Annotated in this window: 45 protein-coding genes (2 of these 45 running past the window's edge); 12 read left to right on the top strand and 33 right to left on the bottom strand. The window is 62.5% G+C overall.

Translation table 11 applies throughout. The features are described from left to right. The 26 genes from HAHE_RS11060 to dnaE all read right to left on the bottom strand — a co-directional run. Positions 1-1457 carry the 5' portion of a lipopolysaccharide biosynthesis protein gene (locus tag HAHE_RS11060; RefSeq protein WP_338684430.1) on the bottom strand. The gene continues 55 nt to the left of window position 1, outside the view, so only the first 1457 of its 1512 coding nucleotides appear in the window; the start codon lies at positions 1455-1457; its stop codon lies beyond the left edge, outside the window. 61 nt (positions 1458-1518) lie between these two features. Further along, positions 1519-3045, bottom strand: a complete 1527-nt coding sequence (locus tag HAHE_RS11055) for a hypothetical protein (RefSeq protein WP_338684428.1) — start codon at positions 3043-3045, stop codon at positions 1519-1521. A gap of 46 nt (positions 3046-3091) precedes the next feature. After that, complete coding sequence (locus HAHE_RS11050) at positions 3092-4951, bottom strand: hypothetical protein (protein ID WP_338684427.1); 1860 nt, start codon at positions 4949-4951, stop codon at positions 3092-3094. Between the two features lie 2 nt (positions 4952-4953). Next, positions 4954-5670 carry a class I SAM-dependent methyltransferase gene (locus HAHE_RS11045; RefSeq protein ID WP_338684426.1) on the bottom strand — a complete coding sequence of 239 codons (717 nt, stop codon included), beginning with the start codon at positions 5668-5670 and terminating at the stop codon, positions 4954-4956. Then, the gene (locus tag HAHE_RS11040) at positions 5667-6380 is read right to left on the bottom strand and encodes a glycosyltransferase family 2 protein (RefSeq protein WP_338684425.1); all 714 of its coding nucleotides are present in this window, start codon (positions 6378-6380) and stop codon (positions 5667-5669) included. Before HAHE_RS11040 ends, HAHE_RS11045 begins: the two co-directional genes overlap by 4 nt. Before the next feature lie 31 nt (positions 6381-6411). Then, complete coding sequence (locus HAHE_RS11035) at positions 6412-6984, bottom strand: hypothetical protein (RefSeq protein WP_338684424.1); 573 nt, start codon at positions 6982-6984, stop codon at positions 6412-6414. Positions 6985-7072: 88 nt separating this feature from the next. Further along, entirely contained in the window at positions 7073-7495 is a 423-nt protein-coding gene (locus HAHE_RS11030; protein ID WP_338684422.1) for a GtrA family protein, read from the bottom strand. A gap of 18 nt (positions 7496-7513) precedes the next feature. Then, the gene (locus HAHE_RS11025) at positions 7514-8476 is read right to left on the bottom strand and encodes a glycosyltransferase family 2 protein (protein ID WP_338684420.1); all 963 of its coding nucleotides are present in this window, start codon (positions 8474-8476) and stop codon (positions 7514-7516) included. Positions 8477-8543: 67 nt separating this feature from the next. Beyond that, a complete protein-coding gene (locus HAHE_RS11020; RefSeq protein ID WP_338684418.1) occupies positions 8544-10079 on the bottom strand; it encodes a hypothetical protein in 1536 nt (511 codons plus the stop codon). A gap of 198 nt (positions 10080-10277) precedes the next feature. Next, a complete protein-coding gene (locus HAHE_RS11015) occupies positions 10278-10727 on the bottom strand; it encodes a hypothetical protein (protein ID WP_338684416.1) in 450 nt (149 codons plus the stop codon). Positions 10728-10817: 90 nt separating this feature from the next. Next, on the bottom strand, positions 10818-12074 hold the full coding sequence (locus tag HAHE_RS11010; protein WP_338684414.1) for a coenzyme F420 hydrogenase/dehydrogenase beta subunit N-terminal domain-containing protein: 1257 nt from the start codon (positions 12072-12074) through the stop codon (positions 10818-10820). 103 nt (positions 12075-12177) lie between these two features. Next, entirely contained in the window at positions 12178-13971 is a 1794-nt protein-coding gene (locus HAHE_RS11005) for a hypothetical protein (RefSeq protein ID WP_338684412.1), read from the bottom strand. Positions 13972-14156: 185 nt separating this feature from the next. Next, positions 14157-15131, bottom strand: coding sequence for a hypothetical protein (locus HAHE_RS11000; protein WP_338684410.1), 975 nt, complete (start codon positions 15129-15131; stop codon positions 14157-14159). A 223-nt stretch (positions 15132-15354) separates the two neighbouring features. Then, the gene (gene cysN, locus HAHE_RS10995) at positions 15355-16599 is read right to left on the bottom strand and encodes a sulfate adenylyltransferase subunit CysN (RefSeq protein WP_338684408.1); all 1245 of its coding nucleotides are present in this window, start codon (positions 16597-16599) and stop codon (positions 15355-15357) included. Positions 16600-16744: 145 nt separating this feature from the next. Then, positions 16745-17650 (bottom strand): sulfate adenylyltransferase subunit CysD, encoded by a 906-nt coding sequence (gene cysD / locus HAHE_RS10990; RefSeq protein ID WP_338684406.1) that lies wholly within the window; start codon positions 17648-17650, stop codon positions 16745-16747. 133 nt (positions 17651-17783) lie between these two features. Continuing rightward, on the bottom strand, positions 17784-18395 hold the full coding sequence (gene cysC, locus HAHE_RS10985; RefSeq protein WP_338684404.1) for an adenylyl-sulfate kinase: 612 nt from the start codon (positions 18393-18395) through the stop codon (positions 17784-17786). A gap of 12 nt (positions 18396-18407) precedes the next feature. After that, positions 18408-19166 carry a WecB/TagA/CpsF family glycosyltransferase gene (locus HAHE_RS10980; RefSeq protein ID WP_338684402.1) on the bottom strand — a complete coding sequence of 253 codons (759 nt, stop codon included), beginning with the start codon at positions 19164-19166 and terminating at the stop codon, positions 18408-18410. 66 nt (positions 19167-19232) lie between these two features. Then, positions 19233-20348 carry a GDP-mannose 4,6-dehydratase gene (gene gmd / locus HAHE_RS10975; protein WP_338684399.1) on the bottom strand — a complete coding sequence of 372 codons (1116 nt, stop codon included), beginning with the start codon at positions 20346-20348 and terminating at the stop codon, positions 19233-19235. A 15-nt stretch (positions 20349-20363) separates the two neighbouring features. Beyond that, positions 20364-21302, bottom strand: coding sequence for a GDP-L-fucose synthase (locus HAHE_RS10970; RefSeq protein WP_338684397.1), 939 nt, complete (start codon positions 21300-21302; stop codon positions 20364-20366). A 93-nt stretch (positions 21303-21395) separates the two neighbouring features. Continuing rightward, on the bottom strand, positions 21396-22703 hold the full coding sequence (locus tag HAHE_RS10965; protein WP_338684395.1) for a nucleotide sugar dehydrogenase: 1308 nt from the start codon (positions 22701-22703) through the stop codon (positions 21396-21398). Between the two features lie 7 nt (positions 22704-22710). Beyond that, a complete protein-coding gene (locus tag HAHE_RS10960; RefSeq protein WP_338684393.1) occupies positions 22711-23877 on the bottom strand; it encodes a UDP-galactopyranose/dTDP-fucopyranose mutase family protein in 1167 nt (388 codons plus the stop codon). 4 nt (positions 23878-23881) lie between these two features. Then, positions 23882-24850, bottom strand: coding sequence for a UDP-glucuronic acid decarboxylase family protein (locus HAHE_RS10955; protein WP_338684392.1), 969 nt, complete (start codon positions 24848-24850; stop codon positions 23882-23884). 189 nt (positions 24851-25039) lie between these two features. Continuing rightward, on the bottom strand, positions 25040-25597 hold the full coding sequence (gene nusG, locus HAHE_RS10950; protein WP_338684390.1) for a transcription termination/antitermination protein NusG: 558 nt from the start codon (positions 25595-25597) through the stop codon (positions 25040-25042). Continuing rightward, on the bottom strand, positions 25594-26106 hold the full coding sequence (locus HAHE_RS10945) for a GbsR/MarR family transcriptional regulator (RefSeq protein WP_338684388.1): 513 nt from the start codon (positions 26104-26106) through the stop codon (positions 25594-25596). Before HAHE_RS10945 ends, nusG begins: the two co-directional genes overlap by 4 nt. A gap of 69 nt (positions 26107-26175) precedes the next feature. After that, positions 26176-28077 (bottom strand): hypothetical protein, encoded by a 1902-nt coding sequence (locus tag HAHE_RS10940; RefSeq protein WP_338684386.1) that lies wholly within the window; start codon positions 28075-28077, stop codon positions 26176-26178. A gap of 120 nt (positions 28078-28197) precedes the next feature. Further along, entirely contained in the window at positions 28198-31662 is a 3465-nt protein-coding gene (dnaE, locus tag HAHE_RS10935; protein ID WP_338684384.1) for a DNA polymerase III subunit alpha, read from the bottom strand. A 145-nt stretch (positions 31663-31807) separates the two neighbouring features. Between dnaE and HAHE_RS10930 the strand changes: the two genes are divergently transcribed. Beyond that, positions 31808-33124, top strand: coding sequence for a TAXI family TRAP transporter solute-binding subunit (locus tag HAHE_RS10930; protein WP_338684382.1), 1317 nt, complete (start codon positions 31808-31810; stop codon positions 33122-33124). Positions 33125-33263: 139 nt separating this feature from the next. Then, a complete protein-coding gene (locus HAHE_RS10925) occupies positions 33264-33713 on the top strand; it encodes a hypothetical protein (protein WP_338684380.1) in 450 nt (149 codons plus the stop codon). On the opposite strand, the gene HAHE_RS10920 is transcribed toward HAHE_RS10925, so the two are convergent. After that, positions 33710-34045 carry a DUF2288 family protein gene (locus HAHE_RS10920; protein ID WP_338684378.1) on the bottom strand — a complete coding sequence of 112 codons (336 nt, stop codon included), beginning with the start codon at positions 34043-34045 and terminating at the stop codon, positions 33710-33712. The genes HAHE_RS10925 and HAHE_RS10920 overlap by 4 nt on opposite strands. A gap of 78 nt (positions 34046-34123) precedes the next feature. Here HAHE_RS10920 and HAHE_RS10915 point away from each other — a divergent pair, with 78 nt between their 5' ends. Beyond that, entirely contained in the window at positions 34124-34777 is a 654-nt protein-coding gene (locus tag HAHE_RS10915) for an HAD family phosphatase (protein WP_338684376.1), read from the top strand. A gap of 36 nt (positions 34778-34813) precedes the next feature. On the opposite strand, the gene HAHE_RS10910 is transcribed toward HAHE_RS10915, so the two are convergent. From HAHE_RS10910 to rdgB, 5 genes are read right to left on the bottom strand one after another with little or no spacing between them, the layout of a single operon-like run. Beyond that, the gene (locus HAHE_RS10910) at positions 34814-35329 is read right to left on the bottom strand and encodes a peptidoglycan endopeptidase (protein ID WP_338684375.1); all 516 of its coding nucleotides are present in this window, start codon (positions 35327-35329) and stop codon (positions 34814-34816) included. Between the two features lie 59 nt (positions 35330-35388). Beyond that, the gene (locus HAHE_RS10905; RefSeq protein ID WP_338684374.1) at positions 35389-35958 is read right to left on the bottom strand and encodes a hypothetical protein; all 570 of its coding nucleotides are present in this window, start codon (positions 35956-35958) and stop codon (positions 35389-35391) included. Continuing rightward, a complete protein-coding gene (locus HAHE_RS10900) occupies positions 35955-36359 on the bottom strand; it encodes a hypothetical protein (protein WP_338684373.1) in 405 nt (134 codons plus the stop codon). The genes HAHE_RS10905 and HAHE_RS10900 overlap by 4 nt, the downstream gene beginning before the upstream one ends. After that, a complete protein-coding gene (locus HAHE_RS10895; protein WP_338684372.1) occupies positions 36356-38056 on the bottom strand; it encodes a DUF3592 domain-containing protein in 1701 nt (566 codons plus the stop codon). Before HAHE_RS10895 ends, HAHE_RS10900 begins: the two co-directional genes overlap by 4 nt. A gap of 51 nt (positions 38057-38107) precedes the next feature. Next, positions 38108-38707, bottom strand: coding sequence for an RdgB/HAM1 family non-canonical purine NTP pyrophosphatase (gene rdgB, locus HAHE_RS10890; protein ID WP_338684371.1), 600 nt, complete (start codon positions 38705-38707; stop codon positions 38108-38110). Between the two features lie 76 nt (positions 38708-38783). Between rdgB and HAHE_RS10885 the strand changes: the two genes are divergently transcribed. From HAHE_RS10885 to leuS, 4 genes are all read left to right on the top strand, one after another. Continuing rightward, complete coding sequence (locus HAHE_RS10885; protein ID WP_338684370.1) at positions 38784-39242, top strand: thioredoxin family protein; 459 nt, start codon at positions 38784-38786, stop codon at positions 39240-39242. A gap of 17 nt (positions 39243-39259) precedes the next feature. Then, entirely contained in the window at positions 39260-39697 is a 438-nt protein-coding gene (locus tag HAHE_RS10880; protein ID WP_338684369.1) for a thioredoxin family protein, read from the top strand. Between the two features lie 134 nt (positions 39698-39831). Further along, on the top strand, positions 39832-40755 hold the full coding sequence (locus HAHE_RS10875) for an SRPBCC family protein (protein ID WP_338684368.1): 924 nt from the start codon (positions 39832-39834) through the stop codon (positions 40753-40755). A 342-nt stretch (positions 40756-41097) separates the two neighbouring features. Next, positions 41098-43650, top strand: coding sequence for a leucine--tRNA ligase (leuS, locus tag HAHE_RS10870; RefSeq protein ID WP_338684367.1), 2553 nt, complete (start codon positions 41098-41100; stop codon positions 43648-43650). Between the two features lie 52 nt (positions 43651-43702). Here the strand turns inward: leuS and HAHE_RS10865 are convergent, their stop codons facing one another. Beyond that, positions 43703-44326, bottom strand: coding sequence for a YceH family protein (locus HAHE_RS10865; RefSeq protein ID WP_338684366.1), 624 nt, complete (start codon positions 44324-44326; stop codon positions 43703-43705). Between the two features lie 89 nt (positions 44327-44415). Here HAHE_RS10865 and HAHE_RS10860 point away from each other — a divergent pair, with 89 nt between their 5' ends. The 5 genes from HAHE_RS10860 to HAHE_RS10840 form a co-directional block, all read left to right on the top strand. Then, positions 44416-44859 (top strand): YkgJ family cysteine cluster protein, encoded by a 444-nt coding sequence (locus tag HAHE_RS10860; protein WP_338684365.1) that lies wholly within the window; start codon positions 44416-44418, stop codon positions 44857-44859. Between the two features lie 95 nt (positions 44860-44954). Next, positions 44955-45944, top strand: coding sequence for a hypothetical protein (locus tag HAHE_RS10855; RefSeq protein WP_338684364.1), 990 nt, complete (start codon positions 44955-44957; stop codon positions 45942-45944). A 345-nt stretch (positions 45945-46289) separates the two neighbouring features. Continuing rightward, entirely contained in the window at positions 46290-47237 is a 948-nt protein-coding gene (locus HAHE_RS10850) for a hypothetical protein (RefSeq protein WP_338684362.1), read from the top strand. 11 nt (positions 47238-47248) lie between these two features. Next, positions 47249-48577, top strand: coding sequence for a LamG domain-containing protein (locus HAHE_RS10845; RefSeq protein ID WP_338684361.1), 1329 nt, complete (start codon positions 47249-47251; stop codon positions 48575-48577). Between the two features lie 12 nt (positions 48578-48589). Then, positions 48590-57671, top strand: partial view of a hypothetical protein gene (locus HAHE_RS10840; protein ID WP_338684359.1) — the 5' portion only. The gene runs 1184 nt beyond the window's last position; 9082 of the gene's 10266 nt are visible here — the first part of the coding sequence; the start codon lies at positions 48590-48592; the stop codon falls past the right edge of the window.

Here is a 57671-nt window from a genome sequence, read left to right as displayed (position 1 = left end):
GGGCTAAGCCGGAACATCCAGATGGCAGCGAGCACCAAGGACGATGCGACAGCGCCGGAAACCGCAGTAGCATAATCATTTTCAATGAACATTGGGAGACAGAGGCCCATTGTAGCGGCCACTCCGAAGCTCAAGACAGCCCAGCCGAGATCAGTGGCAAATTCGCGTGGTTGGCCGATGACGCAAACCGCGCTCCTCCACGCGTAAGCAGTCGAGACGGTCAGCTGCACGACAACAGATGCGGTGACAATCCCAATGATACCGAACGGCTTAGCTAGAACAATTGCGAGGGGCAGGAATAGGACGGCCTCGACGAGCTTAAGCTTCCGGACCGGTTGCCAATTCTTGATGATTCCGAACAGCCCGATAAAGCTGCCGTTCATCACTTGCACCACCAAGAGTACTCCGATCGCAATATCCGCCCCCTTCGGCCAATCGATTGTTCCACCGGTCCAGATGCTAATCGCCGACTTGTTGCCGACGGCAATCGGCACCGCGAGCAGAATTGCAGCAAGAAGCGAACCGCGAATCAAATCCCAGTAGCGCTGGCTGAATCGCTTTTTCTCCCCCCGCACGAATAGCTCCGTCAGGCCAGGCGCCGCCGAACCGATCGGAGCGACCACGAGCTTTAGACCCATATTGTAGAACTTGGTTCCTACGGCGTAGATCGCCGCTGCGTTCAAACCGATCACCCGGCTTATGATTATGATCTGCGAGGCGTTGAGGAGTTGGCTTCCCAGATTTACCAAAACCGAATCGCGCCCAAAGCGGAACAGCTCCCAAAAGACCACCTTGTCCGCCCGCAACGAGCCGCGGTCGCTAGGATAGTACCCCTGCTTCCAGCAAACCGCGAATGAGATGCCCGCCGTTATTACGACTCCGGCAAACTGCGTGAGAGCAAAAGCAAAGATTCCCCACCCTCGGGCGAACCCCCACCACAGCATGGGCAAACTGAGCAATAGCACACCGCAAGATAGCCCGTTGATCACATCGAAGCGTTGAAATGCCCACAGAGGTGAGCCGAGCGAGCGGGTTCCCACTGAGAGCCCAAGAGCCATAGCCAACAAGCCCACCAATTCCCCAAACCGCATGCTTAACGTCGACGGGACAGCAAACAACGCTGGTGCAAGAAGGGAAAAGGTTCCGCCCAACAACAGAGTAATGAGACCCTGCACCCCAAAGACAACTGCCCCAGTTGCGAAATGTGAACCATACCCCTTGCTTCCGACATCATCCTTGTGATCGGCGAGGAAGCGGCTGATTGCACTGCCCATCCCCAGATCGACCAAACCCAAATAACCGTTGATCTGAACGGCGAGGACCCATAGCCCGAACTCCTCGGTGGAGAGATAGTGCAACGCCAACGGAATACTGATGATCGTGAAGACAATATTCGCCCCAACATTTGCATACCCAGACAGAAGCCCTGCGATGAACCTAGATGTGCGTGTGCTCATTGCTCCTCGATATCAGATGCTTGTGTGAGGACCGATCCCGTCGCACTTCGCTGGCTCTCTGTCAGTGAGAGGAAGCGGCCCCCGTATTCCTAGTAAGCAATGGCTGATAGAGCTTGCTTCGTCTACCCGTTGCGAACTCGGGCACTGGCAAGTTGGCGTGAAGCATCTTGACCATTCCGATCCCGAGGAACAACGCTTGGCCTGCCGTGCCGAATGTACCGAAGATGAGCACGAAGAAGATTGGGTAAATCACCAGCGGAATACCGAAGTAAAGGGCAACTGGATACCACTCAGTTCCGTGACAACGCCTGATAAGACGGTGCGTGTGAACCGCGAGGCGGATCTGCGCCAACAGCAGAACAGCCAAGCCCACATAACCCACCGTCCGAACCGTCTGGACTGGCCCGCTGTGATAATCGCCGTTCACCATGATCGCCTCCTGGTGACTTGTCAGCCCGGACCGTCCACTAAGAATTCCTCGGGCCTTGATTTCCTCACTTCGCCGCAGCTCGTCAGCGGTCATACCGAGACCGTCGCCGAGCACCTTGTTCTGGATCCAGTAGTCGGTGAACAAGGCGGACTTCCACATCTCAACCCGCCACTCCGTGGAATTCTCCGCTTGGGTCACATATCTCTCCTCCCAAGTTCCCGGAAACGGCGACAATGCACGCTGAACATTCGGTGGAAGTGGGGCAGCCACATTGATGACCGCTAACCCCCCAAGCAATACGGCTCCCATCGACACAGAGATTACCGTTGCAGCAAGTCCGCCGCGATAGCAAATGCCCGCAAGGTAGATCAATCCGACCATGGCAACGGTATTTCGGAAGCCGGAGTAAGCCGCTGCTGCAAACGTAAGCAACACCAATGGCGCCCAGATCGGATGAAATACGGCCCGCAACGGTGACCGCCAGCTCGATAGCATCCGTGCAGGCTCGGTAGCAATGGTGTTCAGATACCCCTTTCGGTCCGTAGCACCAGGATCCGAAGGACCTTCCGCAGCAAGATCTGCAGGATTGCCGCCCCCTAGACCAACGCGAAGATAGTTGAGCGGGCCACTGAGTAGTGTCCCAAGCGCGCTCAGCCAGAAGACCCACTTCATGTCCCTGGCTCGAATCTGATACATGCCGAGGAAAACCATCGTGACAAAGGCGAGAGCCACCATGAAGTAGGGACGTGCTCCGACCGTCCCCGCACCAAAAATGTTCAAGCCCACCGGGTTTCGCAAATAGACTTGAGCCACCATCACCAGCACCGCAACAGCCCAGAAGTCCAACTCACCAATTTTCCATTTCATCGGAGCTCGGCGCATCAGAAGCATCAGGCTCGTGAATCCTATGAATAGCATCTCAGAGATCTCCGTCGTCCCTAAGCCTCGTATCACGGGTATGTTAAGAGCCACCCCTATTGGCACCAGCACCCAGATTCTGCGGCCCAGCAGGACGCAAATGAGCACGACACCCACAACCCCTGCCTGCACCAAGGTCTCGACCTGACTGGTAATGATGCTGACTCCCAGCCAGATCGACATCGCGATGGCGACGATCGCAATCAGGATTCCTCGAATGCTTTGCGAAGAGTTGTTCATCTCGGATTATTTTCCACGGGGGGGTGAGCTCGTAATGCGGCAGGGATTAGTCGCGCGGAGCCGACGGGATCCGACGCAGCAGCATCCAGTCTTCAGGGCCCCTGCGGACCATAGATGTGAACTCACTGCGAGCACGAACCTCGAAATCATCGGGCAAAGCTCCCGTCTCGGAAATGCCAAGCCGGCGGCGAATTTCGGCTGGCGTTCCGACGATCCAGTCGATCTCGGCTACATTTCCCGGGGAGAGTTCGCGAACATCCAGCCGGCCGATCGGTCGGAACAAGGGCACGATCGGAGTTCCATCGCCGGCAAATCCAACTGCGGCACCGTTCGGAATCCCCTCAGCCAACGGGGCGATCAGGTCATAGCGGCCGCCGTACACCCGGTAGACTTCCTCGACCCTTCCGACGACCGACTCGGGCAGGATTCCGGTCGCGACCGGCAGCATCGTCGACGCCAACGGACGGTTGGGGTTGAGGCACAAGGGGACGATGACCGTGGCGGCGGGAATCCACGCCCAGACCGGCCTGGGCAGTTTCCCGACCGGACCACGGAGCGAGATCGCGACAATAACCAGGCCGGGCACCCACGGGAGCATCAGACGGGTCGCGGCCGCCCCTCCCGCCTTGGCAAGAAAAGCAAGCGTAGCGATGCCTAACGCGCCCGCGAAACACATCGCAACCAAGCGCCCGCCCCGCAGCTTCCGTCCTGAGGTCAGCAACGGCCATAGCAGAAGCAGGCTTCCCATGCCGATACCGATCCCGGCCGACTCTTCGGATGGCAGCTCCACGGCCGGCGCAAAGGCCCACTTCGGATACTCCTCGCAAACTCCCGCGTACCAGTCGTACCCGAGCAGGGCAGTATGGACCCGGCTATTGACCCGCTCCGCCCCCGGAAAGGCCGGCAGCGTCAGGAAGCTCGCCCCGAGGTCCATGCCATTGGCTGCCGTGGCAGCCCCGGGATCTTCGATCTCGATGCCGTGTACGTTGTCGGGATTACCCGTCCAGTGCCCCGTATGTCGGTGGCAAAGAATGGCGATCGGAAGAAATGACGCGAGAACCGCCGGCAAGGTCACCAGACCTGCGAGCCGGATCGTCGGCGCGACGGGCAGGTGTTTGCGGATCTGGACGATCCAGACCCACAAGAGTGGCAGCCCCAGCGGAAGCATCGTGACCTTCAAGCCCGTCATCAACACTGCGGCAAGGGCTGAGAACCCCAACCATAGGACGGGGCGTCCCCGGTCGGCTTGAGCGGCGAAGGCCAGCGATGCCACGAAATAAACGCCCCCGACCATGTCATTGCCCACACTGGCCGCCTGTAGGACGAAACCATAGGGCATCGGAGCCATCCACATCCACCAAAGAGCGGTACGCCTTTGCACCCCCAGCGCCCGGCTTCCCAAGAAGAACAGCCCCGGAATCAGCAGGAAGGGCAGGAAATTGAGGAGGAAGGTCCAGCGCTCGCTGCCCATGAAAAGAATCCACGGAGCGCTCATCCATTCGAAACCGGTCCCCGCGATATTCAGCCGGAACTCGCTGTCGTCCAACCAGTACCAACCCTGGTTCTGCAGCCAGAAACAGACTCGGGCCGTACGGTAGATCAGGGCGTCGTAGTTGGTTGGTGGGAACAGGCAACCACCGACGAAAACCAGAGTCGTGACGGTCAGCCACGGCAGGAATCCGGGAAGCCGGAGTAATCTCCGAAAGCCGGGCCGAATCGCACCCGACGGACCGGTGGATCTCCAAAACCATGCCACTGCCACCAGCAGCGGCACTGCGGCGACAAGGTAGCCGACACGGTGAAGCGCGCCGAGTGCCGAGAGGAGCCACCCGGCATTCGAGGCCCAGAGCCCGTAAAGGACCCACAGAGCCGCTAGCCGGAGGACCCATGGTGTGTTCTTTTCCATGTTCAGGCGCGCGCGATCGCGACCAGGCTCTGCCCGACCGGAGGACGGCACAGCCCTCGCTCAAGCCGGTTCACCAGCGGAAAGATCTTCCGGTCGAAGAGCCTCACCTGACCGACATCGAAGCTCATCCCGCGAAGGAGCTTGTAACGCAGACCCCACGCGAAATACCCGGCCAGATTGAAGTAGAAGATCGAATTCATCGTGAACCCCGCAGCCTCCAGTTTTGAACGAAGCTCCCGCCGCCCATACCTGCGAAAATGCCCGAAGTGGGCGTCCAGCCGCGAATAAAGCTCCTGCCGGGCTGGAACCAGGATGCATAGGAAACCGGAGCGCGCGGCGAGCAGGCCACGGAGCCTCACCAGTTCCTCCTTATCGTGTTCGATGTGCTCGAGCACGTTCACCATCACCGCCGCGTCAAACTCCTCGGCAGCTTCGAGATCCGCGGTCGTGCCCTTGATCAAACGAACCTCCGGAAGGGCGCTTTCGAAGCCCTGGTGAAACCGCTCGTCCGGCTCGAGTCCGACGAGCTCGTCCACCCCGTCCAACCCGAGGATCGCGCTGCTGGTCTGTCCGATACCGGCTCCTACCTCAAGCACCCGCCCCTTCAGGAACGGCTTGAACTCGCGGACGATCGCATGCCGGTAGTTGACTGCCTCCGACAGGGCCGCGAACTCGAAATCCTCGGTCTCCGCGGTGGCGTTGTGTTCGGTTGTCATCATCGTACGAGATTATATTTGAGAATGCACCAGATCGCCCGAACGCCATCCTTCCACCCGATCTTCTTCCCCTCATCGTAAGTGCGGCCGTAGTAAGAGATGGACACCTCGTAGAGGGCGACCTTCATCTTCGAGATCTTTGCCGTGATCTCGGGCTCGAACCCGAAACGGTCTTCCTCGATCTCGATCTTCGACATGACCTCGCGCCGGAACACCTTGTAGCAGGTTTCCATGTCGGTGAGGTTGAGGTTGGTGAACATGTTCGAGAGCTGGGTCAGGAAACGGTTGCCGACGCAGTGCCAGTAATAGAGAACCCGGTGCATTCCGGAACCGAGGAAGCGCGATCCGTAGACGACGTCCGCTTTCCCGGCAACGATCGGCAAAAGCAGCTTCGGATACTCGTCGGGATCATACTCGAGGTCGGCATCCTGGATGATCAGAAGTTCGGAACGCACCTCGGCAAATCCGGTCCGCAGCGCGGCGCCTTTCCCCCGATTCACCTCGTGACGGAAGATCCGGATACGCTCGTCTCCTTCCGAGAGCCTCTGCATCGTTTGCCAGGTTCCGTCCTTCGAGCAGTCGTCGACCATCACCAACTCGCCGACTTCGGGGCGTGAAAGCACTTTCTGGACGATCAGGTGGAGCGTCTTCTCCTCGTTGTAGACGGGGATCACGACGCCGAGGCATCTGTCGGGTATCGGCACGGGGTTCATTGAAGGTCAGAGGGCCTGCGGGTGGTTCGACTCAGGAGGGATTCGCCATCCGGCGGTTCTGTCGGGCGCGGATGCTCTTGATCACGACGGTCGCGACGACCAGCACCGAAATCCCGGTGATCAGGAGCCCGACATTCCCTTCGAAAATGGCGCCACCGGTGAGGATGAACCCGGCGACATAAAGTCCGGTCAGCGGGAGCGCCACCAGAACGGAATACCAGAACGGAACGCCGAGTAGGCTGAGCAGATAGTTCTGCACACACAGCGGCATGCCCGGAGTCACGCGCAGCACCCACGTGAGACGGCGGAGTTCCTGCTTCGGAAGGTTCTGCCACCGCTGCCAGCGGTTTCCGAGCATCCGGGTGACCAGCGGCCGGGCGACGCCCGAAGCGGCCAAATGGGTCCAGCTGATGTTCATCGTCACGGCGAGCATGGCGAGCAGGCAACTGCCGGGTGTCGGCCCCCAAACCACACCCGCAAGCACCAGCAGGAAACTGGCTGGAAAGCCGAAGCCGGGCAGGATCACGAGCGCGAGGAATATCACCCACGGATACTCGGCACCCCATGCCTCGATCATCGCTTTGGCATCTTCAATCGCTTTCATGAAGGATCAATCGGGCAAGGGGCGAAGGAGGTCGCGCAGCCGCCGGTCCATTCTTTTCGGAGGAACCGTTGCTTGCGCATCCGGTTCGCTAGCGTTGTCTGCCGACGCCCTCCAGCACGCGTCGGGCAAACACGAACTTGGCCACGCTGAACAGGCCTGCATTGAACAACTGGAGCAAGATGTAGTGGAACGGCACGAGCTTCACGAGGAGCGAATACAATCCCCAGTCAAGAATCCGTGCCGCGAGAATGCCCGAGACGAAGAGGAGAAACTGGGACAAGAGGTTTCGCGAGGTATCGCGCCTGAAGACGAACAGGATGCAGGCGAAGAAGTTGATACCGACCTGCACCACCTGCACCAGCGCATAGGCAGCAGGCTTCGGCCAACCGAGCGTCTCGACGAGGAGGAGGTTGAGGGGGATCGCGATCAGGAATGCCGGGATACCGACCAGGAGGAATCGGAACAGCTTGCCCAGCGGATGCAGACCATGATGCTTAGGCTCGGTTGCCACGGAGGAAAGATCGGCGACTCATCGCTCGGACTGCCGGGAAGCGGCCAACCGGCTTTGGTAGAGCGTCTCCTCAGCCAACCGCCTCTGGCTCCGTCCCAGTTCAGCGAGAATCCCGACCGCAACAAGAAGGCAGCCCGCCAACGCAAGGATCGCCAACAGCACGATCGACGGAAGGTGGGTGCGGGTCGGGTCCGCCTCGTTGTAAAAATAGACTAGGTAGATGAATCGGACTCCAAGGGCCAACGCTCCGAGAAAGAGCAGCCCCGCGGTGCTGAAGAACAGTCGGCTGGGGCGATACAGGATGAACAGTGAGAGCATCGCGCTGCCCGTTTTACACACATACTCCGGAACGGAACGGAACAGTCGAGAATCGCGAGTTTTCGGATTCACCCGAATGTCGACCGACTCGACCCGCAAACCGTTGTTGCCTGCCTGGATCAGGGTTTCCATGCAGTAGGAAAAACGAGTGTAGAGGAAGATCCTCATGCAGGCCTCACGGGAGAAAGCACGGAAGCCGGACGGTGCGTCGCGGACGCTGGTCTTCGAGATCATGCGCAGCACCCAGCTACCGACGAGTTGAAGGAGTTTCTTGACGGCTCCGAACTCGGGGTGGTCAACGATCGGGCGCGAACCGACCACAATGTCGGCTCGGTCGCGGAGAACAGGCTCGACCAGCTTCGGGATGTCGGCCCCGCAGTACTGGTTATCGCCATCGGTATTGACGACAATATCGGCGCCGTGGGCGAGGGCGTAATCGACACCCCGACGGAACGCCGTGGCCAGTCCGCGGTTGCTGCCGAGGCGCAGGACGTGATGCGCCCCGCACTCTTTCGCCACCTCCGAGGTCCGATCGGTGCTACCGTCATCAATGACAAGTAACTCCACGACATCGATACCCGGCACCTCCCGTGGCAGGTCGGCCAGGGTGAGCGGCAGGGTTGCCTCCTCATTGAGACAGGGGATTTGGATGATGAGCTTCACGCCTGGTATGGAACTCTTGGTAGCGCGTCCTCGGGGGGCAGACCCTTTGGACACCACGTTTGAGGCGCTACCTGATCGAATAGGTGGTGATGATCGTGACGGCATCTCCGGCCCGGTTCCGTTTCTCGGACACTTGGACATCCTCCAGAAGCCGGGAGTCCTCGTGATGGAAGCTGTCCGCACTCGCGACGTGACGCTTGGAGGATCGCGGAGCACGGACCAGTTCCGCTGACTCCGGCAAGTTGGTGATGCGATCCCGTACTACCAAACCGTCGCCATCAAACCGGACCACGCGGTCGAGATGGGGGCCTGCGCTTCCCTTCTTGAAGATCAGAAGCCTCTTGAGCATGCCGATCATCCGGCGACCTGCGACGAAGCTTCCAACCCGCAGGATCATGTGCTTCAGCGGAGAGCTGGAGTGCTCCTTGTGGGGGACCATCACACCTTTGGTCAGCGTTTCGGCGTTATCGATGTGGATCGACCAATCCTCCGACCACCAATGGGACACCCACTCGGTGCCGGCAGTTCGAACCAGCCACCCGAAATCGGTGGCTTCTCCGCCGGCAGGCCAGGCGACGGTCACGATGCCGCCCTTGCGGGTCGAGACCAAGGCCGTCGCGGTGGTTCCCCGAAGGCGGGCATGGCCGGACCCTTGCAAGGAATCGGACAGGGGTCGTTGCCCGGAAACATCCGGCATCCCGGCACCCGAAAGGACTCTCAAGGCCCGGAGAACCGAGTGACCGATGTAGTGACACCAATAGCGGTCATCCACCGCGGCGAAAAAATGATTCGGTTGATCGGCGGTCGCAAAGAGCTGTTGGAAGACCCTCCCGGCCAAGGGTGCTTGTTCCCCGCCCTCTGCGATGATGCGCGCAATCGCGTAGGGGACCATGTAGTCGGTATTCCGCGAGTTGTGCATACCTGCGCGGTGCGGTGGTTGGTCGGTGAACCAAGCGACGAATCCAAGAGCCTTGTGGATCGCTTCGAGACAGCGCGAATCTCCGGTGGCATCGTGAAGATCCCATAGGCAGTCCATGGTGACCGTCAGGTAGCCCAGGTCCGGACCATCGTACTCGGGGAACCAGCCTTCATCATGCTGGAGCGCCAAGGTCCGGTCGAGGAGTTCGGCAAATGTGACCTCTTCGACCAACTCCGGAGCCAGCTTCCGGATCATGGCGGCGGCAGCGGTCCCGGCGACCTGCTGGTTGGCCGCTTGTGCCTCAAAACGGGAAAGCAACTGGGAAGCCGCGACTTCAAGTCCCGGGCGGATGTCCTCAAGTGGGATCGCTCCCTCGACTCCCAGCTTCGCCATCGCGAGCGCTGCGAAGGCTAGAGGCGGATATCCCTGCTCGAACGGATAGTACTCCTCGAACGCTCCATGACGAAGCGCCCGGCGATTCCAAAAGCGGGCGGTGTCGGCAGCGAGTCGTCGCAGCATCTCCTCCCCCAGTTCAAGTCCGATGGGCAGCTCGGCGGCAACATGCAAGGCATAGCCTCCCTGCTGGAGAATGACTGACGGAAAATCGCGGATCTTGTAGTGCCACCAGTTCCGGTCCCACGAACCGGCAAAGGGGGACCCGGGATCGCGACAGACCTGGGTCAAGATCCTCGGCAGCTGCCGGGAAGCGAGATTCTCTAGAGATTTTTGCATAGGTAGCGCCCTCTCGCCGAGAGGGCATTTTGGAGGTTGCGTTGGCCGCCGGGGTTCCGCATGCGCTACCGGGCTGATTGAAGGTAGGGCATCTGGGGTCGGGCGGTCTTGCAGGGCAACTCGTGCGGCCTCGGCGAGGCCGCTCCACCTTTATCTTCGGCGATCTCTGACGTACGGCCAGTCGTCCCGCTCCGCGGCAAGGCCCGCTCGAATCGGATTCTCGAGACTGTAGTTGGCCTTCTGGGAGGCACTCTCCGGCGAGCGTAGGCGATGGTCGAAGAAGCCGTCCTGCCAGCGGATGTCATGGTTCCGGGCCAGCCAACGTTTCCATGCAGCGACCGAAGCCCGCAGTGCAAAGCCAGCCGGAAAGGAGATGATTCCATGAAGATGATCGGGCATGGCCAGGAACAAGCACCACTTCCACTCTTCCCGTTGCTCGCGAAACTCGACCGACTCACACAGCACTTCCCATATCTCGGGTTTCGCGAGTTGGTTCCGTCCGCGAGGCGCCGAATTGATCGTGATGAAGAAGGCCTCCTGGGTCGGATCGATCCAGAAGGGGACATCGTGGCCCAGACGTTTTCTTCGGAAGTCCGGCATGATGGTCGGGGTAGCGCCCTCTCGCGGAGAGGGCAGTTTTTGGGGTGGGTCCGCCGCCGGGGTTCCGCATGCGCTCTCAGCGAGAGCGCGCTACCTGAGTTTCCAATCCGGAACGCGAACCCGCATCTCGAGGTCGCGCAGGCCTTTTCGCTTGGCTGGCTTGCTCGCGCCTTTCCAAACCAGGCGGAGCTTGTTGAATAACGGGCCGAGAATCTTCTCCGGAATATGTTCCATGACCCAACGGGCAAGGGGCGTCCGGCATACGGTGAAGATGGACGAGATGACGAGTTCCACAGCGATCCGGGGGAAGTCCAGGGGCTCTGGATCGAGACCGATGTCAGGGGCCTTGCGGAAAGTCGCCTCACGCCAGCGGTTGCGCAGGTAGCCGCCACGCTTCTTGAAGTCGATCATGTGCCCATGCATGGCCGATGCTTCAAGCACGTCCGCACGCTCCAACTCCAGCTTCCCGAGCTTCATCATCTCCTCGATGACCTCGGTCATCACAGGAGTCCGCGAGGCCACCACCGAGAACCCCTGGCCGAGCCCCTCGAACTTGGGTGACCAAGCATCTCCGACCGAGAGGTCGGTGAACTCGTTGGCGAAGTCCATGCTCTGCAAACTGGTCTGGGTAACAAAGAACGGGATCAGGACGTTGTAGTAGACCTTCTTCGAGCGGATGACCTTTCCCGATTCCGTGATGATTTCGAGATAGCCCGGCCACTCCCCCGCCCGCCACTTCAGCGAGGTGACCGCATCGTCCTCGACCACGCCGTTCGCCCGCATCAGGGAACGAATCGCCCGGCGGTCAAGCGCGGTCCCGGTGTAAGGCCCCAGGACAAACTTCACCTGCTGCGCCCTCTCGTCACCGCCATGCTGGAGGGCCCGCAAGGCAGCACTCTGCTCCGGCACACAGGTCATGGCGTAACGCTCCCCCGCCACCAGATGCGGCAGGACGTCGAGCACCGACACCGGCACATAGACCGACTGGGCACAGGCAAGGATCTCGGAGGCCGACCGGGCAATGAACCAAGAGGCCTGATCCGGCTCAGGTATCCCCTGTTTCACCGAAACGGCACCATCGATTCGGCCGCTTTCCAGCAAGTGGATAAGCACCGCACTGGTCGCCCCGCCGGAAGCCCCGGTCCGGCGGACTTCTGGGTCCGATGCATGCCCGGTCCAAAGGCGGTCGACATGCCCGACCCTCCAGTCCGTCGGCAAAGAACCGTAGTGCTTCCGGTAGAGATCGGGATAGTCGATGCCCTTGCCGGGGCATGCCTCCCAAGCGAGCGGTGGCAACGCGCACCCGTGATCGAAGTCCGGCTCAACCCCGGACTCTGTGACAACCATCCTGGCCGTGCTCTTCGGGGCAAGTGCGACACAAGCGCCGCAACCCACGCAGATTCCCGCGTCGATCACTTTATGTTGGACGCATTGGACCGTCGTCATCGCCTTAGTCTCCGATATTCGACCGGCGATAGAGCCGCCACGTCTCGCCGCCTTGACGGATGTTGGGAAGGTATGTTTGCTCGGAAACAACACTCCAGCCCGGCAAGCTCGAGTACAGGGCAAAAGCCGATGGATGGGACTGCTCGGCATTCGCCGCCACGACCAGCCAGTTGCGATCACTCTTCAGGAAATCCTCGACGGGCAGATGGTTGACGTAGTCAATCTGATGACTTCTCCAATCGGGTTGCCATAGGGCGAGGATTGGAGTCACCGGCCGAACAAGGATCGCTACCGGTTCCCCACCGGGCACGGGAGACAGAATTCCCCGGCCGGTTCGCGCCCTTTCCTGGTAGGAAAGATACTTGTCGAGCTTGGACACCAAAGCCTCGCTCCCCGCGGATTCCGCGCGCGCCCGGAAATCACGCGCAGGCCAGAGCGGAGCCGATGGATTGACAACGAGAGTGGCAAATCCGGTTAGTATTGCCACTCCGCAAAGCGATCGAAACCAGCGTGAACCGGACATTCTCGAAGCTCCCAATATCGCCAGCGGAAAGAGCGCGAAGCCGTAGCCCGCGAAGGAACGGCCCATGGTGGCAACAAACACTTGGGAGCACGCGAACAGAAAGGCGGCGGTGACGCATGCGAGCCACACCCATCCGAACCGTCCGCAGCGAACCACTCCCATCCACAGCCAGACCACGAGGATTGAAAAGTGAATGGCCCCGAAACTCGCCTCGTCGATGAGGGGCACGGTCGTCACCCGAGGTTCGAATTTGGGAAGTGATTGGCTGATCGACGAAAGGATTGGCAGACTACCGATTTGGCCGCTCAACCAGTCTGCGCCGGGAAAAACCGGCAATTGGGCTTGAGCAACCGTAGATTGCAGCAATCCGGCCCCGACCATCGTCACCCACCCGGAAGACTCACCGCCCCCCACGGCATCACCTCCCAAAGCCCCGGTTTGTAACAGCTGCGTGAAGAGCAGCGGCAATGGCGAAACCGCTACGAAAACCGGGCATGCAGCCGCAAGCCACTGCCACCTGACCTGCTTCCACGGTTGGCCCGGCGCTGTAGCCCACCAAAACAACCATGGTAGGCCGAGCGTCAGGAATTGGGGCTTGGCACTTGATGCCAATAAGAGTCCCAATAGGGACCCCAGCACAGGAACTGGCCCGAGGTGTCCGCGGAAAGAGAACATCAGTGCCCCACCTGCCAACAACATTACGGAGGCGAAAAGGTCGTTGGCGGTTGAGGAACCTTGCAGCAACAGAAACGGTGCCGAGCACAAAGCCAAACCGATCCATCGCGCCTTTGAATTGGAGATACCTCTTCCCGCGGCGAGAAAAGTCACCAGTTGATAAGCGAGGCACCAACAGGCGAGATTGATCAACCGCGCCCCGCCGATCCAGTTGACCAACGCAAACGGCAGCGCGAGGGACTCCCAGCCCCAAGGCATGGTGTTCATCCGCACGTCCGGCGACGCGACTTCGCCGGTGTGCCCTGCTTGAAGCGCGAGAAAAATCCTAGGTAGCCGGTATGACAAAGAGTCACTCATCATCGGCGGATAGAGACTCAGCTGAAGAACCAGCAAGAGCACGAATATCCAAGGCACGCAGGACTTCCACGGAGCAACGAACCGTTGGATCTCGCCGTGCGAAGCCCCCCTGATGATCCACGTCGTCGCGACCGCACTGACGATGACAATCCCGAGCGTGCCGACCCACGACAAAGCCAGAATCCCGCAGGCGCTGAAGGACTTGGCGCACAGGATTTGAAGTCCGATTGCTCCGAGGATCATTACGAGAATCCGTTGCCCCGGTGAGCTTGAAGACCATGTCCCCGTTTCAATCATACGTCGAACACCGGATACCGAGTGGCTGCCCGCTCCAGCTCACGACCGTCCGAGACAGCGGCTTTTTTGCCGTGGAGTGAGACAATGTAACGACACAACCCGTTTCGGCCGGGCCTCCGTACACATCCCGGTTATTTGACTTCGAGATCGCTCCAAGCGACGAGATCGCCCGCTTTACTACCGTCGTCAATTACCTCAAGGCTGATGACCCTTGCGGAGTCGAACCTCAGTTTGAACTCCTCGACTCGATTCTGAGGTCCAAGCGTCTTCTCAAGAACCATCCCGGCATCGGCAAAGATCCGCACCGTCGCCGTAGCGTGGCCCGTCATGATCGTGACTTGTCCCTGCAACTCCTTGATCGGAGAGCGGAAGTCGAACGAGGCTTTCCAAGGCGCATTTCCCATCAATCCATCTCCTTCCACGGGTGTTGCTTGGAGATAAGGCCAAAACGGGCCCGTGTCTCCCTGCTTTCGCAAGTCGGCCAAAGTCTCCAGAGCCGGATTGCTGTCGAGGATCACCTTGTAGCGCTGCTCCATCAGCGGCTGCCACTCACCGAGTTTGCCACCACCACCATCCACATCAACTCCAACCAAGCCCCGAGCGGCCTCGACACCCTTGTCGCTCATCAAGGTCTCGCGCATCCGCTTGGCGGCGAGGGCGTCATCGATCTTTCCGGCCTTGGTGAGTTCCGCTTCCTGAGCCTTCAGGGCGGCTTCCATTTTAGAGAACAGGTCGACGAGTGATTCGGCGTGGGACTTCATCACCGACTCCTTCGCAGTGGTGAACTTCTTCCGCATCGACTTCAACTGGGGGTCGGCGTTCTTCGGGAGTTCGGGCAACGGATTGGTTCCGTTCTGCAGCGCCTCGATCTCGTCCCGGACCGGAATCACCTCCTCCAGCTTGCCGCTCGCCTTGACCTTTTCCATGTGGCGCTCGAGCGCGCCGATGTAGCTCCCTTCGAGCTTTCGGACCTGGTCGTCGCGCTTCGCATTCGCCTCGTCGTAGCGAGACATGAAGGAAGCCTGAAGCTCCTCGAGCGTCGCGGCGGCCGACGGCACGCTGACACAGGCCAGTGCCGCAAAAAGGATCGGGAGGATGCGTTTCATGGGACTAGGGAAGAGTGAACCGCAAAGACGCCAAGACGCAAAGGGGAAGATTCTCGAGGTAGCCTCCCCTCAAGGTGGCGCGCCCTCGCCGAGGGCGCAGGGAGCAGAGGGAGGGGCGCCGGACCCCGCAAACAAGGTCCCGACCCAATCGAGGGGACCAGGGGCGCGGACCGGACGGACAAGCCCCGACTTTATCGGGGGAACCGGGGGCGCTTGTCCCTACCTAGATGATCATTCCGGCGGCGACCGTTTCGTTGGTGCCTGGATCGATCAGGATGAAGGAGCCGGTGTGGCGGTTGCGGCGGTAGCTGTCGTGGATGACCGGGCTGGCGGTGCGCAGAGTGATCCGGCCGATGTCGTTCATCGCGAAGCCGTCGATTCCCTCGATCTTGTGAAGCGTGTTGATATCGACGTGGTACTTCACCTCCTTCACCAAGGCCTGCATCTCGCGCGTGGTGTGGCGGAGCACCAGCTTGGCGCGGTGGCCCATCGGCTTGTTCGAGAACCAGCAGATCATCGCCTCGATGTCCTGCTCGGCTTTCGGCGGATTGTTTGCCTTAACGATCATGTCGCCACGCGAAATGTCGATCTCGTCGTGCAGGGTGATCGTGACGCTTTGCGGCGCGAACGCCTCCTCCTTGGCCCCGTCGGCGGTGTGGATCTCCTTGATCCGCGACTGGAAACCGGAGGGCATCACCGTGACTTCGTCGCCCGGCTTGAAGACGCCGCCGGCAACCCGGCCGGCATAGCCCCGGAAGTCGTGCCACTCGTCGCTCTGCGGGCGGATCACCCACTGCACGGGGAACCGAGCATCGACGTGGTTCTCCTCGCCTCCGACGTAGACGTTCTCGAGATGATAGAGCAGCGACGGTCCTTGATACCACGGCATCTTGTCCGAGGTATCGACGACGTTGTCGCCATTGAGGGCGGAAATCGGAATCGGGGTGATGTCGACGATGTTGTCGAGGCGCGAGGCGAACTCCTGGTAAGCCTTCACGATCGTGTCGTAGACCTCCTCCGAGTAGTCCACGAGGTCCATCTTGTTGATCGCGACCACCACGTGCTGGATCCGCAGCAGGTTGGCGATGAAGCTGTGCCGCTTGGTCTGCTCGATCACTCCCTTGCGGGCGTCGACGAGAATGATGGCGAGGTTGGCGGTCGAGGCGCCGGTCACCATGTTCCGCGTGTACTGGATGTGTCCGGGGGTGTCCGCGATGATGAACTTCCGCTTGGGCGTCGCGAAGTAGCGGTAGGCGACGTCGATCGTGATCCCCTGCTCCCGTTCGGCCTTCAGGCCGTCGGTCAGCAGCGCGAGGTTCACATTCTCGTCGCCACGGCGGCGCGAGCTCTCCTCAACGGCTTCCATCTGGTCCTCGAAGATCGACTTCGAGTCATAGAGAAGACGGCCGATGAGAGTGGATTTGCCGTCGTCGACGGATCCGGCGGTGGTGAAACGGAGAAGGTCCATGGTGGAGTCCCGACGATGTCGGGGAGTGCCTAGTGACTGGTAAAAAGTGGAAAGATGAGGAGGATTGAGGTTAGCCGGGGTGAGCGTGAATCAGAGCACTTTTCATACTTCGCACTCGTCACTTCCCACTCCCGCCGCAGGCGGCTTAGAAATAGCCCTCCTTCTTGCGGTCCTCCATTGAGGTTTCGGAGCGTTTGTCATCGGCGCGGTTGCCGCGCTCGGTCTGGCGGGCGGCAGCCACTTCCTCGATGATCTTGTCCATGGTGTCGGCATCCGACTCGACAGCGCCGGTGATGGTCGCGTCGCCCATGGTGCGGAAACGGATCCTGCGGTGAACCACTTCCTCGCCCTCGCGAGGTTGGACGAACTCACTTACGGCGAGGATCGTACCATTGCGGGTCACGGTGTCGCGCTCGTGGGCGTAGTAGAGGCTCGGCAGGACGATGCCCTCGCGCTTCATGTACATCCAGATGTCCATCTCGGTGAAGTTGGACAACGGAAAGATCCGGAAGTGCTCTCCCTGGTGCATCCGGCCGTTGAAGAGGTTCCACAGCTCGGGGCGCTGGTTCTTCGGGTCCCACTGGCCGAAGTCATCGCGGTGGGAAAAGAAGCGCTCCTTGGCGCGGGCCTTCTCCTCATCGCGACGGCCACCGCCGAGAACCGCATCGAACTGATGCTCTTCAATCGTGTCGAGCAGGGTGGTCGTCTGAAGTCGGTTGCGCGAGGCGTCGGGCCCCTTTTCCTCCGTCACACGTCCCTCATCGATCGACTTCTGGACCGATCCGACCACCAGACGCGCACCCATTTCCTCCGCGAAGCGATCACGATACTCGATCGTCTCCGGGAAATTGTGGCCGGTATCGACGTGGACCAGCGGGAAAGGAAGGCGCGCCGGATGGAAGGCCTTGCGGGCGATCCAGGCCATCACGATCGAGTCCTTTCCGGCGGAGAACAGCAGCCCCGGATTCTGGAACTGCGCCGCAGTCTCGCGGAGGATGAAGATCGCCTCGGCTTCGAGCTGGTCGAGGTGGGAAAGGTTGTAGCTGGGCATGGGGTCGGGACGTCGAACATCGAACGCTCAATATCGAACGTCGAAGGAATGCAGAATCGGGTGCGGGCGGAGAAAAAGGGCTCCGCTAGCTCGACGCAAGCAAAAAGAAGTAACTTACGTGACTTAGTAATGTTTAGGGCGCGATGGCCTTGGCCCGCAGGTATTCAAGGACTTCGAATACCGAGTCCTCGACCGAGAGCTGCTCCGTATCGAGCACCAGATCGGGTTCCTGAGGTTCCTCGAAGGCGCTGTCGCGGCCGGTGAACTGCTTCACTTCGCCGTTCGCGGCTTTCGCGTAGAGGCCTTTGGGATCGCGGGCCTCACAGGTCGCGTAGTTCGCCTTCACATAGACTTCGGAGAAATCCCTGCCGAGGATCCCGCGAGCGAGATCCCGCAGGACGCCTCGTGGCGTGATCAGGGAGCAAAGAACGATAACCCCGTTGGAAGCGAGGACCTTGGCGAGTTCCGCGGTCCGCCGGACGTTCTCCAAACGATCCTCGTCACTGAAGCCGAGGTTATTGTTGAGGCCGGTGCGGAGGTTGTCGCCATCGAGCCGGACCACGAAACGGCCCTTGTCGTGGAGCACCTGCTCCAGCGCGCCGGCGATGGTCGACTTTCCCGAACCCGACAGCCCGCAAAACCACAGCACGCACCCCTTCTGCTGAAGGAGCACTTCCTTGGCGTGGCGCGGCAGCGTGGCGTGAGGATGGATGTGGGTGGTCATGGAGAGAGTTGTCGGGGTCATCGGATGGATCGGTTACTCGTCGCGTGCGTGATCCAATAACGCATACCACAGGAAAAGGCTGTTGTGCACCAAGTATCGCCTGAACAGGCGCCGGGGTTCGGCGGCGAGGCGGTAAGCCCACTCAAGGCCGCGCTTCTGGAAGAACTCCGGGGCCTGGCTGACCTCCCCCGCATGGAAGGCGAAGGCCGCTCCGATTCCGAAGTAGACTCCGTCCGGAAGACGGTCTTTGTGGCGGGCAATCCAGTGCTCCTGCTTCGGGCAGCCGAGTCCGACCCAGATCAGGTTGGCACCCGATTCCCGGATTCGCTCGCAGATGCGGTCCACCTCGTCATCCGGCCATTCGCCGAATGGTGGCGAGTAGGTGCCGGCGATCGACGCGTCGGGAAACTCCTCGGCAAAGCGTCCGGTGAGCTTCTCAAGGGTGGTCGACTTGCCTCCGAGAAGGAAATGCCGGAACCCGGGACGACCGTCGGTGGCCCGGAAGGTCTCCAGCATCAGGGTGGGTCCGTAAACCCGGTCGGAAAGTCGCTCGGCCTCGGGCAACCCGGCATTCATCGCCCAAACGAGCGGCATCCCGTCGGGAACGACCAGATCGAAGCAGCGCATGGTCGCGCCGAACTCGCCGTCATGTCGGCTGAGGGCGGCGACGTGGGTATTTGCAGCCGCTACCGCATGGACCGCTTCGACAGCTGCTCTTTCGAGGATCCACTCGATCGCGCCGGCGTAGTCGGTGCGGGCGAGTGGCAGACCGATGACGGATGCGGTGAGCATCAGGATTCGAGCGGCAGCCCCGCGGGCTGCCGGCAAGGGCATAGGCGGCTTGGAAAGCCGCTCTCCCTATTCGCGAGCTACGGACACATGGTGGCCGTGAAGCTTGAGGAGGGCGTGGCGGCGGGCGACATCAAGATCGTGCTCGACCATTTCGGCGCACATCTCCTCGACCGTGATCTCCGGCACCCAGCCAAGTTTCTCCTTGGCCTTGGTGGGATCCCCGAGAAGCGTTTCGACCTCCGCCGGGCGGAAGTATCGTGGATCGACGCGGACGATTACGTCGCCTTCCTTGACTCCTGGGGCTTTCTCCGAATCTACGGTGGTCGCCGTAGCGATTTCGTCGACACCTTCGCCGCTGAAATCCAAGCCGATACCCGCCTCCGCGGCCGACATCCGGACGAACTCGCGCACCGAGATCTGCTTGCCGGTTGCGATCACGAAGTCGTCGGCACTCTCCTGCTGGAGCATCATCCACTGCATGCGGACGTAGTCCTTGGCGTGGCCCCAGTCGCGGAGCGCGTCCATGTTGCCGAGATAGAGGCACTTCTCGAGGCCTTGTGCAATATTCGCAAGTCCGCGCGTAATCTTGCGCGTCACGAAGGTCTCGCCCCGACGGGGTGACTCGTGGTTAAAGAGAATGCCGTTGCACGCATACATCCCGTAGGACTCGCGGTAGTTCACCGTGATCCAGTAGGCATACATCTTGGCAACCGCATACGGAGACCGGGGATAAAATGGAGTCGTCTCCTTCTGCGGAATCTCCTGCACCAGGCCGTAGAGTTCTGAGGTGGACGCCTGATAGAAACGGGTCGTCTTTTCGAGACCGAGGAAACGGATCGCCTCAAGCAGACGGAGCGTGCCGATCGCGTCGACGTCGGCCGTGTACTCCGGGCACTCGAACGAAACCGCCACGTGCGACTGGGCGCCGAGATTGTAGACCTCGTCCGGACGCACCTCGCTGATGATGCGGGTCAGGTTCGAGGTGTCGGTCAGGTCCCCGTAGTGGAGCTTGAAGCGGGCGTGCTCGACGTGCGGATCCTCGTAGATGTGATCCACGCGTTCCGTGTTGAACAACGACGCGCGGCGCTTGATGCCGTGAACTTCGTAGCCCTTCTCGAGAAGGAATTCGGCCAAATACGAGCCGTCCTGACCGGTGATGCCGGTAATCAGTGCTTTCTTCATTAAACTTGAGGGGAATCAGAGCCGGGCGGCTCCGGTTTCGAGGGAAGTGAGGAAGTCCTTATAGGCTCCCGCCAAGCCCGTCTCCAACGTGATCGCGGGGGTCCAACCGGTTTCGCGGATCCTCGAAATGTCGAGCAGCTTGCGCGGCGTGCCGTCCGGCTTGCTCGGATCGGTCTCGATCGTGCCTTCGAAGCCGACGGTCTTCGCAACCAGCGTGGCAAGTTGGAGGATCGTGACGTCATCGCCGACGCCGACATTTACCCAATCCGGAGGATTTTCGAGCTTGAGGAGGTGGAAGCAGGCCGCCGCGAGGTCGTCGACGTGAAGGAACTCGCGTCGCGGCGTGCCCGTGCCCCAGATCGCGACGCTTTCCGCTCCGGCTTCCTTCGCCTCGTGGAAGCGCCGGATGAGCGCGGGGATCACGTGGGAATTCTCGGCGTGATAGTTGTCACCCGGACCATAGAGATTGGTCGGCATCGCGGAGTGATACATCAGCCCGTGCTGTGCCCGGTAGTGCTGGCACATCTTGAGACCGGCGATCTTGGCAATGGCGTAGGCCTCGTTGGTCGTCTCGAGAGGACTCGTGAGAAGACAGTCCTCGGGCATCGGCTGCGGCGCCATCTTGGGATAGATGCATGACGACCCGAGGAACAGAACCCGCCCCGCCCCGGCCTGGCGGCTGCCCTCCACGAGATTGGCGGCGATCGCGAGGTTCTCGTAGATGAAGTCGGCCGGGTAGGTCGAGTTGGCATGGATGCCTCCGACCTTGGCCGCCGCAATGATCACGATGTCCGGCTTCTCCTCGGCGAGGAACGCGAAGGTGTCGGACTGGTCGCAGAGATCGACTCGGTCTCGACCGGCCGCGAGGACTTCGAACCCACCCCGGTTCTCCGCCTCACGGACAAGTGCGGATCCGACCATGCCGCGGTGACCGGCGATGTAGATTTTCTTCATATGAGCAAGGAGCTTGGAGCTGAGAGCCAAGAGTTGGAAAAGCCGGGAGAGGAGTGGGTCGGGAGCCTGACTCCCCGCTCTACGCTCTTGGCTCTACGCTTTAACGACCTGCCCGTCGGGGGTCTCCACCACCGCCATGGCGTTGCGGGTGTCGACGATCAGGTCGGACCAAGCAGAGAGGCTGCCAAGATCGAAGGCCTTGTGGTGGGTGGCGATGACGGCGCAGTCGAAGGAGCGGATCACGTCCTCGTTCCAATCGACCGAACGGGTGCCGGCCCATTCCATGTGCTCGCGGGTCGGCCCGACCTCGAGGACGTGCGGGTCGTAATAGGCAACCTCCGCACCAAGACGCTTGAAGCCGTCGAGCAGCTCGAAGGTCGGAGACTCGCGCATGTCATCAACGTCCGGCTTGTAGGCGAGGCCCATGAGCAGCACCCGGCTGCCCTTGACCGGCTTGCCGCGACTATTGAGGGCCTCCATCGTACGATGGATCACGTACTCGGGCATCGCACGGTTGATCTCGCCGGCGAGTTCGATGAAGCGCGTATGGACGCCGTACTCGCGCGCTTTCCACGTCAGATAGAACGGATCGATCGGAATGCAGTGACCTCCGAGACCCGGTCCCGGATAGAACGGCTTGAAGCCGAAAGGCTTGGTCGAGGCCGCGCGGATGACCTCCCAGATATCGATCCCCATGCGGTCGGCGGCGACTTTCAGCTCGTTGACCAGACCGATGTTCACCGCGCGGTAGATGTTTTCCAGCAGTTTGGTCAGCTCCGCGACCTTGCACGAGCTCACCGGCACCACCTCATCAAAGACCGCGCCATAGAGCGCAACGCCGGCGTCGAGACACGCCGGGGTAATACCGCCGACGACCTTCGGGATATTGGTGGCGGCGAAGTCGGGATTCCCCGGGTCCTCGCGCTCGGGTGAATAGACGACGTGAATGTCCTCACCGACCTTGAAGCCGGCCGCCTCGATGCGGGTGACCAGTTCCTCGTCGGTGGTTCCCGGGTAGGTCGTGCTCTCGAGGCTGACCACCTGACCCTTCCGCAGGCCGGGGACAATCGACTCGATGGTGCTTACGACGTAGCTGAGGTCCGGCTCGAAGTGTTCGTCCAGTGGTGTCGGCACGCAAAGGATCAGCGCATCGCACTCCGCAACCCGTGAGAAATCCGTCGTCGCATCGAGCGTCCCCGCAGCCTTGGCCTCGGCGACCTGCGCGTCGGGGATGTGCTTGATGTAGGTCTTGCCTGCCAGCAACGCGTCCGGCTTGGCCGCATCGATGTCGAGGCCGAGCGATCGGTAGCCCGCCTTGGCATAGGCCAGCAGCAGCGGCAAACCGACGTAGCCGAGTCCGACCACACCGATCACGGAATCTTTGGAAAGGGATTGCTCCACGCTCAACTCAATCGGGTTTTCCGTATCGTGCCAGAAGCCGGTCCGCTTCGGCCAGCGCCATGCCCGTCACCTGGTCCATGTTGTAGTAGCGGTAAGTCGCCAGCCGGCCGATGAAGCTGACCGACTCCTCCTTCGCTGAGAGTTCCGCGTAGCGTCGATAGGCCTCGGCGGCATCCGGCGCGGGAACCGGGTAGTAGGGTTCGTCGTCCGGAGTCCATGTCTTGGGATACTCGCGGACGATATTCGTCGCGTCGATTTGCTGACCGGTCGCGTGCTTGATCTCAACGATCCGGGTGAAGGGGACGTCAGGCTCCGGATAGTTGACCTGCATCGCCGGCTGCCAGAAGCCGGGTTTTCCCGAAATCACCTCGCGGCCTACCAGCTGCTCCGCATCAAAGCTCTCGGACTCGAAGCGCAGCGACCGGTAGGGCAAGGCCCCGAAGCGGCGGCCGTAGAATTCATCCACAGGTCCGGTGAAGACGAGATGCCGAAACTTCCACCGCGCCTTGGCCTCTTCAAAGTCGATTCCGAGGTGGATTTCCAAGCCCGGCGAGGCGTCGAGCATCCGCTCGAACATCGTGGTGTATCCCTTGTCCGGTAGTGCTTGGAACTCCTCGCGCAGGTAACGGTCGTCCCGATTGGTACGGATCGGAATCCGGGCACACACGGAAGCGTCCAGTTCGCGCGGGTGCCGGTTCCACTGCTTGAGCGTGTAGCCTTCGAAGAACTGCTCGTAGAGTTCGCGGCCGACTTTCGACAGGATGACCTCTTCGGAATTCGCGGGCTCGTCGATCGGCACCCGCTTTTCCTCAAGCCACGCCTCGAACTCTTCGGTGCTCGAAGGCCGGCCGATCCATTCTTCGAAAGTATTGAGATTGATCGGGAAGCTCCAGTAGCGGTCGCCGGTGTGGCTTTTGATCCGGTACTCGACCGGATGCCACGCGGTGAAGCGGGAAAGGTAGTCGACGATCTTCGTCGAATTACTGCGGAAGTAGTGCGGCCCGTAGCGGTGGGTCAGAACGCCCAGCGCGTCTTTTGAGTCGTAGGCATTTCCTCCGAGGTGAGGCCGACGATCGACGACCACGCATCGCCAACCGGCGGCGGCGAGACGCTCCCCAACCACCAGCCCGGCGAAACCGGCGCCGACGATCAGGAAATCGGTCTCGGTGGACACAGGCTCAGACAGGTTCCAGCACGCCCTTGAAGAACGCTATCGTCTCGCGGATACCCTCGTCGAAGCTGACCTTCGGCTCCCAGTCGAGCACTTCCTTCGCCCGCGAAATGTCGGGCTTCCGGACCTTCGGGTCATCCGGCGGAAGCGGCCGGTCCTCGACCTTCAGCTCCACCTCGCAGATCCGGGCGATCGCTTCCGCGAACTCGCCAATGCTCATCTCGTGCGGGTTCCCGCAATTGACCGGCTCATGGAAATTGCTTCTGGCCAGCCGCCAGATGCCCTCGACCAGATCGCTGACATAGCAGAACGAGCGCGTCTGCTTGCCGTCGCCGAAGATCGTCATCGGCTCGCCGCGGAGCGCCTGCCCAATGAAGGCCGGCACGACACGGCCGTCGTCGAGCCGCATGCGCGGACCGTAGGTGTTGAAGATCCGGACGATCTTGGTGTCGACGCCGTGGGCCCGGTGATAGGCCATCGTCACAGCCTCGGCATAGCGCTTGGCCTCGTCGTAGCAGGACCGAACACCGATCGAATTGACGTTCCCCCAGTAACCTTCCGGCTGGGGGTGGATCTCGGGATCACCATAGACCTCCGAAGTCGAGGCGACCAGGTAGGTGGCCCCCTTCTCCTTCGCGAGCTCAAGCGCGTGGTGCGAGGCGTAGGACCCGGCTTTCAGCGTATCCACCGGAATCTCGACGTAGTCGATCGGACTGGCCGGGGAGGCCATGTGGAAGACGAACGCAACATCGCCATCAATCGAGTAGGGCTCCGAAACATCGTGCTCGATGAACCGGAAATCCGGATGGTCGGCAAGGTGGGCGATATTGGCCCGGTTGCCGGTGACGAAATTGTCGAGCGCCACGACCTTCAGGCCGTCGGTCAGCAGGCGGTCGACCAGATGGGAGGCGACGAAGCCGGCGCCGCCGGTCACCACGGCGGTTTGGCCCTTGTATTGGGCAATGTCTTGGATCATTTCAACGGGGGTAGCAGACACGCTGCCGCCCTTGGTCGATTGTCCGTTTTTCGGACAAAACCAAAGGCGTGGGGATCAAATCGTTCTAAGTGCCGGCGCACGGCGGCTCCGACGGCCTCCATCGATGGAGGAATCAGGAAATTGTTCAATCCAAAATGAACAAATCTGGCCCGACTGATGGAACTCCCTTCAGGGCAATGGCTTTCGTGGAAGAAGCAGGCTGAAAAGGTCCACTTCCACGACTTGAGGCTGTCCGAGGAAATCGAGCAGCACCTTGACCCGCTCCCGGCCCGGTAAAACCGCCACAACCTCGCCCCGGAATCCTCCGAGCGGTCCGCTGGCGATCTCGATCTCCTCGCCTTTCTCGATGCGCGGCGCGACCGTCAGGATTTCAGCGTCGAGACCTTCGGTTTCGGCGAAATTGCGCGCCATTTCCGTCCGGAGCAACTCGACGAAAGACTCCGCCACCGGCGGCACCTCGCTGCCGAAGCGCACCAGTCCGCGCACTCCTTGGGAGTAGATGACCATCCGCTCCATCTCGCTCAGCACGAAGCGGGCGAGGATGTAGCCGGGAAAAAGGGCCTCGACCCACCAGACTTTGCCCCGCCGGGTCGCCTTGCGGTAGCGGAGACGGGGGCAGAACACCTCGACGCCCTCCAGCTCGCGCAGATGTCCCGCCGCGACGTGTTCTCTCTTCGGCTGGGTCTTGACGCAGTACCAGCCCGCCTCGTCGGCGTCCGAACTCATTGACCCAAAACCTTTTGCATCAGCGGAAGAAGCATCCTCCCGCGACGCATCCAACCTTCGAGCTTGGCGACGCGTTCATCGTAGAATTCACGGGTCTCGCGGTCATCCTCCGCCGCCACCGCCTCCTGAAGCCGACCCACCTTCAGCTGGCCGCTTTCAAGGTGCGGGCGCACCTGCTCGCGGATGAAACCGCCAACGAGGCGCTTCAGATCGACCGCCGCCTCGTAATGCGTCCGACGGGCTCCTGCCACTTCCGCCTCCTTCACCGCACCAAGCCCCTTGAGGGTTCGCAACCCTTGGCTCGCGGAACCTTTGCTGATGCCCAAGCGCAGGACCAGGTCATCGAGCGAAAGCGGCGCCCTGCTGACGTAAAGCAGGCCGTAAATTTCTCCCACCGAACCAGGAAGCCCGAGCACGCGCACGCCATCGACGAACACGTCGACCACCTGGCGCTCCAGGGAACTCAGCCCCGCCACCGGGGTGGCGCCATCTTCCTGAACTTCGGGCATAGAGCGCGAATAGAGCCTTGATGCCGATTGTTCAATTCAAAATGAACAACATCGGGGATTCCCCCGAGGTCAGCGACGGACGACTCGGAGAAACGAACGGTCGAGACCTGCGGGGACGTGGTGGTCGAACCGAAGGCGTTCTCCCAAGGATTTGAACAGATGGTTGCCGGGAACGAGACTCTCCAAAGATCCGGCATCAACCCCGAACTCCATCCCATACGGCGGATCCCAACTGACTCGCATGACCCGCCCGAATGATGAGGGCATCACCGAGAACTCGGACAAAAGGGGCGCGGGCAGACCGGCCGGCACGATGGCCACCAAGTTGGTCACCTTTTCCTCAAAGGTCCTCACCCGCGTCACCGGATGGTAGATGTCGATGTAGACGTCCGCCGGGCCGGTCGCCACCCACGTTTGCGGATCTCCGGGGTCTCCGGTGAAGTCGACACCGAATTCCCACTCGTTGGAATCGACGATGTCGGCAAGCGGTGTCGTGTAGTCCGAGACCGGCAGTGTCTCCCGCAGCCGCGCCACCACCACCGATTCGCCGGGGTCACCCCACATCAGCACGCGTCGCACGTCCTCCGCCGTCACTCCTTCCGGCAGATTCCCGGGGTCAAGGGGGGCGTTGAGGTGGCTCCTGGTCGTCTGGAGGATATCACGCCCGACCACGTCGTTCTCGATCAGGAACACCTGGCCCGTGGTCCCCGGATCATCGGAGGCCTCCCGGTAGATCATTCGCACCTCATGGTTCGCCGTCCTTTCGGTGGTGACCGTGTGCTCGACGAAGGAATCGACAACCACGTCATCCGAAGTGAGCGCGGTCCACGTGCCAGGATCCAGCGGGTCTCCCGAGTAATCGATGCCTTGCTGGGCACCGTGGTCGTCAAAGTCCTCCTGTTCGACGTCTTCGGTGTCACCAACCGCATCCTCGATCACATGCAAAGCCATGCCCGCCTCGCCAGTTCCAAGCTTCCCCGCGAGCACCGCTGCATTGCCCGGAGTGACCTCGGGAGGCACGACCCCCGCCGGGGAATACGTTTTGCTCCAGTTCCGCGTGGTGTCGGTGACTTCCACCACACGGTGAGTCAACGGATTCAAGATCACCTCACCCGTCGCATCCGGCACCACCAGTTCGTAGTCGAGGGCCTGATCCACAAAGGCCCGGCCCTCCTCCTGACGCAGCAAAACGTTGACCTGGATGGTGTTCGACGTGATCGCAATCCAAGTCTGGTAGTTGTTTGGATCTCCAATGAAGTCGACGCCAAATTGCGCGTTGAACGCCTCGACCACCCGTTCCACCGATCCGATATCGGTGGCGAGTGGAATGACTTCGTAGCCGGATACGAGGGGAACCACGTCACCCGGTGACGCACCGCTCAGCGCGTCGGCAACCACTGACGACGGGATGAAAGCCGGAACCGCCGCAGGACTGTAACGAAGCGTCTGTGGATTGGTATCGACGACGTCCGTCGGAAGCCGCGTCGACCAAACCGAAACATCGACATTCCCGGGACCCGGCGGGTCGGCCTTCACATACTCACGGAACACGAAGTCCCGACTCGTACGCTCGCGGCGGGTTTGGGAACTGACGTCCACCGTGACGTCGGGACCAATCGAGGTCCAGGTCTGCAGATCCAGCGGGTTACCGGAGTAGTCGACCCCAACCAGCGCGCCCGCGGGATCGATCACGGTCCTGAAAGACGTCGGTTCATCGCCCACGAATCGCCGTCCCGTACGGCTTTCGAGATAGCCTTTGCCATCAGGGCCGGCGGCCGCGAGCGCGGCGGAAATCTGCGCCGGCGTGTATTTCCCGGGCGGAGCGTGGGGCTCGTAAAAGCCCATCTCCTCGTATTCGTCGGGAAGCAGCACCTCGTCCACAATATCCGGGAGGTCGACCGAATTCACGATCACCTCGCCAGCGAGGGGTCCGGCGGATACGACAGTCAGGAAGAGCAAACGGGAGGTCATGACGGGGGAGGAAACGGCGAGCGGAGTCCGTGCCAACGCCACTCCGGCCGGACGAATTACGACCGGACACGCTGCAAAAAACCTGCCGGCTCTCTCAAGACGAAAACGGCAACTCCGCCGTCACTCATTGAGCCAGCGTCCTAGCGCGGCCTCGAGTTTCGCGCCGCGCCGGACCTTGAAGGACTCGCCGAGCTCGACCGTGGCCCGTTTCCCCGCGGAATTCTGGAAGTGGATCAAAACCGGCGTTTTGCCCGGGTGTTCGGTCAGAACAGCACGGATCTCCTTCAGATCCTGTTCGGAATGCCTGGCGGTCCACAGGGCGAGTTCGACCGATTTGCCGTTGCTGCCCTTGCCGCGTGTCTTGAGTTCGTTGATCTCGGAGCCGGTGAGACGGCGGGAGTCGGTCCGGTCGTCGATCTGGATCTGGGCCTTGAAGCGGATCACCTTGCCCGGCACGAGGATCCCTGCGTCGCGCGCCGGCACGTAACTCTCGCCCCAGACCATGATCTCCCGCGAGCCGGTGAAGTCCTCGACGACGAGGATGCCGAACGGCTTTCCGGTCTTGGTCAGGCGGGCGTCAACACTGCGCACCATTCCTGCAAAGGGGAAACGGTCGCGCGGATTGCGGACCTCGATCTCGTCGACGAGTCCGAGCTTCTGGTAGCGGTCGGAATCGAGCACCGCCCTGAATTTGTCCAGCGGGTGACCGGTGACGTAGAAGCCGAGGAGTTCCTTCTCCATCACGAGCCGCTCGTCCTTGGTCCACTCCTCGACCTCTTCGACCGCGGTCGCGGCGGACGGGGGCGGCGCGCCGAAATCCATCGCGTCGAACATCGAAACCTGACCGGCCGCGCGGTCGCGCTGGAGCGACGAGGCGCTGGCGCACACCTGCTCGAGCCGCGACACCATCTGCGCCCTGCCCTCACCGGTCCAATCGAAGGCGCCGGCCTTGATCAGGTTCTCAAGGATGCGCTTGTTCACCACCTTCGAGTCGAGCCGGTTGGCGAAGTCCTCGAGCGACTCGAACCTGCCTTTCGCTTCCCGCTCGGCGATCGCCTGCGCCATGGCGCCCTCGCCGACATTCTTGATCGCGGCGAGCCCGTAGCGGATCGCCATCGCACCGTTCGGAGTCTCTTCCGGAGCGAAGCGCAGCTTCGACTCGTTGAGGTCCGGCGGCAGGATCTCGATCTTCATCCGGTGGCACTCGGCCACGAAGACGCCGATCTTGTCGGTGTTGTTGATCTCGTTCGACAACAGGCCGGCCATGAACTCGACCGGGAAGTTCGCCTTCAGGTAGGCGGTCCAGTAGGAAATGTGGCCGTAGCAGGCGGAGTGCGACTTGTTGAAGCCGTAGCCGGCGAACATCGCGATCTTGTCGAAGATCGCGTTGGCGAGTTTCTCGTCGATGCCGTTGGTTTCGCGGCAGCCGGCGACGAACTTGTCGCGCTCCTTCGCCATCTTCGCCGGGTCCTTCTTGCCCATCGCGCGGCGCAGCAGGTCGGCGCCGCCGAGCGTGTAGCCCGCCAGCTTCTTCGCGGCGTTCTGCACCTGCTCCTGGTAGATCATGACGCCGTAGGTCTCGCCGCAGACCTCCTCGAGCAGCGGGTGCTCGTAGAACGGCTGCTTGCCGCGCTTCACCTCGATCATCTGGTCGATGAACTGCATCGCGCCCGGCCGGTAGAGCGCGAGAAGGTCGATGATGTCCTCGATCTTCGTGATGCCGTACTTCCGACAGGTCTCGACCATGCCGCCGGACTCCAGCTGGAACACGCCCATCGTTTCCCCACGGTTGAGGATCTCGAAGGTCTTGGAATCATCGAGCGGGATCTCGTAGATGTCGAAGTCCGGGGTGTGGACGTGGATGTGGGCGATCGCATCCTTGATCACTGTCAGGTTCTTCAACCCGAGGAAGTCCATCTTCAGCAGCCCGACCTCGGTGATCGCGCCCATGTCGTACTGGGTCACGACCTCACCTTCACTCGCCCGCGTGAGCGGCACGTGGTCATCGAGCGGACGGTCGCCGATCACCACGCCGGCAGCGTGGACGCCGACATTCCGGGTCAGCCCCTCCAGCTTCAGAGCGGCATCCCAGAGCTCCTGGTAGGTCGACGAACTCTCGATCAGCTCCCGCAGCTCGGCCTTCGAGTCCCACTCGCCCTTCAGCTTCACCCCGGGCTTGGCCTCGATCATCTTGGCGATCTGGTCGGCCTCGCCGTAGGAAATGCCCATTACCCGCGCGACGTCGCGGATCACGCTTTTCGCGCCGAGGGTGCCGTAAGTGATGATGTGGGAAACACTACGCTCGCCGTACTTGTGGCGGACGTAGTCGATGACCTCCGGTCGCCTGGTTTGGCAGAAGTCGATGTCGACGTCCGGAGGACTCACCCGTTCGGGATTCAGGAATCGTTCGAACAGGAGCCCGAAGCGCATCGGGCAGATGTCCGTGATCCCCATCGTGTAGGCAACCAATGACCCCGCTGCCGAGCCACGGCCGGGGCCGACCGGGATGCCGTGATCCTTGGCCCAGTTGATGAAATCGGCGGTGATCAGGAAGTACGACGCGAATCCGAGCTGGTTGATCGTGTCGATCTCGTAATCCAGCCGCTTGCACAGCTCCGGGTCCGCCGCTTTCTCCTCGCCATAGCGCTCGACGAGGCCGTCGAAGCAGACTTTCCGGAAGTACTCGTCGCGCGGCGAGCCGTCGGGCGACTCGAACTGCGGGTACTTCTCCGAGCTGGTCGCATCGAGTTTCATCTCGACCCGGCACCGCTCGGCGATCTCAAGCGTGGCGTCGCAGGCACCCGGGACCTCGGCGAAAAGCTCGCGCATCTCCTCGGCGGTCTTGAAGTAGACCTCCTCCGGGTAGCGCATGCGGTTCTCATCGATCAGCAGGCGTCCGGTGCCGATGCAGATCATCACATCGTGCGCCTCGTGGTCGGCGCGGGTCAGGAAGTGGGCGTCGTTGGCCGCGACCGGCTTGAGCCCGAACTCTTTCGCCAGCGCGATCAGCTTCGGCATCACCTCACGCTGCTTCTCCAAGCCGTGGTCGTGAATCTCGACGTAGACATTGTCCTTGCCGAAGATGTCGACGAGTTCCTCGAGCGTCTCGCGGGCCTTCGCCTCGTCGCCTGCCAGCAGCCATTCGTTGACCGGCCCGGAGATGCAGCCGGTCAGGCAGATGATGCCCTCGTGGAACTCGCGCAGGGTGTCGCGATCGACCCGCGGCTTGCCGTAGTAAAGTCCTTCGAGGTGACCCTTCGACACCAGCTTCTGGAGGTTCGTCCAGCCCTCGTCGGTCTCGGCGAGCAGCGTCATGTGGGTCGCCCGTTTGCGACCCGGAACGTCCTTCTTGTCCTCCATTTTTCCGGGCGCGAGGTAGATCTCGCAGCCGAAGATCGGCTTCACGCCCTCGGCCTCGCAGGCCTGGAAGAATTCGACCGCCCCGAACAGGTTTCCGTGGTCGGTCATCGCCACCGCCGGCATCCCCAGCTCCTTGGCCCGCTTGGCGAGCTGCTTGCACCGGTTCATCCCGTCGAGCAGCGAATATTCGGTGTGAACGTGGAGGTGAACGAAGGAATCGGACATCGGGCGCGGCCCACTTTGGCGAGACCGGTGCGGTAGGGCAAGAAGGGGGTGGCGGAAGAGCGGACTTCATCGGCCGGAGGTCGAAATCGACTGGCCAGTTTCCGCGGTCTGGTGAGAATTCCGCAGACCGGAGAACCCCAGATTCATGAACTCCAAAGACCTGCGCCGGCCCTACGCCATCCTTACGATCAGCTTTGCCGCGGCAGTCGTCTGCCTGGTCGTGTTTCTCGCCTTTTCCTCGAAGTCGGGCCGGAACCTCCAGCTGTCGTCCGGCCAACCCGGCGGCGTGTATCTGCCGTTGGCTGAAGCCATCCGCACGGCGGTGGGCGATGGCGAGCAGGGTATCGAGGTGATCGAAAGCGCGGGCAGCGGCGAGAACGCGCGGCGCCTGCAGTCCGGCGAGGCCGATCTGGCCCTGATCCAGAACGACACCGTGGCCGTCGATGGGATCCGGACCCTCGTCCCGCTCCACAAGGACGTGCTCCACTTTCTCGTTCGGGACGATTCGGGAATCCTCGGTCCCGGAGACATCGAGGAGAAAAAGATCGCGGTGGGACTGCCGGACAGCGGCAGCCACCGCGTGGTCGAGGAGCTGATCCGGCACTTCGAGGTGGATGTGTCCAGGACCGAGATTCTGCCGATGCGGATTGCCGAAGCCCGCGACCTCCTTGCCGAAGGAAAGATCGACGGCCTCCTCATGGTGCTGAGCCTGAAGTCGGATGCCGTCGAGCAGCTGGTCGCCGGTGGTGGAGTGAGACTGCTTGGCATCGGCGGCGACATCGGTCCCGGCAGCGAAATCGAGGGATTTCGACTCAACTACCCTTACGTCGAGCCCTACCTGATCCCCGTCCACGCCTACTCGATGCCCCATGACGGAAAGCCCGGTGTTCCGAGTGCTCCGATACCCACGCTGGCGATCCGGACGGTACTGGCGGCCCGCGCCGACCTGCCGGACACCGCCGCCCGACGGATCACCCGCATGCTGGCGGAGAACCGCAGCCGGCTGACGGTCGGAGACCGCGAAGTCTCCATGATGGGAACGATGGACGACACCGCGAATCTCCAGTTCCCGCTCCACGACGGGGCGGCGCAGTATTTCGCCCGCAACGAACCCGGCTTCCTCGTCCGCTACGCCGAGGTCATCGGACTGCTCTTCTCCCTGGGGGTCGCCGGCTACGGCCTGTTCCGGGCCGGTGGGAAATGGCTGCTGCAGCAGCGCAAGGACCGGATCGACGAGTACTATCTCGAGCTCAACCGCATCCTCGACGGGATGCTGAAACCGCAGAGCAAGGACGAACTGGTCGACATCCAGAAGCGGTTGCAGATGATCCGCTCGACCGCCTTGCACCAACTCGCGAAGGAGCGCCTGCAGCCCGACGAGTCGTTCCGGATCTTCCAGACCGTACTTGCCGAAGCGGGCGCCCAGGTCCGCCACAAGCTGCAGATCCTGCAGGGGTCTTGAGAGAGGTCGGGTCGACCGCCCTCGGTCGACCGCGAAGGAACGGGACGGCCCGCAGCCCGCTTCGGGCCACGGACGAGCGTGGGCGCTCGTCCCTACCTTTTCGCGAATCCATCGGACCGCTCCGGTTTATCCCCTTCCGATGAACGCGACTTCCACCAGCACCATTGTCGTTCCCCGGACCAAAACCCGGCCGGGGCTGATCGCCAGCGCCAAGACTTTCCGGCTCGTCTGCGATGACCAAGGTCTCCATGTGATCCACCTCGGACGGGCGATGGGGCCCAAAGTGAAGAGCCGTGACCCGATCGCCGACAAGCTGGCGGGCGTGATGATCTCGAAGATGGAGCGCAAACTCGAGGAGAGCCTCGCCGAAGCCGAGCGTGAGATCGAATACCTCCCCCTCGCCGAACTGGTCGCGCGCAAACACAGCTTCACCGTTCCGTTGACCGAACGGGGCGCGGTCGAAGTCCGGAGCTGCGCCGGAGCGGATCTCGTCCTCGTCATCCGTGCTCCGCAAAAGAAAGCGAAGCTACTGGTTCACAGTCACTACCGGGACGAGCTCGAGGCCATCGAACGACGTTTCGGAGGCTAGCCACCGAGCTGCTGCATCAGCACGAAGGGCGTCACCACCACCGCGGTGAAGAGCTCGTCGCCCCCCTCCCACTGGGCGGCGTGCAACTCGCCGGTCTTGACCAGGTCGCCATTCCCCAGCCAGTTGGCGACCTGCTCGCTCTGGTCGTCGATGAAGGCCTTCGCAACCGTCTTGAGGTCGAGCTCGGGATCGACCCAGATCAACACGCCCCGCTCGCAGTGGGGTTTCAGGTAAGACCACGCGACCTCGCCGGTGTACTTGGCGATCTTCTCCTCGTCGCTCTGCTGGTCCTCGCCGAGGATCCTGTATTTCATCCGGTCGGGCTCGCTCACGCCCCGAAGATGGAAAACCCGGGCACGGGCGCAAGCTTCGTCCTTGCGCGAAACGGACACCCGCCCCATGCCGGGGCCGTGAACTTCGACGCCGTGCTCTTCGACTTCGACGGAATCCTGGTCGACACCGAATGGGCGATCTACGAGGCCTGGCAGCGGACCTTCCGGGCCCACGACCACGACCTGCCGCTCGAAACCTACACCCGCTGCGTCGGATCCGACTTCGACACCTGGTCGCCCAAGACCCATCTCGAGGACCTCACCGGCCGCAGCTTCGACTGGCACCAGCTGGATGCCGACCGGCAGGTCGAGATCCGGGCGGATCTGGAAAAGTCCGGACCGATGCCGGGGGTCGTTGCGCTGCTCGACCGGCTGCAAACCGCCGGCACACCCCTTGCGGTCGTTTCGAGCTCGAACCACGCGTGGGTCGACGGCTGGCTGGAAAAGCTACGGCTGGCACCGTACTTCAACGCGGTGGTGTGCCGCGGCGACGCCCCGCGCATCAAGCCCGCCCCGGACCTGTGGCTGGAAGCGCTCCGACAACTCGGCAAGGACGGCACGAGCTGCCTGGCGATCGAAGACTCGCTGAACGGGGTGCACTCGGCGAAGGAAGCGGGCCTGACGGTGTGGGCGGTTCCAAACCGCACGACCGCATGCATCGATTTCTCGGAAGCCGACCGGGTGCTGCCCTCGCTGGAATCGGTCGAGTGGAAATCTGACACGCCGGTCTGAACTCCGCCTCCAAAGCGGACAGGAGTGTCCGCTCTCCTATAGCCCCCGCGGGTGGCGCATCACGTGGCCCTTGCCGGGACGCGTCTTGGTGAGCCAGCGCGGACCGCTGCGGTTGGATCCCCAGCCAGTGTCGAGCCGCAGGCCGGCGATCGTCATGAAGACGTGTCCCTTCCGGACATAAACGGTGATCCATTTACCTTCGCCACGTTCGCCGTAGTTGAAGAATCCGCTGGAAGGCATCTGACCCTGCATCAGCCCCGCCTCCCGGAGGACGTAGGAGACCGCCCCGGAGCAGTCGTAGCCTGTGTCGTTGAGCACCGCGTGGCCACCACCCCATTTGTAGGGTTTCCCCTGCAAGCGGTTGCCGGCCTGGATCGCGCGCTTCACCGCCTCGGGAGCGCGCTTCGGCGCGAAGGCGATACCGCCGCGCAGCATGGCCGTCTGACCGTGCTCGAAGTTGTAGGAAACCGGTTGCCGGGCCGTGATCTGACGCCCGCAGGCGGTGAATCCGAGGGCCGATGCCGAAAGCATGATCCAGTCGCGACGCTTCATGAACGGGGCTTCTACCTCAATTAGTTAAGTTTTTCAAAAAGTTTTTGGTTCCGAAATAACTATCCGGCCCAGCGGTCGTAGCATTCGAGCCAGACGTTGCGGATGTTCCCCCGGTGCCGGCGGAGAAGAGCGGGCAGCAATTCCCGGAACTCCGCCGCTTCCTTGGGGCAGGCGCGCCCGAGCAACGACTCAGCGAGTTGGGGATTCGACCTGAGTCCAAGCAGCACCGGCAGGCGGCCGGCCCGATGCCGGGCACTCACCACTCCCGACGCCTTCCGCGCCCCATGCCACAGCTCGATCCGGTCACGCAGCGGCAGATGACGGTCGCCATCGACCAACAGGCACTTCCCGCCAAGATCTCCGAGCTTTTCGAGGTCCTCCGGCTCAAGACGGCGCTTCGACCGGTTGAAGAACAGCCGCACGACCGGGACACGTCCACACAGCCGCCGCTCGAAGCCGTCGAGGAAGGTCGTCTTGCCGGCCCCGTGGTGGCCGACCACACACGCCCGCCGGCCGAGCGACTCCCAGCGCGACTCGATCTCCTGCCAAGTGGTACCGACCAGTTCCGGGTCGAACGGAAGCACCCGCTCCATGCGCCCGGGAGCGAAGGGATTCTCGCGGGCTTTCATCGTTTCTTCTTCCGGCGCTTGTTGCCGAGATGGCGGGGCGACTCGACCGTCCCGAGTTCCAGTTCCCGTCCCGTGGGCGACATCACGAACTCGCGATGCGCGCACGCCTCGCCTTCCGAATCCACCAACTCAAGCGCCCACACAACGCTGATCAATGACCCGGAGAAACTCGGTGGCTCGAAAGGCAGCTCGAATTCGAACGGCAGCTCCGGGCCCTTCGCTTCGAGGCGGCGGGTCTCCACAACTTTGAGTTCCTCGGTTCCTCTGCCACGGGTCGCCCAGAAGAGCCTGATCTCGAGCCCGTCGGAGTCCTCGAGTTGCCCGACCACGACCTTGCCGCGCATGGTTTCGCCGGGGCGGAACGCGTCACCGTCATCCAACTCGATCTCAGCCCGGCTCATCGACGACCTCCTTTCACATCGATCTCGTACTCGTCCTTCACATCGGGACGCATCGGCACATCCGCGGTCAGGATCACGAACCACCTCACCTTGTTGTGCGTTCCCCGGAAACTCGGAACGGCATCGGCCGGCAGATCCACGGTCACCCGCCCGGCGGGCATCATCATCTTGGTCTCGGTTTCGAACAGCGCCTCCTCGTGGAACACCGATGTCGCGGTGCTCGTGCTGGTGCCCCGGCGGTAGGTCGCTTCCTCGCGACCGACCAGCCACAGCGCCAGCCTCCTGGGTGTCCCGCCGCCGCCTGCCCGTCTCCACGAAATGGACGCGTGCCCTCCCGGCGACAGATGGCGTTCGGAAAACTCGACGCGGTACATCGGCGAGAAGATCGCGAAGATCCGGTAGAAGATGTGGATGATCAGACCGAGACCGATCAGCACGAACGGAGTCAGGAAGATCGTCAGGAACCAAGGAGCTTCGCCCCGCGACCATCCTTGCCACATCTGCCAGACGAACACCCCGGTGATCCCGTTCCAGAACCCGGCGAGGAAGATCGCGCCGACGACATGAAGCAACCGCTTGCCGACCGTGCTCCCGCCCCCGCTCAGCCGGATGCCGGACTCGGATGACTTGCCGGAAGTCGATCGCGACGCACGGGTCGTCACCGGCTCGCGATCACCCTTGGGATTCTTCTTTTTGACGAAGGCAAACCACAAGCCACCGAGCCCGATCGCGGCGAATGGCAGCGGGAACAGCGCGAAGAGTGCCCACCAGCCGAGCTTCCGCTCCCGCACCGCCTTCCACGGTTCGTCCGGATCGACGTAGCAGAGGATCGCCGTGCCGGCCGGGTGGTTGCGCACCACCTCGGCCTTCGATTTCCGGCCGCTCGAGCTGCCTCCCACGACGCTCTGGCGGTTCGATCGATACTCGATGCCCTCGAACTCGTAGCGATAGAAGATGTCGACCGAATAGGTGGTGCCGTCGTCCGAGTCGTGCGACCGGACCCGCGACCAAACCACTTCGGCGGGCGTCTCGACCCACCCTCTCATGTCGAAGTATTCGAAGGCCTTCGGAACGACGACCCCGAACAGGATCCCGAGACCGGCAGCGGCGAAAGCTCCGAAGAATCCGCAGCCGAGCACCCCGGCCATCGGCGACTTCAGCGTGGCCGGAGTCGTCTTCGCCTTGGCCGCCTTTTCCTCACCAAACGCGGTGAATGTCAGACCGATCCCGACCAGCATGAAGCAACCGCCGAAGCCCGCGAAAACGAGGCCGAACCAAGCGTCGCCCGCCGAGTCCTGCAGCACCGCCTGCGACAGATCGCCGGGATTCACCCGGCAGGTCAGGTCGAGCTCCTTGCCGTAGAGTTCCTGACGCAACTCGACGAGGGTTTCGTAATCCGATTCCCGGTCGTCGTCGGCCGAGGTCAACCGGTCGCTCTGGTAAGGCGTTCCCTCGTATTCGTAGCGGAAAAGAAGATCCGGCCGGAAAGGAGGATCGGTGTTGGGCTCGTCGATGATCTCGAACTTCACCAACTCGCACGGAACCTTTTCCCAGGTCCGGCTTTGCACCGAGGTCCAGAACACCCAGATGCCCGCGACGACAAAGATCGAGCTGAACGCGGTCCAACCGAGACCGAAGAGCGCGCCGCAGCCCTTCGACATCTTCTGCCCGTTGCGTCGGCTCAATCGCAATGCCACGCGCGGGTTCCTACCAGTCCGTCCCTGTGGTGGCTCGCCAAAAGTGGCGGTTCAAGCCTGCCTCGACTCCAGCCACTCAACGACCTGCGCCAGTGCCCGACCGCGGTGGCTCATGCCGTTTTTCACCTCGGATCCCAGCTCCGCAAAGCTTTCGTCGTAGCCCTCGGGAGCGAACAGGGGATCGTAGCCGAAACCACCCTCCCCGCTCCGCTCGGCCAGGATCCGCCCTTCGACCGAGCCGGAGAAATCGGCGATCACCTCGCCCTTGTCCGCCAGCACCATGACGCACCGGAAACGCCCGTTGCGGTCGGCGACGCCATCCATTTCCCGGAGAAGCCGCTCGTTGTTCTTCGCGTGGTTTCCCTCCTCGCCACCGAACGAGCTCGACCACACGCCGGGCCGGCCATCGAGGGCATCGACCTCGAGGCCGGAATCATCGGAAAGCGCCAGCCCGCCGATGCCGCGGCTGACCGACACCGCCTTGAGTGTCGCGTTCTCCAGAAAGGTGGATCCGGTTTCCTCGACCTCCGGCAGATCGGGGAAGGAGGTCGCGTCGAGCACCTCGAAACGGTCGCCGATCATCTCGCGGATTTCCGCCGTCTTGTGGGCGTTGCGCGTCGCCACCACCAATCTCGGTTTCTCCGCAGCCATGCTTTTCGGTAGACCGCCCGACCGATCCGGCCAAGATTTTTGAAATAATCCCCCGCCTCACAACGCCTACACTGCGATGAAAGCAATCACTCACCTCGCCGCCTTCGCCATGGCCGGCACCGCCCTCGTCAGCTCGGCCTTCGCCAACACGCTCGAAGGCTGGAGCACCGATCTCGAGAAAGCCTTCAAGGACGCCAAGGCCCAGAACAAGCCCGTGCTGGTCGAGTTCACCGGTTCCGACTGGTGCCCTCCGTGCATCGCGATGCGCAAGAACGTGTTCTCCAAGAAGGAGTTCGTCAAAAAGGCCTCCGAAGACTTCATCCTCGTCGAGCTGGACTTCCCGCGCGGCGACAAGGAGGTGAAGAAGAAGAACGAGCCCTACGCCAAGAAATACGACATCGAGGGCTTCCCGACCGTGATCCTGTTCGATTCCAACGGTAAGGAATTCAACCGCTTCTTCGCTTCGCAGTATCCGAAGATCGACCTCTTCCTCGACCACCTCGACAAGGCCCTCGAGCGCAAGGATCTCGATTGAACCGACCTCCACCTCCCATGAAATCCCTGATTCAGACCGTCGTTCTCGTCGCCCTCAGCACCACTGCCGCATTCGCGAGCGGATGGGGCACCGACTGGGAAGCCGCCAAGGCCCAGGCCAAGAAGGAAAACAAGCCGATCCTCATCAACTTCACCGGCACCGACTGGTGCGGCTGGTGCATCAAGCTCGAGAAGGAAGTCTTCTCCAAGGAGTCCTTCAAGGAATACGCCAAGGACAACCTCGTGCTGATGGAGGTCGACTTCCCTCGCAAGAAGGAGCAGTCGGACGAGCTGAAGGCGCAGAACAAGAAACTCGACAAGGAGTTCAAGGTCGAAGGCTACCCGACGATCTACCTCGTCGATGCCGAAGGCAAGAAGCTCTCCGGTGACATCGGCTACCGCGAAGGCGGTCCCGACGCCTACGTCGCCCACCTGAAGTCGCTGCTCAAGAAGTAACGCGATTCCCCTCTCACCACCCCGCCCGGCCCCGCGCCGCGGCGGGGTTTTTCTTTGTCCCGAGGCCTTGCTATCCGCTTCCCGGACTCTCCCCAATTTGGCATTGGAACATTGCAACCTGAGCCTTCCTCCCCATGCCCTCCTTCGACGTTTCCCGCTCCATCCACATCGAGGCCTTTCCCGACGCCGTCTTCGCCGACGTGCGGAATTTCCGGAAATGGCCCGACTGGTCGCCGTGGCTGATCTGCGATCCGCACGCCAAGCTGACCTATGCCGACGACGGCAAGCGCTACGACTGGGAAGGACCGGTCTGCGGCAGCGGCATCATGAGAATCACGGGTGAGTCGGAAGGCTCATCGATCGACTACGCGCTGACTTTCCTGAGCCCGTGGAAGTCGGAGAACACCGTCGGTTTCCGCTTCGCCGAGAAGGATGGCGGCACCGAGGTCACCTGGACCATGACCGGCTCGCTGCCGTGGTTCATGTTCTGGATGAAGTCGATGATGTCCGGCTACATCGGCGCCGACTACGACCGCGGGCTGCGGATGCTCAAGGACCGCATCGAGACCGGATCCGTGCCGAGCAAGCTCGAGTTCCCCGGGATCGTCGAGCTCCCGGAAACCGCCTACGCCGGCATCAACACCGAGTGCCCGATCGATGAGATCGGTCCCCACATGAGGGAGAATTTCGCTCAAATCCGCGAGTGGCTGGAGGAAGCGGACCTCAGCCCGAGCGGGCCTCCCTTTTGCTCGGTGCTGAAATGGTCGCCCGCCGCCAACGTCTGCCGCTACACCGCCTGCGTTCCGTTTCTTCAGGCGCCGGACGAGGGCCCGGCCGGATTTGTCTCCGGCAGCCGCCCCGCCTGCCGCGCCTACCAGGTCCGTCACACCGGCGCCTACCGCCACCTTGGCAATGCGTGGGCCGCCGGCATGATGCATGCCCGCTCGAAGGTCTTCCATGGAAGCAAGCGCCTCGCTCCCTTCGAGACCTACGAGAGCGATCCGGAAACCACGCCGGAAGACGAGCTCGTGACGATCATCCACATCCCGGCGAAGTAGCCGTGGATGGTGCGCGGACTTCAGTCCGCATTCTATCGACCGGATGCGGACTGAAGTCCGCGCACCATCGAAGTGGCCGTCCTGGGAGGATCATCATGGACCGCGAGCTTTAGCTCGCCCCGGAACCCCGGCCACCGGACCGTCGGGGCGAGCTAAAGCTCGCGGTCCATGCTGCAGCCGCATCCCACTCTCAGTCCGACCGCCCATCCCCCGGGGTTTTTCTTTTCAAATTCAGGCGGTTCCGCCAATTTCCGCGCCCCTTCTTCGCCCGTCGGGCTACGAAGGGCAGGCCCATTCCCGCCATTTGGCATGGGAACTTGAGCATTTGGCATTTCCACCACCATGTCCGACGACCGCCGCAAGCCCTACCCCTTCGATGAGTTCGAGCCCGCTTGGCAGAAGCGCTGGGACGATGAGAAGACCTTCCGCACGCCAAATCCGGGCGATGCCGATTTCGATGCTTCGAAGCCGAAGTTCTACGTCCTCGACATGTTCCCCTACCCGTCCGGCAGCGGCCTGCACGTCGGACACCCGGAAGGCTACACCGCCACCGACATCATCGGCCGCGCCAAGCGCCGCCAGGGATTCAACGTGCTCCATCCTATGGGCTGGGATTCGTTCGGCCTGCCCGCCGAGCAGTACGCGATCAAGACCGGCCAGCACCCGCGGGTCACGACCGAGGCCAACATCACCACCTTCAAGCGCCAGCTGAAGTCGCTGGGCTTCGGCTACGACTGGGATCGCGAGATCGCCACCACCGACCCGGAATACGTCCGCTGGACCCAGTGGATCTTCATCCAGCTCTACAACTCCTACTTCGACGAAGAGGCGCAGAAGGCCAAGCCGGTCAGCGAACTGGAAGGCAAGGGCTGGAGCCGCGAGCAGATTGACGCGGTCCGGCTGGCCTTCATCCACGAGGCGCCGGTCAACTGGTCGCCCGATCTCGGCACCGTCCTCGCCAACGAGGAGGTCGAGGAGTGGAAAGCCAAGGGCCACACCGTCGAACGCCGACCGCTGCGCCAGTGGATGCTGCGGATCACCAAGTATGCCCAGCGGCTGATCGACGAACTGGAGCCGCTCGACTGGCCGGAAGGCATCAAGCTGCTGCAGCGGAACTGGATCGGCCGCAGCGAAGGTGCGGAAGTTCACTTCGATCTGGAAGGTCATCAGGTGACTGTCTTCACAACCCGTCCGGACACCCTGTTCGGCGCCACCTACATGGTGCTCGCTCCCGAGCACCCGCTGGTGGCCGAAATCACGACCGACGCGCAGAAGTCGGCGGTCGAGGAATATGTCGCGGCCTGCGCCAGCAAGTCCGACCTCGATCGCGGCGACTTGAACAAGGACAAGACCGGCGTCTTCACCGGTGCTCACGCGATCAATCCGGTCAACGGCGAGAAGATCCCGGTCTGGATCGCCGACTACGTCATGATGGGCTACGGCACAGGCGCGATCATGGCCGTGCCGGCGCACGACGAACGTGACTTCGAGTTCGCCAAGAAGTTCGAGCTGCCGATCCTGCAGGTGGTCCAGCCGAAGGGCGACGAGGACTGGCAGGGCTATACCGACCATGGCACCGCGGTGAATTCCGGCTTCCTCGACGGCCTGCCGACCGCTGAGGCGAAGGCGAAGATCATCGAGTGGCTGGAGTCGGAGGGCAAAGGAGTCCGTAAGATCCAGTACAAGCTCCGCGACTGGCTGTTCAGCCGCCAGCGCTACTGGGGTGAGCCGTTCCCGCTGCTGTGGGACAAGACGACGGGCGAGCACACGACCATCCCCGAGAGCGAGCTGCCGCTGCTGCAGCCGGAAATGGAGGATTTCAAGCCGACCGGCGACCCGCGCGGCCCGCTGGTCAAGGCGACCGACTGGATCAACTACAGCGACCAGTTCGAGCGTGAAACGAACACGATGCCCCAGTGGGCCGGCTCATGCTGGTACTACCTGCGCTACTGCGACCCCGGCAACAACGAGAGCTTCATCGGCCAGGAAGTCGAGAGCTACTGGAGCGGCGGCACGGACAGCAAGGGTATCGTCGATCTCTACGTCGGCGGCACCGAGCACGCGGTGCTGCACCTGCTCTACGCCCGTTTCTACCACAAGGTCCTGAACGACCTCGGCCACCTGTCGACCAACGAGCCGTTCAAGAAGCTGGTCAACCAGGGCCTGATCCTCGGTGAGGACGGGCGCAAGATGTCGAAGTCCTTCGGCAATGTCGTCAATCCCGACGACGTGGTCCGCGACTACGGCGCCGACGCGCTGCGTCTCTACGAGATGTTCATGGGCCCGCTCGAGCAGGTGAAGCCATGGCAAATGAAGGGCGTCGAGGGCATCTCGCGCTTCCTCGCCCGCGTCTGGCGCGTCGCATTCGAACTGAACCAGGCCGGCGAGTGGGAACGCTCGTCGAAGATCCAGGACGTGCCGTGCGACGACAAGGCACTGCTGAAGGTCGTCCACGAGACGATCAAGAAGGTCACCGAGGACATCGAGAAGATGTCGTTCAACACCGCGATCTCGCAGATGATGATCTGCACCAACGCCTTCACCGCCGCCGACGTGGTGCCGCTGAAAGAGTTCACGCAGCTGTTGCACGTGCTCAATCCCTTCGCCCCACACCTCAGCGAGGAAATCCACGCCCGCCTCGGCGGGGCCGAACCGCTCAGCGAGTCGGCTTGGCCGGCTCACGACGAGTCCGCGCTGATCGAGTCGGAGATCGAACTGGTGGTCCAGGTGAACGGCAAGCTGCGCGACAAGATCACGGTGGCGAAGGACGCGCCGAAGGAAGAGATCGAAGCCGCCGCCCAAGCGGCCCCGAAGGTTCAGGAACAGACTGAAGGCAAGACGATCCGCAAGATCATCGTCGTCCCCGGCCGCCTCGTGAATATCGTGGCGAACTGACGGAGTGGCGCTCTGCGAGCGCCATGAGTGGGCGAGGCGGCCTCCCGGCCGCTCACTCCCCGAGCTGCGCCTTCAGCTCGGCGACCTGCATCTCCAACGCTGCCAAGCGCTGTTCCATTTCCTGCCGCCAGTCGGCGCCGGCATCGAAGTCGGCCTCCGGCTCCGCGCCGGCATCCTCGGAAAGCAGGTGCCGGAAGGTCTCGACCCGTCGCCCGCCACCCGCCGGCAACCGCTCGACCAACGGGCCGTGCGGATACTCGATGAAGCCGGTCAGGATCTCCTCGACCTCGTCGAGCGAGGCGAAGTCGTGCATCCGCTCCGTCCGCTGCTTCAACTCGCCGGCCGTCTGCGTTCCGCGCAGCAGCAAGACCGTGAAAACCGCCCTCTCGGCGGAAGTGAGCGCGAGCAGGTCGCCAAGGTTGTGTTCGAACTTAGGAGCCCGGCCGCCGAGCATCCGGGTGACGAGGTAGTCGTCCGAAAGCTGCCGCAGCGCCTCCTCCACCTCCGAAGCCGTGAAGCTCGTCACCGGATGGCGCGAAGTCGCCTGGTTGCAGGCCGTGACCAACGCGTTGACCGTCATCGGGTACTGGTCGGGCGTCAGGACTTCCTTTTCCAGCAAGCAACCCAGCACCCGCGCCCCGACCGCGGTCAATTGGAGTTCCGGAAAGTGTTTCATCAGGCCGATTCTCAACCTCCCCCGGCCAAAAGGGAACCGGCAAACTCGCCAACCTTGATCCCCGCGGTCGCATCCCCTCGAATCGGTCCATGAAGCGCGACCCCGCCCTCAACGAAGCGATGCGTGAGGTGCGAGAGATCTACGCCGAGTGGAGCCACCGGCCGATCGAGCGGAACTGCACCGGGATCGCCGATTGCTGCCGGTTCCGGCTGGTCGGTCACACGCCTTACCTGACGAAAGGCGAGGCATTCGTGGCGGCCAAGGCGTGGCGGGCGGCGGGCCGGAAGGAGTTCGAGATGCCGGCCGACGGCTCGTGCCCGTTTCTCCATCCGGAAAGTGGCAAATGCCGCATCTACGACGGTCGGCCCTTCGGCTGCCGGACCCATTTCTGTGCCGCCGCCGGCGGTCCGGCGAAACGCGAGGACGTCCGCGACCTGATCCAGCGACTGGAGGAAATCGATGCCCGACTCGGCGGAAATGGTGCCGTGAGTTTGCCGACTGCAGTGCGCGATGCGCTGCGTTCCCTGCGCTAGACCGGTGCGAATGCGCAGGTGGCGGATCCTTTTCCGGAAACCCTTTGCATTTCCGTAAGATCAGGCGTAGCCCCGGAGTGTATCCTTAGGACTTTATGAACACAAAACACACCCCACGTATCGCCCTCCTCCTCGGAATCCTCAGCGCGAGCCTCGTTCCGGCCGCGTTCGCAGACAAGAAGCCGGCCCCCGAGTCGACCCAGAAAATGCTCAGCGAGAGTTTCAGCACGCTCGCCGACACGCTGAAACAGGCCGAACAACAGGTCCAAACCGCCATCCGCGAGCGCGATCTGGCGATCGAGACGGTCAAACACAGCAAGAAGGTGATCGGCGAGAAGGACCAGCTGATCGAACAGCTCAAGAAGCAGCTCGCCGAAAGTCAGAAATCCGCCACCGAGTGGGAGAAGAAGTCAGTCGCCCACGCCAAGGCCGAGGCCGAGTGGAAGAGCAAGGCCGAGGCGCAGGCACAGCGCCTCGCGATCGGCCACGCGGCTCAGGAGAAGCTGGTCCACTTCCACGGCCGGCTTGAGAAGACCGTGAAGGAATTCACCGCGCTCGAAAGCGAACTGAACCACCTGCGCAACGAACTGAAGGAGCCGCGGAAGATGGCCGAGCTCGTGAAAGAGAACGAAAAGCTCAAGGTCGCGACCGCCACGATGGACAAGAAGATCCACGAGATGTCGAATGGCTTCGCGGAATCCAAGAAGTTGAATGTCGCGACCACGACGGAACTCGCCAAAACGAAGAAGGAACTCGGCGAGCTGCGGGAGCAACACGCGCAATTCAAGTCCGAGATGGAAGCCCTCGTGCAACGAACCGCGGAGAAGGGCCAGGCTGCACTGAAGAAAGCCCTGATGACCGCCAACGAGGCGACCCAGGAAATGATGGCGGCCAAGGACCGCGCCGATGCCACGGCCAAGAAACTCGAGAGCCTTCAAAGCCAGACCGGCAAGATGGAGTCCCGACAGCAGCAACTCAGCAAGGAGCTGAACGAGCGGGACAAGACGATCAAGTCGCTGCGCAACAAGCTGGAGCAGGCGGAAGCCAGCAATCCGAAGAAGAAGAAAAAGGGCGCTGACGCCTGATCGACCCTCCGCCCCCCTTCCAGCCGCGCCTCCGACTCCGGGAGCGCGGCTTTTTCGTGCAAACTCGCCGGCTTCCTCAGCGGCGGAATCCAAGCCGCCCACACGAAGCGATTCCCGTTGTCGCGCCGTTCAGCCAGCTCATCAAGGGTTGGGCAACCTCCTTCGTCCCACTCGCAGCCTCCAGGAAGCAAGCAATATCAATGGCTATACGCTGTTAGGTTAAGGAATAAAAACTATTTACAAATCTAAAATTTTATGGAGCCTCCGTGCCATCGAGCCTCCATTCTTCATTACGCAAACGCGTATTATTAAAAATTCCTTAATTCTCCGCCGATTGGTCCTGCTATGACGTCGCCCCTCGAATCCCCACCGGCTCTCTCCCGCCGCCCCCTCGTTGGTCTCGCGACCGTCATTCTCTCCCTCGCCCCGGCCATCGAAGCGGCCGAGCAGACTTTCAATCTGAAGGCCGGCTGGAATGCCGTGTTCCTCGAAATCCGGCCGAGTCAGCCATCGCCATCCACGCTTTTCGCGGGCCTGCCGGTCGAACGCTGCTCGGCATGGCTGCCGACGGTCGCCCAAGTCGACTCGCTGACCGATCCCGCCGCCCTGCCCCGCAAGTCGTCTTCCTGGCAAAACTGGCTGCCCTCCAGCCACCCGGCCTCATTCCTCAACAACCTGCACGCGGTCACCGGACGGCAGGCGCTGCTCATCCAGACCTCGGCCGCCTGCGTCTGGACCGTGACCGGCGAGCCGGTCTTCGAGCGCCGCAAGTGGATCGCACCCTCCTTCAACTTCACCGGCTTCGACGTCGATCCGGCCGCGCCGCCGACCTTCGCCCGGTTCTTCGACGGCTCACCGGCCCATCAACCGGTGCGCGCCTTCAAGCTGGTCAGCGACCGCTGGATCGCGGTCGCCCCGACCGAGACGATCCGGCGCGGTGAAGGCTACTGGGTTTGGTGCGACACCGGCTCGGAGCATCAGGGACCGCTCGATGTGAGCATCCCGATCGCCGGCGACGGTGGAGTCGTTTCAAGCGACGGAGGCTCGTTCTCCCTCCAGATGCGCAAGAACGGCCAGCTTCCGGTGTCGGCGCAGATCACTTCCAGCGGTTCGGTCTCCTTCGCCCGCCTGACGGGCATCCATACCGAATCCCCGCTGACGGGAAGCCAGTCCCTCGACCCGCGGGCCGAGTGGCGCGTCCGGACTTCCGGCCCGGGAGCGGGACTCCTGCAAATCACCGGCGGCGGCGTGCGCATCAGCGTGCCGGTCGAGGTCCCCGCAGCATCCAACTGACCGATCACCCCATGAGAACGATCCTCGCAACGGCGGCGCTTGCCCTGATCCCAAGCCTTTCCGCACGAGCCGACCTGCTCGACGGACTCGAGGCCTACTTCCCGATGAACGAAGGCGGTGGCAACGTGATTCACGACCAGTGGACCGGCACGACCGCGAACTTCTTCGGTCCTGGCTGGGGAGCCTACTGGGATGGCGACCCGCGCAGCGTCTATCTGGCGAAGTTTGACAACGAGCACTTCCGGAGCGTCCAGAACATTGCCTCGGGGGTCACCAACCAGCTCACCATCACGGCTTGGATCCAGGCGACCCGCTTCGATGATTGGAACGGCATCGTGACCAAGGGAGTCACCAAGGCTCCCTTCACCTTCACCGTCACCTGGGCGCGCCATCTGCGGTTCGGCGCCAACATGTTCACGCCCGCCGGGGGGACCGGCGATGGCGTTTGGGACAGCAGTGTCCTCCTCAACGGCAACAGCGGCGTCTGGCAGCACGTGGCGGTTACCTACGATGGTTCGAAGGTCCGGTTCTACATCGATGGTGTGAAGGACCCCGTCGAGCACGACGCCTCGGTCGTCTTCGGTCAGATCGACGAGCCTCTGGTCATCGGCTCCGATCTGCCCGGGAACGCCGAGAACTTCGCCGGAGCGATCCGCGAGGTCAGCGTGTATTCGCGAGCGCTCGGCGACACCGAGATCGCCAGCATCTACAGCGGCGAAACGCCAAGCCCGGCCAAGCTGTCCGCCGATCTCGGCGGCTTGTGGCTCGGGAAGGCCGTTCTGGACGAGGTGAAACACGCCGCCACCGGCGAGTGGCAGCCGACCCCGGCCGGCTTCCCCGAAGACGTGCTGATGTTCGTCTCCGGCAGCGGTAACGTGCAGCTGCTCGATGAGGCCACCCTGATGCGTACCCGCGTCGTCCCGCCGGCTTCACCGCAAACGGTCATCGTCCTCGACGAATCCCAGCTGCCGAACTTCGACGGAATCACGATGCGCGGCGGCAAGCTGGTCGGCCAGCGCTTCAGCACCGCAACGATGCCGATCGATGGCAGCGGGCTCACGCTCGGCACCGACTCCGGCTGGTTCGAAGGGCAGATGACGCTGCCCGCGAGCCATCCGCTCAACCCTTTCCGCCACAAGTACCACCCCGACCTGAAGAACGGCCGATCCATGGGTCGCACGGTCCGGGTGAAGATCGACGACGGCGAGTCGGGCACCGACCAGGTGCTCGAGGGTGACATCCACGAGGCCTTCACCGGACTCAACAAGGAAACCCTCGAAGCCCGGGGACGCGTGACGTTCACCCGCGTCAGCACCAGCACCTCCCTCGTCCAACCCTGACCCTTTTCTCCCATGCAAGGCATCAACCGATCCCTCGCCCTCGCTTGTCTCGGACTCACGGGTGTGGCAACCGCCGCCGAAGTTCAGCTCAAGCAGATCACCGGCATCGACCCGGAGCAGCAGCTCCATTCGGAGGCGGCTTCCGCTTTCAGCCGTGAAAGCAACTCATGGAATCGTGGTTTCCGCACCGCCTCGACGCTGACGCACAGCTACATCACCGGCTGGACCACCAGCACGGAAGGCCACAAGGACGGCTTCATCTCGAAGGTCGACCCCGCCTCCGGCACGGTGGTTTGGACCAAGGCGATGAAGACGATCATGGGACCGGACCACGGTTGGCAGATCAACGACATCGAGATAAGCGCGTCCACCATCTACGTCTGCGGCACCCGGACCGACAACACCGGCTTCGTGGCGAGCCTGACTACCGACGGTGTCCTGATCGACTACACGCAGATCCTCGCCAAAACCGGTACGGACTTCCCGAATTCATACGCCGATGCCCGCACCCTGACCGTACAGGGCGGCAAGGTCATCGTCGGCGGCTCGGCGCTCGGCGCCTCCATGGAGGTGAACCAAAAGTGGCACACCTCGGGATCGACGGTCTTCGGCTCCCTCGTCCTCGCCTGCAAGAGCGGGAATGATCGATTCACGGATGCCTGGGTGATCCGCTTCAATGCCGACCTCTCCGCTGACTGGGGAACGACCTACGGCTTCCCGTGGTGCGACGACTACTCGACGGCCGTCGCCGCCGACGATACCGGCGCGATCTTCCTCGCGCTCAAGTTCAAGAATCCGGACGCAAACGGAAACGCGATCATGGACCACATCGACGACGATGGTCGCCGTATCGTCACCGCCGCCAACCCGAACGGCACCCTCATTCCGTCGGGAGTCTACAACAACTACAACTTCTGGTGGGGGAGCTGGCCGTTGCTGCTCCGCATCGACACCACCGATGCCTTGGCAAGGTCAAACACCTCCTACTTCACGCCTTGCAAGCTCGAGAGCTTGGAGAACACCAGCCATTCGGAGATCACCGAAGTCCTGTACCACGACGGCTCGCTCTACGTCGCGGGCGACTGGAACAGGAATCTCCGTCCCGTGGCCCACGGCCAGGAAGCCCAGGGAGGACAAGTCAACCCGTACAGCCTCCAGTTCCCCGACAACACCTTCTCCCACGACATCTGGGTCGCACGGCTCAATGCCACGAACCTCCACCATCAGGCATGGCGGCTGTACCAGTCGGCAGGCGACGACTTCGTCTCCGAGATGACCGTCGCGGGCGATTCGCTCTACCTCGCCGGGCGGGCGGGCGGCAGCCTCTCGACCAAGAACTCGCTGGCGACCAGCGCGACGGCCACGGAACTCGGCGGTTCCTCCAAACCGCACCTGTTCTGGGAACGGATTTCCATGCCCGACCTCAGCCGACAGTGGCACGTTGTACCGACCGAGGATGCCTCGATCCCCGCGACCATCCCCGGGGAACAGCACACCACCGGCATCGCCTTCGCGCAGAACAAGGCGATTCTGACCGGTAGCTGGACGAACGGCTCGTTCACCATGGGCGAAGCCGGCAACGCCACCACATTGCCGAACCCGCCCGCTAACTTCCGACGGGGCTTCGTTGCCTTCATCGATGCCGACGGCAGCCTGCTGGAAAACTATCGCATCACCATCAACTCCGAGTTCGGCCCGACCGGCCCGGGCCAGCGGGAGATGACCGCGGCCATCGACGAGAACGTGACCCTGCGGGCTCCCAAGATCGTCTATCAGAACGCCGCGGGTGACTCTGTGGACCCGAACAATTCGGAGCTGATCAACAACACCGCCGTCACGCGCTTCGTTTGCACCGGCTACCAGTTCAAGAACTCAACCGTCAACGGCACCGCCAACGAGGTCAACTTCGTCGCCAGCAGCGACACCGAAATCACCTTCCTCTGGCGCACGGAGCACGCAATCGAGATCGATTCCGACCTCGATGGAACGGATGGACTGACCTCAACCGCGGCGGGTGATCCGGATCCCGTCGTCAAGAAGCACTGGATTGCCGAGGACGAACCCTTCACCGCCTTCATTGACGGTGCCGAATCGACCTCGACCATGCCGGGAACCCGATGGGTTTCGACCGGTTATGTCGCCACCGGCTGCGTCGCCGATGTCGCCAACGAAGGGGTCGACGGCATCATCGAATGGCCTGCGTATCAGGACCGCCAGCAGACGCCGAAGATCATCGTCAGCCAGCCCGGAAGCATCACGTGGCGTTGGAAGAAGCAGCACCAGCTGCGGGTCTCGGCCAACTCAAGTGTTGCCGCAGACGCTCCACAGGTCGGCACCCCCTCGCCCCTGCAATCCACACTCGTCGACATCCAGCCTGGCGTTCCGTCACTTTCCGTCGTGCTCCCCGAATCAGGTGAGGTGACCAAGGTGCGGCTGGTCCATCAGGATCCCGCACGCGCCACCGTCAGCGGCTACTTCGCCCCGCTGCGCTTCACAGGCAGCTGGACGGGACCCTTCGAACCCGTTTCGGGCCTCTCGCCCCAGCCGTCCGGGCTCGCTTACCAGGGACTGCAGGAAATGACCCGTAGTGCGGATGGCAGCTACTCCACCTCCTGGCGTTTCATTCCCTGGGCCAACAGTTCGCAACTCGCGTATCTCGACACCACCGGCCTCAAGCTCGAGGTGCTCGAGTATGTGCGCCAGTCGGACGGCGCGACCGTGGTCACGACCGATTACCAAAGCGGGTCCGGCGAGTATTGGATCGATCAGGGAACCACGGTCGAACTCACCGCCCCTGCCAGCGTGAGCAGTGGCACGAGCGTGCTGAGCCTGAAGGGCTACACCGGCGGCCAAGGATCGGTCTCGCCCTTCGACGGTCCGAACATCACTTCCAAGTTCGTGACGATCACCCGCCCGTCGGTGATCATCTGGGACTACGCGCGGGCCATCTACAAGGAGCGCGTGGTGATCGGCAGCGCCGTGAACTTCTCCACCATCACGGGAATCGATGCCACCAACGTGAACCGGTTCAAGCGCCCTGAAACCGGCACCGTGAGCGACGCCGGCGAAGGTAGCACATGGGACGACATGCAGGACTGGGACGAGGTCAACCGGCTGCTCTACGCTCTCCAGCCCGGCAGCTTCACCGTCGAGTTCGAGAACACCGCCGCGCCCGATGATCCGGCGCAGAATGTCATCGTCCAAGTCGAGGCCGTGTGGCCGGAAACGTCGAGCTACACCCACATTCTAGAGGCGCCTCCGGTGGAACTCGATCCCACCGCAACCGATGGCACGAAGTTCCTTCGCATGGCCTACACCGAAGGCGGCGGTTACCTGACGGGCAGCAAGTTCGCGGCCTCCGAACCGGGGCGTAGTATCCTGCTCTTCTCGAAGCGCGCGGGCGGCATCGCCACCGGCAATACCACCCAGGAGTCGCTGGTTGTGAAAGTCGTCAACTCGATCCCCTGGGCAGCGTCAGCCGCTGCCGAAGGCAACTTCAACCTCCCCGCCACCATCGGTCAGGCGATCGAAACGCCCGCCCACGACCTGACCACGGTCGGCCACAACGGCTACATCCTCACCGCGCTCGCCCCAATCAACGCCGGCATTTACGACTCCAACACCCTTCAGGGTCCGATCATCCCGGTCAACGAGCCGCTGCCAGCCGTCGGGGACCGTGCCGGTAACAACGACCCGAACAAGACGCGCCTCTTCGCGGGGCATGTCGTCGAATTCGACAGCACCGAAGACCTGCTTCTCGATCCGGCCAAGGCCGTGATCGCGGTCAGCATGTATGGCGACAGCGACCGGAGCGTCCGCGGCGTCACCTTCCGCAGCGATCGCAACGCGTCCAACCAAGCCGTCGAGGGGAGCGTCACGGTGACCACCACCGCCAACAACTACATCGACAACTGGAAGGCGGCACCGACCTTCTCGGGAGCAAACGCGGCCGCACTTGGGGAAATCATGCGGGACATCCGTTACCAAAGCAACGGACCGGTGACTTCCACCATCGAAGGGCTCGTCCCGGGGAATCTCTACCACCTCCAGCTGCTCACCAACGAGGGCATGGACTGGTCCCGCTTCTGCGACATCTCGATCAACGGCTCCCAGGTGGCCGACAACTACTCCTCCGAGGGTGGCACCGAAACCGGTGGCTCGACCGCCTCCAACAGCTTCGCTTACACGGTGGAAGCGCGGGCCGATGCATCGGGAACCATCGTGGTCGTGATGCAACCCCAGATCGGAGGGAATCCTCCCCCCGCAGGAAACGATCCGAATCCTCTCCTCAACGCGCTGGTGGTTCATCGCGTCGGCGAGGTCAACGCGATCTACAGCCCCGAGTATCACGAACCGGCAGCCTTGGCGGTGGCATGGTATCGCGTGCAGGACGGAATCCGATGGCCGTACACCGCCGCCCGCTACCTGCCTTCATGGCCAAGCAATCCGGAGCGAATCGTGATCGCTTCCCGCCTCGGCAGCGAGGGAACCGGGAAGCTCTCCCAAACGACCGCCTACACCTACGAAGAGCAGGTTGCTGACACCGATCCCACCTGGAATCGTCCAAGGCTCGACAAGAGTGGGATCGAAGCTGGGGCGGTTCACTACCGCGCCTATTCGTTCACCCCTCTGGTCAACAATTCGTTGGCCTTCTTCCGGAGCCCTCAGCCGTTCGACGTCTATCTTTACGACGGCATCTTCAATCCCTCGAATCCGTTGGAAAACCTCGTGGCCACCCATGGTCCTTCGAATGCCGGGTGGACCTACGTCGCCAGCGTCCAGACGGGCAAGACCTACAGCTTCGTCGTCAGCCAGATCGGCGAAGGCGACCCGCTCGGATCCTTCGATCTGGATATCCAAGGCGGTGCCCGGACCTTCACTGCACAGGACCTCTATACCGCACCCGGGATCACGGCCCCGTCGATCTACTCCCAACCGGATCCCGCGAGCGCGGGCTTCAACCCGAACGAGGAACACGGACTGATTGCCCCTTCCTTCCTCGAGACCAGCCGCTTCGCGGCCTTCGCGCTCCACAACGACTTCAATCGTACCGCTCGCGACGAGAGCTTCACCAGCCAACCCTACGTACTGGTCGACTACGTGGACGCGACCGATGCCGCGAATCCCGTGGCACGCATGAAGGTCTATCAGGTTGTTGAGGAAGACGCCGAAACGATCGACCCCAGGCTCCCTTCCTCCAACCAGGCCTACACCTTCTTCTACGAAGGCATCGCCGGCACCCGTCTCGTGCCGCCGCACCCGCTCGACACCGTCCTTGCCGGTCATCCGACACCCGTGGAAACGGAAGGGCTGAATGTCGGCGGCCGGATCTCTTACTATGAGGACAAGAACGACATGCCATGGGTGGTCTCCGGCGATACCGATCCGGAAGCGGACATCCTTGCGGTCTTCCACTACCCGATGCGTGCCGACTTCTGGCATCCTGCGGCACAGCCCGGCGACCCGGTGCCCTTCGCGCTGCCAACCGGAGCCCGCCCGCTGAACATCTCCTTCAACACCGTGTGGCCGCAGCCGGTCGCCACCCTCAAGGCCGGCGAGACGCTGACCTTCGCCGGCGGCGAATACTCGGGCGATCACAGCGGCGACCTCGTTCCGCCGCCGGGTCTTCCGGGTGTGGTCGCATGGAAGAGCGGCAAGACCGTCTTCGACAGCATGAATCCATCGCTGGACCAGGGAGTCATCGGCACCGACTACCTTGCGCGTCTGTTCCCGGCACTTGACTCACACGAAGTCGACTTTCCTCTCGGCGACCTCCCCGAGGCGCTACTCCCCGCTTCCGGAAACCTGATCGTCGAAGGACTGATCTGGCGCTTCAAGGATCTCCCGGCGGGGCTTCAGGATCGGATCTACTACGACAGCAGTACGCACAAGCTCGGCGTGCGCGGGGTCCTGAACGGACGAATCCTCGGCGACGGCGATCTTCTCGTCACGCCGGGTGCGCAGACCATCCTGCAGCCGAATGTCCTGACCTCCGAAGACGAAGCAATCCTCGCGGCCCTCGGCGGCGGCAACTGGCCGGCCGCCGCGACCGAACTCGCGGAGCTCTCACGGAATCCCGAGGGTGTCGCGATCACCGGATCGCTGGGCATCGGACTCACCCCGGCGGAAATCGGCGGCGGTGCGGTCCCCGCTTCGGCCCTCGGCACGGGTCTCGCGGTGATCACCAATCCAAGGCTGCTCGACTCGACCTCGGGACTTTCCGGCGGCTATGTCACGCTCGCCGAAAACGACGATCCGGCGCTCGACGGGTTGCCGGTCGCCATGCACGTGATCCGCGTCGAAACGGAGAAATACCGCGGCTCGGTCGCGGTGATGGAACCCGGTAATGTCTTTGATGAGAAGGTCTCGCTGCGCCACACGGCCGACTTCGGTGGCGATGTCGCCGACCTCTACTTCGAGTGGGTCATGCGCGAGGAGGACGGACGCGAGCTCAACCCCCCCGGCATCGACAAGCCGACCTACGGCACACCGCTTGCCGGCGAATGGCCGGTCTTCCGCGAGGGCCTCGGACTGAATGAAGTTCAGCTGGCGGGCAGTGGTCCGTCGCTGATCTCCGACCAGCTTGTCTTCTGCCGCTACCGCCACCGCAACGACCCGACTGGCTGGAGCGCTTGGGCCGGAGCCGCCAACAGCCGCGAGCCTGACCCAGCGTCGCCGTCGGTCGATATCGATGCCGCTTACGTCGCACAACTCATTCCGGGCTGGATCAAGCGAGTGACCGACGCAGTCAACCTGTTCGACGCCCGCTACGACGACTTCCGCAACAGCGGCGCTCCCGCGACCTACACCAGCGCGATCCAGCAAGCCGGCCAGCGGCACGAAGGCCCCGTCGCCTTCAACCCCGACAAGGACGCGATCGAGAACGTCGGCCTGATCGAGCTTTACCAGACCGTGCTCGACCGCGGGGAAATGCTGACCATCGACGGCCTCCCCGGTACCGAGGGCGTCAACGCCGCACTGCTGAATGCCGCCAACCGCATCTCCGGCCTCTACGTGCTGCTCGGCAACGAGGCCTACGCGGATCTGCAGGATCCGACCGTCGGCTACGCGACCGTCGGCGGCGAGTTCGGCACGCTGGCACCGACGATCCACGCCTTCGAAAACCAGACCGCCAACCTCATCGACGAGGAATTGGCGATGGTTCGCGGCCGTGCGGAGACCGGCGCCCGACCGTCCTACAACCGCCTCCTCTGGAACTTCACGAACGGAGCGGGCGAGGCCGCCTATGTGCTGAACTACGGCATCGACGACCTGACCAACGACGGATTCATCGACGATGAGGACGCCCGCCGCCTCTATCCCCAAGGCCACGGCGACGCATGGGGCCACTACACCATGGCGCTGAAGGGCTACTACGACCTCGCGACCCGAAACAACTTCCAGTGGACGCCGCGAAGCGAGAAGTACCACATCGACGGCATCGTCCTCGACGTCGACTACCTGGACGAGCGCGCCTTCGCCAAAGCCGCGGCTGCCCGTGCGACCTGTGGAGCCGAGTGGATGGACCTCGTCTACCGCAAGGCCTACACGGAGAACCCGAACGCTCAGTGGCAGGGCTACAAGGACAGCAACAGCGACCGTGCTTGGGGCGTCTTCGAGACCGCCCAGCGCACCGGAACGGCGGCGCTCTGCGACTGGCTGACCGCCAATGCGATGCTCAAGGGCGAAGAGACCGACCCGCAGAAAACGGGCATCCGTAAGGTCGACCGCACTACCGTCGGTGAGCTGCGCCTGATCGCCGCCAGCGCCTCGAGCATCCAGGCCAAGCTCGATTCCTCCGACCGCGGCCTGAATCCCGCCGGCCTCGATCCGAATATCGTGCCGTTCGACATCGACCCGAACCTGACCACGACCGGCACCCCGGTGTGGCGCAGTCACTTCGAGCAGCTCTATGATCGCGCGGTCGATGCCGCAGCCAACGCGTCGCGAAGCTTCGACCACGCGAGCGAGATCGGTCTCCAGCTGCGCCGGACCGAAGCCACCACCGAGACGCTCCGGCAGGCCGCGATCGATCAGGATCTCGCGCTTCGCAACCGTCTCATCGAGTACTACGGCACGCCGTATGCCGGCATGATCGGACCGGGCAAGGCCTACCCCTCCGGCTACAGCGGACCCGACCTCTATCTCTTCATGTATGTCGACCAGGTGTCAGCCGGCGGCGACATCCTCGATCCCCTGACCGGGGAAGTGGTGGAAACCACGATCGTTCCCGGACTGCACAATCTCGTCCACGATACCAATCCGTTTGAAGAAGGCGGAGTCGGTGTCGACGGCGCGCTGATGGACTCGGTCTCGAAGTACTTCCCGGCCGACATGGATCTCCCCTCCCAAGACGTCGGATCCATCACTCTGGACCTGCCTCGCGCGGCGGAAGGCTATGCACTGGTCGCTCCCGACGAGTGGGCCGAGCGTCGCAGTCCGGGCAAGATCCAGGCCGCGATTCAGGATCTCGTCCACGCCCAGTGGCGCGTCAGGATGGCCGTCAATGCCTACGAAAGCCAGGCGGACGACTTCCGCAACTTGCTGAAGCGCTTTGAACTGAAGACCGCGATCGCCGCCGACAACCTGACCATCTCGAGGTCGGCTGGCGAGCAGCACGAACACTGGGTCGATGTCGCGACGACGATGTATGCCCTGAGCACCCCCCTTCTCAAGGCGGCCGACAGCTCCGAACTGATCTGGGATGCCGTCGCGGAGACCATGCCCACATCCGTCGGACTCTCGGTGGACGCCACCGCACCGGCCCGGGGCGTTGTGAAGGCGAACGCCGCCATCCAGTCCATTCTCCTGAACGCGCTCTCGCTGCCGCTCGAGATCGCGCAGTACCGCGCGGAGCTGGAAGCGGACGCCGTGCTCGTCGACCTCGACCGGGCGCTGCTCGAGGGTGACCTCAAGTCGGAGATCGTCGACCTGCTCGGCGAAATCAACGATCTGGTGAACAGCGAGAGCGACGCGCTGCTGGCGGTCATCGATGCCCTCGAAAGCATGCGTGCCGCGAGCGACCGAGTCCGCACCACGATCGGCGACGCGGAGGCGATCCTCGAAGAGCGGGTCGTCTTCAACCAGCGGGTCG

Origin of the sequence: Haloferula helveola, assembly GCF_037076345.1 — a bacterium.
In the GTDB taxonomy this organism is placed as follows: Bacteria; Verrucomicrobiota; Verrucomicrobiia; order Verrucomicrobiales; family Akkermansiaceae; genus Haloferula; species Haloferula helveola.
Note: the sequence above shows the minus strand (reverse complement) of the source record. Positions and strands in the feature narration are given on the sequence as shown.

Bases quoted from the DNA above. Each gene is read 5' to 3' on its own strand.
- HAHE_RS11055 (WP_338684428.1), bottom strand. From the start codon at position 3,045: ATGAACAACTCTTCGCAAAGCATTCGAGGAATCCTGATTGCGATCGTC.
- HAHE_RS11050 (WP_338684427.1), bottom strand. From the start codon at position 4,951: ATGGAAAAGAACACACCATGGGTCCTCCGGCTAGCGGCTCTGTGGGTC.
- HAHE_RS11045 (WP_338684426.1), bottom strand. From the start codon at position 5,670: ATGATGACAACCGAACACAACGCCACCGCGGAGACCGAGGATTTCGAG.
- HAHE_RS11040 (WP_338684425.1), bottom strand. From the start codon at position 6,380: ATGAACCCCGTGCCGATACCCGACAGATGCCTCGGCGTCGTGATCCCC.
- HAHE_RS11035 (WP_338684424.1), bottom strand. From the start codon at position 6,984: ATGAAAGCGATTGAAGATGCCAAAGCGATGATCGAGGCATGGGGTGCC.
- HAHE_RS11015 (WP_338684416.1), bottom strand. From the start codon at position 10,727: ATGCCGGACTTCCGAAGAAAACGTCTGGGCCACGATGTCCCCTTCTGG.
- HAHE_RS11010 (WP_338684414.1), bottom strand. From the start codon at position 12,074: ATGGTTGTCACAGAGTCCGGGGTTGAGCCGGACTTCGATCACGGGTGC.
- HAHE_RS11005 (WP_338684412.1), bottom strand. From the start codon at position 13,971: ATGATCCTCGGAGCAATCGGACTTCAAATCCTGTGCGCCAAGTCCTTC.
- HAHE_RS11000 (WP_338684410.1), bottom strand. From the start codon at position 15,131: ATGAAACGCATCCTCCCGATCCTTTTTGCGGCACTGGCCTGTGTCAGC.
- cysN (WP_338684408.1), bottom strand. From the start codon at position 16,599: ATGGACCTTCTCCGTTTCACCACCGCCGGATCCGTCGACGACGGCAAA.
- cysD (WP_338684406.1), bottom strand. From the start codon at position 17,650: ATGCCCAGCTACAACCTTTCCCACCTCGACCAGCTCGAAGCCGAGGCG.
- cysC (WP_338684404.1), bottom strand. From the start codon at position 18,395: ATGACCCCGACAACTCTCTCCATGACCACCCACATCCATCCTCACGCC.
- HAHE_RS10980 (WP_338684402.1), bottom strand. From the start codon at position 19,166: ATGCTCACCGCATCCGTCATCGGTCTGCCACTCGCCCGCACCGACTAC.
- gmd (WP_338684399.1), bottom strand. From the start codon at position 20,348: ATGAAGAAAGCACTGATTACCGGCATCACCGGTCAGGACGGCTCGTAT.
- HAHE_RS10970 (WP_338684397.1), bottom strand. From the start codon at position 21,302: ATGAAGAAAATCTACATCGCCGGTCACCGCGGCATGGTCGGATCCGCA.
- HAHE_RS10955 (WP_338684392.1), bottom strand. From the start codon at position 24,850: ATGATCCAAGACATTGCCCAATACAAGGGCCAAACCGCCGTGGTGACC.
- nusG (WP_338684390.1), bottom strand. From the start codon at position 25,597: ATGAGTTCGGACGCCGACGAGGCGGGCTGGTACTGCGTCAAGACCCAG.
- HAHE_RS10945 (WP_338684388.1), bottom strand. From the start codon at position 26,106: ATGCCCGAAGTTCAGGAAGATGGCGCCACCCCGGTGGCGGGGCTGAGT.
- HAHE_RS10940 (WP_338684386.1), bottom strand. From the start codon at position 28,077: ATGACCTCCCGTTTGCTCTTCCTGACTGTCGTATCCGCCGGACCCCTC.
- dnaE (WP_338684384.1), bottom strand. From the start codon at position 31,662: ATGTCCGATTCCTTCGTTCACCTCCACGTTCACACCGAATATTCGCTG.
- HAHE_RS10930 (WP_338684382.1), top strand. From the start codon at position 31,808: ATGAACTCCAAAGACCTGCGCCGGCCCTACGCCATCCTTACGATCAGC.
- HAHE_RS10925 (WP_338684380.1), top strand. From the start codon at position 33,264: ATGAACGCGACTTCCACCAGCACCATTGTCGTTCCCCGGACCAAAACC.
- HAHE_RS10910 (WP_338684375.1), bottom strand. From the start codon at position 35,329: ATGAAGCGTCGCGACTGGATCATGCTTTCGGCATCGGCCCTCGGATTC.
- HAHE_RS10905 (WP_338684374.1), bottom strand. From the start codon at position 35,958: ATGAAAGCCCGCGAGAATCCCTTCGCTCCCGGGCGCATGGAGCGGGTG.
- HAHE_RS10900 (WP_338684373.1), bottom strand. From the start codon at position 36,359: ATGAGCCGGGCTGAGATCGAGTTGGATGACGGTGACGCGTTCCGCCCC.
- rdgB (WP_338684371.1), bottom strand. From the start codon at position 38,707: ATGGCTGCGGAGAAACCGAGATTGGTGGTGGCGACGCGCAACGCCCAC.
- HAHE_RS10885 (WP_338684370.1), top strand. From the start codon at position 38,784: ATGAAAGCAATCACTCACCTCGCCGCCTTCGCCATGGCCGGCACCGCC.
- HAHE_RS10880 (WP_338684369.1), top strand. From the start codon at position 39,260: ATGAAATCCCTGATTCAGACCGTCGTTCTCGTCGCCCTCAGCACCACT.
- HAHE_RS10875 (WP_338684368.1), top strand. From the start codon at position 39,832: ATGCCCTCCTTCGACGTTTCCCGCTCCATCCACATCGAGGCCTTTCCC.
- leuS (WP_338684367.1), top strand. From the start codon at position 41,098: ATGTCCGACGACCGCCGCAAGCCCTACCCCTTCGATGAGTTCGAGCCC.
- HAHE_RS10865 (WP_338684366.1), bottom strand. From the start codon at position 44,326: ATGAAACACTTTCCGGAACTCCAATTGACCGCGGTCGGGGCGCGGGTG.
- HAHE_RS10860 (WP_338684365.1), top strand. From the start codon at position 44,416: ATGAAGCGCGACCCCGCCCTCAACGAAGCGATGCGTGAGGTGCGAGAG.
- HAHE_RS10855 (WP_338684364.1), top strand. From the start codon at position 44,955: ATGAACACAAAACACACCCCACGTATCGCCCTCCTCCTCGGAATCCTC.
- HAHE_RS10850 (WP_338684362.1), top strand. From the start codon at position 46,290: ATGACGTCGCCCCTCGAATCCCCACCGGCTCTCTCCCGCCGCCCCCTC.
- HAHE_RS10845 (WP_338684361.1), top strand. From the start codon at position 47,249: ATGAGAACGATCCTCGCAACGGCGGCGCTTGCCCTGATCCCAAGCCTT.